Origin of the sequence: Olsenella uli, assembly GCF_901212675.1 — a bacterium.
Taxonomy (GTDB): domain Bacteria; phylum Actinomycetota; class Coriobacteriia; order Coriobacteriales; family Atopobiaceae; genus Parolsenella; species Parolsenella uli_B.
The window spans coordinates 17,392-74,303 of record NZ_CAAKOQ010000009.1 but is presented as its reverse complement, the minus strand read 5'-3'; the positions used below and the strand labels follow the sequence as shown (position 1 = coordinate 74,303).

Annotated in this window: 50 protein-coding genes (1 of these 50 running past the window's edge); 4 read left to right on the top strand and 46 right to left on the bottom strand. The window is 69.4% G+C overall.

Annotated features, from left to right (window positions below):
• From cbiT to cobM, 7 genes are all read right to left on the bottom strand, one after another.
• On the bottom strand, window positions 1–1,313 hold the 5' portion of the coding sequence (gene cbiT / locus EFAMC1_RS00970; protein ID WP_154052478.1) for a precorrin-6Y C5,15-methyltransferase (decarboxylating) subunit CbiT. Its footprint begins 43 nt before the window's first position; the window shows 1,313 of its 1,356 coding nt (coding positions 1–1,313); it begins with the start codon at window positions 1,311–1,313; its stop codon lies off the left edge, out of view.
• A gap of 9 nt (window positions 1,314–1,322) precedes the next feature.
• On the bottom strand, window positions 1,323–2,063 hold the full coding sequence (cobJ, locus tag EFAMC1_RS00965) for a precorrin-3B C(17)-methyltransferase (RefSeq protein ID WP_154052477.1): 741 nt from the start codon (window positions 2,061–2,063) through the stop codon (window positions 1,323–1,325).
• A 106-nt stretch (window positions 2,064–2,169) separates the two neighbouring features.
• On the bottom strand, window positions 2,170–3,234 hold the full coding sequence (locus tag EFAMC1_RS00960) for a cobalt-precorrin 5A hydrolase (RefSeq protein ID WP_154052476.1): 1,065 nt from the start codon (window positions 3,232–3,234) through the stop codon (window positions 2,170–2,172).
• Window positions 3,231–3,989 (bottom strand): precorrin-2 C(20)-methyltransferase, encoded by a 759-nt coding sequence (cobI, locus tag EFAMC1_RS00955; RefSeq protein WP_154052475.1) that lies wholly within the window; start codon window positions 3,987–3,989, stop codon window positions 3,231–3,233. The genes EFAMC1_RS00960 and cobI overlap by 4 nt, the downstream gene beginning before the upstream one ends.
• 42 nt (window positions 3,990–4,031) lie before the next feature.
• Window positions 4,032–5,363: a cobalt-precorrin-5B (C(1))-methyltransferase CbiD gene (gene cbiD, locus EFAMC1_RS00950; protein ID WP_154052474.1), complete on the bottom strand. Its 1,332-nt coding sequence runs from the start codon at window positions 5,361–5,363 to the stop codon at window positions 4,032–4,034.
• Window positions 5,353–6,171: a sirohydrochlorin cobaltochelatase gene (locus EFAMC1_RS00945; RefSeq protein ID WP_154052473.1), complete on the bottom strand. Its 819-nt coding sequence runs from the start codon at window positions 6,169–6,171 to the stop codon at window positions 5,353–5,355. The genes cbiD and EFAMC1_RS00945 overlap by 11 nt, the downstream gene beginning before the upstream one ends.
• Before the next feature lie 9 nt (window positions 6,172–6,180).
• Window positions 6,181–7,005, bottom strand: a complete 825-nt coding sequence (cobM, locus tag EFAMC1_RS00940) for a precorrin-4 C(11)-methyltransferase (RefSeq protein ID WP_154052472.1) — start codon at window positions 7,003–7,005, stop codon at window positions 6,181–6,183.
• A gap of 89 nt (window positions 7,006–7,094) precedes the next feature.
• Between cobM and EFAMC1_RS00935 the strand changes: the two genes are divergently transcribed.
• Entirely contained in the window at window positions 7,095–8,255 is a 1,161-nt protein-coding gene (locus EFAMC1_RS00935) for a DUF1015 family protein (RefSeq protein WP_187324474.1), read from the top strand.
• Window positions 8,256–8,281: 26 nt separating this feature from the next.
• Here EFAMC1_RS00935 and cobA read toward each other — a convergent pair whose 3' ends face one another.
• The 14 genes from cobA to EFAMC1_RS00865 form a co-directional block, all read right to left on the bottom strand.
• Window positions 8,282–9,838, bottom strand: coding sequence for a uroporphyrinogen-III C-methyltransferase (gene cobA / locus EFAMC1_RS00930; protein WP_154052470.1), 1,557 nt, complete (start codon window positions 9,836–9,838; stop codon window positions 8,282–8,284).
• Complete coding sequence (gene hemC, locus EFAMC1_RS00925) at window positions 9,822–10,748, bottom strand: hydroxymethylbilane synthase (RefSeq protein ID WP_154052469.1); 927 nt, start codon at window positions 10,746–10,748, stop codon at window positions 9,822–9,824. The genes cobA and hemC overlap by 17 nt, the downstream gene beginning before the upstream one ends.
• 51 nt (window positions 10,749–10,799) lie before the next feature.
• A complete protein-coding gene (gene hemL, locus EFAMC1_RS00920; protein WP_154052468.1) occupies window positions 10,800–12,098 on the bottom strand; it encodes a glutamate-1-semialdehyde 2,1-aminomutase in 1,299 nt (432 codons plus the stop codon).
• Window positions 12,098–13,081, bottom strand: coding sequence for a porphobilinogen synthase (hemB, locus tag EFAMC1_RS00915; RefSeq protein WP_222838601.1), 984 nt, complete (start codon window positions 13,079–13,081; stop codon window positions 12,098–12,100). Before hemB ends, hemL begins: the two co-directional genes overlap by 1 nt.
• A 69-nt stretch (window positions 13,082–13,150) precedes the next feature.
• Window positions 13,151–14,206: a glutamyl-tRNA reductase gene (gene hemA / locus EFAMC1_RS00910; protein ID WP_154052467.1), complete on the bottom strand. Its 1,056-nt coding sequence runs from the start codon at window positions 14,204–14,206 to the stop codon at window positions 13,151–13,153.
• A 315-nt stretch (window positions 14,207–14,521) separates the two neighbouring features.
• Window positions 14,522–15,337 carry a propanediol utilization microcompartment protein PduB gene (gene pduB / locus EFAMC1_RS00905; RefSeq protein ID WP_154052466.1) on the bottom strand — a complete coding sequence of 272 codons (816 nt, stop codon included), beginning with the start codon at window positions 15,335–15,337 and terminating at the stop codon, window positions 14,522–14,524.
• 32 nt (window positions 15,338–15,369) lie between these two features.
• Window positions 15,370–15,663 (bottom strand): propanediol utilization microcompartment protein PduA, encoded by a 294-nt coding sequence (pduA, locus tag EFAMC1_RS00900; protein ID WP_154052465.1) that lies wholly within the window; start codon window positions 15,661–15,663, stop codon window positions 15,370–15,372.
• A 469-nt stretch (window positions 15,664–16,132) separates the two neighbouring features.
• Window positions 16,133–17,272, bottom strand: coding sequence for a 1-propanol dehydrogenase PduQ (locus EFAMC1_RS00895; RefSeq protein ID WP_154052464.1), 1,140 nt, complete (start codon window positions 17,270–17,272; stop codon window positions 16,133–16,135).
• Between the two features lie 39 nt (window positions 17,273–17,311).
• Window positions 17,312–18,388: an AraC family transcriptional regulator gene (locus EFAMC1_RS00890; RefSeq protein ID WP_154052463.1), complete on the bottom strand. Its 1,077-nt coding sequence runs from the start codon at window positions 18,386–18,388 to the stop codon at window positions 17,312–17,314.
• Between the two features lie 10 nt (window positions 18,389–18,398).
• Window positions 18,399–19,643 carry a PocR ligand-binding domain-containing protein gene (locus EFAMC1_RS00885; RefSeq protein WP_187324473.1) on the bottom strand — a complete coding sequence of 415 codons (1,245 nt, stop codon included), beginning with the start codon at window positions 19,641–19,643 and terminating at the stop codon, window positions 18,399–18,401.
• A 299-nt stretch (window positions 19,644–19,942) separates the two neighbouring features.
• Complete coding sequence (gene pckA, locus EFAMC1_RS00880) at window positions 19,943–21,550, bottom strand: phosphoenolpyruvate carboxykinase (ATP) (protein ID WP_154052461.1); 1,608 nt, start codon at window positions 21,548–21,550, stop codon at window positions 19,943–19,945.
• A gap of 251 nt (window positions 21,551–21,801) precedes the next feature.
• A complete protein-coding gene (locus tag EFAMC1_RS00875) occupies window positions 21,802–22,500 on the bottom strand; it encodes a peptidylprolyl isomerase (protein WP_187324472.1) in 699 nt (232 codons plus the stop codon).
• A 65-nt stretch (window positions 22,501–22,565) separates the two neighbouring features.
• On the bottom strand, window positions 22,566–23,870 hold the full coding sequence (locus EFAMC1_RS00870) for an ATP-binding cassette domain-containing protein (protein WP_261981697.1): 1,305 nt from the start codon (window positions 23,868–23,870) through the stop codon (window positions 22,566–22,568).
• A gap of 101 nt (window positions 23,871–23,971) precedes the next feature.
• Window positions 23,972–25,033 carry an ABC transporter substrate-binding protein gene (locus EFAMC1_RS00865; protein WP_154052459.1) on the bottom strand — a complete coding sequence of 354 codons (1,062 nt, stop codon included), beginning with the start codon at window positions 25,031–25,033 and terminating at the stop codon, window positions 23,972–23,974.
• Window positions 25,034–25,562: 529 nt separating this feature from the next.
• Between EFAMC1_RS00865 and EFAMC1_RS00860 the strand changes: the two genes are divergently transcribed.
• Window positions 25,563–26,456, top strand: coding sequence for an aldose 1-epimerase family protein (locus EFAMC1_RS00860; RefSeq protein WP_154052458.1), 894 nt, complete (start codon window positions 25,563–25,565; stop codon window positions 26,454–26,456).
• Between the two features lie 336 nt (window positions 26,457–26,792).
• On the opposite strand, the gene ffh is transcribed toward EFAMC1_RS00860, so the two are convergent.
• From ffh to EFAMC1_RS00755, 21 genes are all read right to left on the bottom strand, one after another.
• On the bottom strand, window positions 26,793–28,172 hold the full coding sequence (ffh, locus tag EFAMC1_RS00855) for a signal recognition particle protein (RefSeq protein WP_154052457.1): 1,380 nt from the start codon (window positions 28,170–28,172) through the stop codon (window positions 26,793–26,795).
• Window positions 28,173–28,190: 18 nt separating this feature from the next.
• Window positions 28,191–29,090, bottom strand: coding sequence for a signal recognition particle-docking protein FtsY (gene ftsY, locus EFAMC1_RS00850; RefSeq protein WP_154052456.1), 900 nt, complete (start codon window positions 29,088–29,090; stop codon window positions 28,191–28,193).
• The gene (gene smc / locus EFAMC1_RS00845; protein ID WP_154052455.1) at window positions 29,090–32,677 is read right to left on the bottom strand and encodes a chromosome segregation protein SMC; all 3,588 of its coding nucleotides are present in this window, start codon (window positions 32,675–32,677) and stop codon (window positions 29,090–29,092) included. The genes ftsY and smc overlap by 1 nt, the downstream gene beginning before the upstream one ends.
• Window positions 32,668–33,384, bottom strand: a complete 717-nt coding sequence (rnc, locus tag EFAMC1_RS00840; RefSeq protein WP_154052454.1) for a ribonuclease III — start codon at window positions 33,382–33,384, stop codon at window positions 32,668–32,670. Before rnc ends, smc begins: the two co-directional genes overlap by 10 nt.
• Before the next feature lie 142 nt (window positions 33,385–33,526).
• Entirely contained in the window at window positions 33,527–34,519 is a 993-nt protein-coding gene (gene plsX, locus EFAMC1_RS00835) for a phosphate acyltransferase PlsX (RefSeq protein WP_154052453.1), read from the bottom strand.
• Window positions 34,520–35,486: 967 nt separating this feature from the next.
• Window positions 35,487–35,666 carry a 50S ribosomal protein L32 gene (gene rpmF / locus EFAMC1_RS00830; protein ID WP_154052452.1) on the bottom strand — a complete coding sequence of 60 codons (180 nt, stop codon included), beginning with the start codon at window positions 35,664–35,666 and terminating at the stop codon, window positions 35,487–35,489.
• Between the two features lie 124 nt (window positions 35,667–35,790).
• Window positions 35,791–36,336 carry a YceD family protein gene (locus EFAMC1_RS00825; protein ID WP_154052451.1) on the bottom strand — a complete coding sequence of 182 codons (546 nt, stop codon included), beginning with the start codon at window positions 36,334–36,336 and terminating at the stop codon, window positions 35,791–35,793.
• Between the two features lie 3 nt (window positions 36,337–36,339).
• Window positions 36,340–36,822 carry an ATPase gene (locus tag EFAMC1_RS00820; RefSeq protein ID WP_154052450.1) on the bottom strand — a complete coding sequence of 161 codons (483 nt, stop codon included), beginning with the start codon at window positions 36,820–36,822 and terminating at the stop codon, window positions 36,340–36,342.
• Between the two features lie 129 nt (window positions 36,823–36,951).
• Window positions 36,952–37,494 carry a pantetheine-phosphate adenylyltransferase gene (coaD, locus tag EFAMC1_RS00815; protein WP_154052449.1) on the bottom strand — a complete coding sequence of 181 codons (543 nt, stop codon included), beginning with the start codon at window positions 37,492–37,494 and terminating at the stop codon, window positions 36,952–36,954.
• Between the two features lie 2 nt (window positions 37,495–37,496).
• Complete coding sequence (gene rsmD, locus EFAMC1_RS00810; RefSeq protein ID WP_154052448.1) at window positions 37,497–38,069, bottom strand: 16S rRNA (guanine(966)-N(2))-methyltransferase RsmD; 573 nt, start codon at window positions 38,067–38,069, stop codon at window positions 37,497–37,499.
• A 148-nt stretch (window positions 38,070–38,217) separates the two neighbouring features.
• Window positions 38,218–40,443: an ATP-dependent DNA helicase RecG gene (locus EFAMC1_RS00805; RefSeq protein WP_154052447.1), complete on the bottom strand. Its 2,226-nt coding sequence runs from the start codon at window positions 40,441–40,443 to the stop codon at window positions 38,218–38,220.
• Window positions 40,444–40,453: 10 nt separating this feature from the next.
• Window positions 40,454–42,136 carry a DAK2 domain-containing protein gene (locus tag EFAMC1_RS00800; RefSeq protein WP_154052446.1) on the bottom strand — a complete coding sequence of 561 codons (1,683 nt, stop codon included), beginning with the start codon at window positions 42,134–42,136 and terminating at the stop codon, window positions 40,454–40,456.
• A gap of 115 nt (window positions 42,137–42,251) precedes the next feature.
• Window positions 42,252–42,596 (bottom strand): Asp23/Gls24 family envelope stress response protein, encoded by a 345-nt coding sequence (locus EFAMC1_RS00795; protein WP_154052445.1) that lies wholly within the window; start codon window positions 42,594–42,596, stop codon window positions 42,252–42,254.
• A 177-nt stretch (window positions 42,597–42,773) separates the two neighbouring features.
• Window positions 42,774–44,699 carry a heavy metal translocating P-type ATPase gene (locus EFAMC1_RS00790; RefSeq protein WP_154052444.1) on the bottom strand — a complete coding sequence of 642 codons (1,926 nt, stop codon included), beginning with the start codon at window positions 44,697–44,699 and terminating at the stop codon, window positions 42,774–42,776.
• Between the two features lie 174 nt (window positions 44,700–44,873).
• The gene (locus EFAMC1_RS00785; protein ID WP_154052443.1) at window positions 44,874–45,725 is read right to left on the bottom strand and encodes an energy-coupling factor ABC transporter ATP-binding protein; all 852 of its coding nucleotides are present in this window, start codon (window positions 45,723–45,725) and stop codon (window positions 44,874–44,876) included.
• A 1-nt stretch (window position 45,726) separates the two neighbouring features.
• Complete coding sequence (cbiQ, locus tag EFAMC1_RS00780; RefSeq protein ID WP_222838600.1) at window positions 45,727–46,596, bottom strand: cobalt ECF transporter T component CbiQ; 870 nt, start codon at window positions 46,594–46,596, stop codon at window positions 45,727–45,729.
• 81 nt (window positions 46,597–46,677) lie between these two features.
• A complete protein-coding gene (locus EFAMC1_RS00775; RefSeq protein ID WP_154052442.1) occupies window positions 46,678–47,031 on the bottom strand; it encodes an energy-coupling factor ABC transporter substrate-binding protein in 354 nt (117 codons plus the stop codon).
• 2 nt (window positions 47,032–47,033) lie between these two features.
• The gene (locus EFAMC1_RS00770) at window positions 47,034–47,786 is read right to left on the bottom strand and encodes an energy-coupling factor ABC transporter permease (protein ID WP_154052441.1); all 753 of its coding nucleotides are present in this window, start codon (window positions 47,784–47,786) and stop codon (window positions 47,034–47,036) included.
• A gap of 233 nt (window positions 47,787–48,019) precedes the next feature.
• Window positions 48,020–49,864, bottom strand: coding sequence for an ABC transporter ATP-binding protein (locus EFAMC1_RS00765; RefSeq protein ID WP_261981696.1), 1,845 nt, complete (start codon window positions 49,862–49,864; stop codon window positions 48,020–48,022).
• Entirely contained in the window at window positions 49,864–51,948 is a 2,085-nt protein-coding gene (locus EFAMC1_RS00760) for an ABC transporter ATP-binding protein (RefSeq protein ID WP_410054778.1), read from the bottom strand. Before EFAMC1_RS00760 ends, EFAMC1_RS00765 begins: the two co-directional genes overlap by 1 nt.
• Window positions 51,945–52,607, bottom strand: coding sequence for a MarR family winged helix-turn-helix transcriptional regulator (locus EFAMC1_RS00755; protein ID WP_154052438.1), 663 nt, complete (start codon window positions 52,605–52,607; stop codon window positions 51,945–51,947). The genes EFAMC1_RS00760 and EFAMC1_RS00755 overlap by 4 nt, the downstream gene beginning before the upstream one ends.
• A gap of 222 nt (window positions 52,608–52,829) precedes the next feature.
• On the opposite strand from EFAMC1_RS00755, the gene rpmB reads away from it, so the two are divergent.
• Window positions 52,830–53,018: a 50S ribosomal protein L28 gene (rpmB, locus tag EFAMC1_RS00750; protein ID WP_154052437.1), complete on the top strand. Its 189-nt coding sequence runs from the start codon at window positions 52,830–52,832 to the stop codon at window positions 53,016–53,018.
• A gap of 76 nt (window positions 53,019–53,094) precedes the next feature.
• Here rpmB and EFAMC1_RS00745 read toward each other — a convergent pair whose 3' ends face one another.
• The 4 genes from EFAMC1_RS00745 to EFAMC1_RS00730 form a co-directional block, all read right to left on the bottom strand.
• Window positions 53,095–53,259 carry a hypothetical protein gene (locus EFAMC1_RS00745; RefSeq protein ID WP_187324470.1) on the bottom strand — a complete coding sequence of 55 codons (165 nt, stop codon included), beginning with the start codon at window positions 53,257–53,259 and terminating at the stop codon, window positions 53,095–53,097.
• 128 nt (window positions 53,260–53,387) lie between these two features.
• Window positions 53,388–54,377 (bottom strand): hypothetical protein, encoded by a 990-nt coding sequence (locus tag EFAMC1_RS00740; RefSeq protein ID WP_154052435.1) that lies wholly within the window; start codon window positions 54,375–54,377, stop codon window positions 53,388–53,390.
• 387 nt (window positions 54,378–54,764) lie between these two features.
• Entirely contained in the window at window positions 54,765–55,511 is a 747-nt protein-coding gene (locus EFAMC1_RS00735; protein WP_154052434.1) for a thiamine pyrophosphokinase, read from the bottom strand.
• Window positions 55,512–55,513: 2 nt separating this feature from the next.
• A complete protein-coding gene (locus EFAMC1_RS00730; protein WP_154052433.1) occupies window positions 55,514–56,215 on the bottom strand; it encodes an HAD family hydrolase in 702 nt (233 codons plus the stop codon).
• A 279-nt stretch (window positions 56,216–56,494) separates the two neighbouring features.
• Between EFAMC1_RS00730 and EFAMC1_RS00725 the strand changes: the two genes are divergently transcribed.
• Window positions 56,495–56,743, top strand: a complete 249-nt coding sequence (locus EFAMC1_RS00725) for an FmdB family zinc ribbon protein (protein WP_154052432.1) — start codon at window positions 56,495–56,497, stop codon at window positions 56,741–56,743.
• Window positions 56,744–56,912: the final 169 nt, after the last annotated feature.

Below are 56,912 nucleotides of genomic sequence, written 5' to 3'. Positions count from 1 at the left end.
ACAGCCGAGGCGGCACCCCGCGCTTCCCCGCCAGCCTCAGGCGCGTCCGCGACGCCCTGGGCGCTCACGAGAAACACCGGGTTCTGCGCGCGCATGAGGTGGTAGGGACCGATCTTGTCGGCGCGCGAGGCCTGGACCTGCGCGGCGTCGAAGCCCTCCCACCCCGCACCCGCGAGCAGCTCGGTGGCGTGGGCCAGCGTCTCGAGCGTGATGGCAGAGACGCACACGCGCACGCGCGGGTTGGCCGCACGGGCGGCCGCGAGCACCTCGGCGAGCGTGCCGGCCGAGCCGCCCACGAAGACGGCGTCGGGCGCGGGCAGGCCCTCGAGCGCCTGGGGCGCCTTGCCAGCAACCACGTGCAGGTTCGACAGGCCAAAGCGGCGGGTGTTCTCGCGCACGAGCTCTGTGGCCTCGGCCTTGCGCTCGACGGCCCAGATGTCGCCGGTGCGCGAGAGCAGCGCGCACTCAACGGAGACCGAGCCGGTGCCGGCACCCACGTCCCACACGGTGTCGCCGCGCGCCACGCGCAGCTTCGCGACGGCGGCCGCACGCACCTCCTGCTTGGTCATGGGCACCTTGGCGCGCACGAACAGCTCGTCGGGGATACCCGGCGTGGCCCAGGGCCACCCGGCCTCCACGGCGCAGGTACCGGGGCTCGCAGCCTCCACGAGCATGACCGAGAGGGTGTCGAAAGGCTCTCCCGCGAGCTCGGCCGCCGTGGAGCACACCACGCGCTGCTCTGGATAGCCCAGCCGCTCCCCCACGCTCACGCGCGCGTCGCCCAGGCCGGCGTCCACGAGCCGCGCGCACAGCTCGCCGACGGACGTGCGCGCGCCGCCCGTCACGAGGAAGAGCTCGCCGCCCTCTCGGGCCTCCGCAGCCACGTCGAGCTCCACGCCGTGTGCGGAGCGGAAGCGCCATCCCTGCCACGGACGCTCGAGCGCCGCAGCGAGGCACTGCATTGAGCTGATGCCCGGGACCGTGCGCACCTCGACGTCGCCAAGCGCGTCGCGCAGGCGCGCAGCCAGCCCACGGGCGCCCGAGAACATGCCCACGTCGCCGCTCATAGCCACGACGGCGCGCCGCCAGCTGCCCTCGGACAGCGCCGCCACGATGTCGGCCGAGAGCACGGCCGGCACGCGCCGGGCATGCTCGGCCACCTCAAGCCCCTCGATGAGCCTCGGAGCACCTACCACGATGTCGGCCTCGGCCACCACGCGGGCGGCCTCGGCCGTCATGAGCGAAGAGGTGCCCGGGCCCATTCCTGCGATGCACACACAGCGCTCGGGCGCAATCGTCTCGGCCTGCTCCATGGCTTCCTCCTACTCGACGATCTGACGGTAGCCGCGCGGCGTCACCATCTTGCCGCGGACCACGCGTGTGCGGTCGTTGCCAACGTAGACGGTCGTGAACATGTCGGCGTCGAGCGTCTTGAGGCCCTCCAGGGTCGTGAGACTGCTCTCTTGCCCCTCGCGGCCGATGTTGCGAACCCAGCCGCACACGCATGAGGCAGGCTTGCCGGCGTCGATGAGGATCTGCGCCGCGCGGGCAAGGTGGCCTGCGCGCTTCTTGCTGCGCGGATTGTACAGCGCGAGGCAGAAGTCTGCCTGTGCCACGGCAACGAGCCGGCGCTCGATGAGCTCCCAGGGGGTGAGCAGGTCTGAGAGCGAGACGCATGCGAAGTCGTGCGAGAGGGCGGCGCCGAGTACGGCGCTGCCGCTCTGCGCGGCGGTCACGCCGGCAACGACCTCGATGTCGACCTCGGGATACTCCTCAGCGAGCTCGAGCATGGGGCTCGCCATGCCGTAGACGCCCGCGTCACCTGAGCACACCATGCACACGCTCTGGCCCTCCTGGGCCCGGTCGAGCGCCATGCGGCAGCGCTCGACCTCGCGCATCATGGGCGTAGCCAGCGTGGGCTTGCCGGGAAACAGCGGCTCCACGAGGCGGATGTACTCGGTGTAGCCCACGATGAGATCGCAGGCATCGAGCGCCTCGCGAGCCTCGAACGTCATGCCCTCGGCACCGCCGGCCCCGATGCCCACCACGCGTACCAGCTTCATTGTGTCCGTCCTCTCGTCAGTCAATCTCGTCAGTCAAGTTAGCGGGTGCATATGCCCCGCGGCCCCCTCCCGCCCGAGGAACCGAGGGGAGGCGACCCCGGGAGCGCTAGTCGAAGGAATAGCACACGGGGCGCTGCGCGAGCGCGAAGGTGGTGCCCCCGCCGGCGCGCTTGGGCACCACGAGCCTGCCGCCGCCCACAAGCGCCGCACGCTCGCATACGTTGTCGACGCCCGTGACGCTCGACACGAAGGCGCTCGCGGTAAACGATCCCGGCACCTGGCACAGCCGCTCGGCAGGCCAGGTCTCAAGCGTCCAGCCACGCCGTGCGCAGAACTCCAGCAACCCCGGCTCGTGCGCCTTGAGGTCGATGGAGCCCACGGACACGACGGCGCGCTCGTCGAGCGTGCGCCCGTCAAGCTGCGCCGCACCGACCCAGCCGCGCTCGAGCGCGGCCTCGGGGATGTTCCTCCGGCAGCCGACGCCCACCGACACGCATCGCGGCACGAGGCGCAGCGCCCCCTGGGGTGCCTCGGGCACCGCCCAGGGCGACACCACGACGTCAGCCTCGCGGGCGTCGTGCGTGAGCTCGACGCCCGTGGGCGGCGCACCGTCAAGCCGCACGCCCTCGTCTGCCCACACGCGCACGGTGCCGCCCGCCAGGAGCTTGCCACTCACGGCCTTGATGGCGCGGGGGTCGGGGATGGCGAGGCCGGCCCGTGTGGCCCAGGTGTCGACGGCCCACAGGCCGCGGTTGTCGGTGGCGGTGGTGATCACGGGCGTGGCACCGGCGGCGGCCGCAACGACGGTAGCCAGGCGGTTGGCCCCGCCGATGTGGCCCGAGAGCAAGGAGACCACCCAGTGGCCGCCCTCGTCCATCACGAGCACCGCCGGGTCGGAGGTCTTGGCATGCACGTGGGCGGCGATGGCGCGCACGGCGATTCCCGTCGAGCCGACGAACAGCAGGGCGTCGTCGGAGGAGAAGTGCGAGGCAGTCCAGGCGGAGAGCGACTCGTGCCCCTCGCCGTAGCACCCCGTGACGCTGTGGCACCAGGGCTCGTCGAGGTCTGCCGCGAGCGCGCCGCTCATGAGCGTCGCCATGACGTCGTTGACGAGGCGCTCGCCGGCCTGCGTGAACGCGATGCAGGCGATGCGCTTCGCTCGCGCGCTCACGGCCGCACCACGAGCGTGGTGAAGTACCCACCGCGCTCCGGGGCGTCATCGAGGCTCTCGGCAACGACCTCGCTCGGCATGCCGCAGTCCTGCACGAGACTCGTCCGCTCGTAGACCCCGGCGCTGCGGAGCTCATCGCGCAGGCGCGGCAGGCTTTTGCCGGCCTTCATGATCACCTTGGTGCCCGGCAGCGCCAGCGCCTCGGCGAGCTCGCCATAGCCCGAGGGGACGATGGTGAGCGGGCTCGTCATCGAGGGCGTGAGCGTGGTGTCGAGACGCGCCGCGACGGCGCAGAAGCTCGGCACGCCGCTCACCATGCCCACCGCGTAGCCAGCAGGCTCCAGCAGCTCCTTCATGTAGCTGAAGGTGGAGTAGATGGAGACGTCGCCGAGGTTGGGCATGGCAACGTTGTGACCGGCGTCAAGCTCGAAGGCAATGGCGGCGGCCGCGCGCTCGTGGCTCGCGTGCAGCACGGCCGCATCGCGGCTCATCTCGAAGCGCAGCTCGAGCACGCGCTTGTCGCTGAGGTCCACGGCGCGCCGTGCGATGTCGAGGGCGCAGGTGCCCCCGCCCGAGGTCTGCGGCGCCACCAGCACGTCTGCCTCGCGCAGCACGCGCACGGCCTTGAGGGTGAGCAACTCCGGGTCGCCAGGGCCCACGCCCACGCCCCAAAACGTCCCCTTGGCGCCACCCCGTGAATCGGCGGCCGCAGCAGCGTCCGCGCGGCCCGCGAGCGGGGTCTCAACCGTATCCATAGCGTATCCTTTCGCGAATGTGTGGAGTGGGCTGCCGGTGGCCTACCGTGCGGCCGCGGCAGGTAACGCGGGGTGCGTGGGGGCAACGGGCGGCAGGCCGGCCGAGGCGCGCATGGCGGCTATGAGCTCGTTGCAGCCGCGCGTGCGGCCGAACTCCCCGTAGCGTTTCGAGAACATGATCGCGCCCGTCTCGAAGGCTCCTGCGGCCCTGCGGTCGATGTGCTCGCCGATGGCGTCCATGAGCGAGCGGCATACGGCCTCGAGCAGGCCCTTGTCGGCCAGAATCCCCATGCAGGCATCGGTGGTGGCCGCCGACATGATCGCGCGGCAGCAGGCCGTCGAGGCGCCGGCGATCGCCGCGTGCGCGCAGACGATCTCGCAGCGGCAGTCGGCCACGCGCGAGTGCGTGTTCATGACGCCGCCGGCAACCTTGGCGAGCTTGCCGGAGTGCCCCACCACGAGCACGCGTTGAAAGCCGTGGTTGGCCGCGGCGTCGAGCGCCTCGCCGAGGAAGTTGGAGAACGAGACTTCTGCGAGGCCGTCGAGCTCGGCGAGCTCGCGCACATGGTCGGCCCCGTAGTTGCCGGGAACGAGCACGAGGTCGCGTGCGCCCTCGGCGGCCTTCTGGCGGATCTCGAGCTCGATGCTGGCGACGAGCGCCCGCTCGCTCATGGGCCGCACGATGCCCGAGGTGCCTAGGATCGAGATGCCGCCCTCGACGCCCATGTGCGGGTTGAAGGTCTTTGCCCCCACCTCGGCGCCCGTGGGGGCGTAGATGACGACGTCGATGCCCCCGTCGCAGCCGAGCTCGTCGCAGGCGCGCGTCACCTCCTCGGCAATCATGCGCCGCGGCGTGGAGTTGATGGCCGCCGCGCCCACAGGCTGGTCGAGGCCCGGCTTGCGCACGATGCCTATCCCCTGCCCGCCCTCGACGCGCACCCGAGGCTCGCCCTCCGCGCGCGCGCCGCGTCGGACGCGCGCGTAGACGAGCATCCCGTCGGTGGAGTCGGCGTCATCTCCCCCGTCCTTGCGGATGGCCGCCCGGGCGGTCGAACCGTCCTCGGCAACGGCCGCGTCGAGCACGTCGGCGTCGACGCGTAGCCCGCTCGGGGTCACGAGGCCCACGCGCGCAGGAACGGTGCCGCTCAGCAGGCCCCGCGTTGCCGCCTGCGCGGCCATGGCCGCGCAGCTGCCCGTCGTGTAGCCGCAGCGCAGGCGCTTCGTGCCGTTGAAGATGTAGTGGCTGCCGGCGGCGTCTGCCTGCGAGGTCCCGGCCGCGTGCGTCTCGGCGAGCGCGTCGTCGGCGGCAGACGGCGCGGGGCCCAGGGGCCTCGGCGCCCCGGCCACCGACCCCGGCTCGTCACTAAGCCGCATGGCGCGCCCCTCGCCTGAGCTCGCGCGGCGCGGCGACCGTGAGCCGCTCGGCGTCGCGGGCATGCTCGGCGTACATGGCGCGGATGTCGGGGAGCTGGCCCAGGCCCTCGAGGTTGCAGGTCACCTCGTAGCCCGCGGCGCGCAGACGGCTCGCCCACGAGTCCTCGCCGTCTCCGGCCATGTCGTTCTTCGAGTGGTCGCCGGCGACGAGCATCAGGGGCGCGAGCGTCACGCGCGAGTAGTCACGCTCGCTCAGAAGGCCCATGACGCAGTCGAGGTCGGGCTGCGCCTCGACGGTGCCCACGTAGAGGTCGGTGCGACCCAGCAGCATGGCGTGGAAGTTCATGGCCGCGTACACCACGTTGGAGAACCGGTCGGTGCCATGCCCCATGAGCACGACGGCACGACCCTGTTCGGCCTGGTAGTGCCCGGCCATCACGCGCATCACGCGCTCGGCGTCGGCGGTGCCCGACAGCAGGGGCTCGCCCACGCAGACACGGTCGAACAGGGCCGCGCAGTCGACGACCTGGCTGCGCAGCTTGTCGAACTCCTCGCCAGGCATGAGGTGGCCCGGCTGCACGGTCACGTCGTTCACGCCGGCGGCGGCCATGCGCACGAGCGCCTGCCGCACGTCGGGGACGTCCTGGCCGCGCCCGCGCAGCACGCGACGGATGATCGAGCTCGTGTAGGCCTGGGCGAGCAGGGCGTCGGGCTCGGCCTCTAAGAGCGTGTTGGCCACCGCGTCCAGGCAGCTCGCCTGGGCGTCGGCGTGGCTCGTGCCAAAGCTCGCAAACAGGATGCCGCGCATGGTCTCCTCCTAGTTGTCGTTGTCCGCGTCGTCCGCCACGCATGCGTCCCCGGGGGCCTCGCCCCGTGCCGGGGCAGCGTGGCTCGCCTTGCGGAACAGGGTGGTGAAGGTGGGATCGTACAGCTTGCTGCGGTCGTGGGGCCCCGCAAGCACGCCGCCCACCACCACGAGCGCCGTAAGGCAGATGCCGTTGTCGGCGCCGGTCTGGGCGAGCGTGCCCACGGTGCAGCGTAGCACCCGCTCGTCGGGCCAGGTGGCCTTGTAGACGATGGCCGCCGGCGTGTCGGGCGTGTAGGCCCCGCCCGCCAAAAGCTCGGCCTGGAGCTTGTCGAGCATGCTCGCCGAGAGGAAGACGACCGTCGTGGCGCCGTGGGCCGCAAGGTCGCGCGTGGCCTCGCCGGCGGGCTTGGGCGTGCGGCCCTCGAGGCGCGTGAGGATCACGCTCTGGCTCACGCCCGGGAGCGTGAACTCGGCGCGCAGCGCCGCGGCCGCCCCGCAGAAGCTCGAGACGCCCGGGCAGACGTCATAGGAGATGCCGAGGCGGTCGAGCTCGTCCATCTGCTCGCGGTGCGCGCCGTAGATCGAGGGATCGCCCGTGTGCAGGCGCACCACCTCCTTGCCCTCGGCATCAGCCGCCGCCATGACCTCGATGACCTGCTCGAGCGTCATCCGCGCGCTGTCATGGATGGCGCAGGAGGGCTTGCAGGCCTCGAGCAGCTGGGGGTTCACGAGGCTTCCGGCCCAGATCACGACGTCGGCCTCGGAGAGCAGGCGCTGTCCGCGCACGGTGATGAGGTCGGGGGCGCCGGAGCCGGCGCCAACGAAGTGGATCATGCGTTCCTCGCTTCCTCGCCCGCAGCAGGCGGGCGCTCGGTCATGCTGTGATGTTTCCCCACTCGGCGGCTGTCTGTATACTGGGCGGCATGAAACTCTTCCCCTTTACATGCCTGCGACCAACCGCCGCCTCCGCGCCGGCGCTCATGACGCTGCCCTACGAGGACCTCGCGCTCGCGCCGGCCGCAGAGCACGAGCGACATGAGGCGGGCATCGACTGGCCGCATGGCTCGGGCGCCGGCGAGCGCCGCGAGCTCGCGCGCCGCATCGCGTGCGGCGAGCTCGTGGCCGACGAGCGCCCGTGCCTGTACGTCTACCGCATCGACACGGCCGAGGGAGGCGCCCTCACCGGGGTCGTCGGGTGCTGTGACGTCGACGACTACCTGAGCGGAGTCATCCGCCGCCACGAGCAGACGCGCGCCGCGGTGGAGCAGACGCGCGCGGCGCACCTCGAGGCCCTGGGCGCGCAGACCGGCCCGGTGCTGCTCGCCCACCGCCCCAGCGCCCAAGTGGGCGCCGCGGTGGGCCGCGTGATTGCCCAGAGCGCGCCAGGCCTCGACCTCACCGATGCCCTCGGCGCGCGCAACCGCGTCTGGCGTCTCGAGGAGCCGGACGAACAGGCGCCGGTGCTGCAGGCGTTTGCGCACGTCACCCGCGCCTACATCGCCGACGGCCACCACCGCATGGCGGCAAGCGCCTCCGTCGCTCGCGCGCGCCGCGCGCGAGGCGAGGTCGGCGGCGCGGGGACGTTCCTCGCGGCGCTGTTCGACGCACAGGACTTCGCGCTGCTCTCCTGCAACCGCATCGTGCGCGGCGCAGCCGACGGCCTCGTGGGCAAGCTCCGCGCGGCGGGGCTTGGCGTCACGGCGCTCCCCGGCCGGCCTGCCACGCAGCGCAGGGGCCATACGAGTGTCCTGCGCGAGGGCACGTGGTTTGACGTGTGCCTTGGGCCCGCGCCGGCAGGAGGCGCGCTCGCCGCGCTGGACGCCACGCTGCTCCAAGACCGCGTCCTTGGGCCCATCCTCGGCGTGGACGACCCACGCCGCGACGCGCGCATGGCGTTCGTGGGAGGCATCAGCGGCCTCACGGGCCTCGAGCGGGCCTGCGGCGCGCACGACGCTGCCTTTGCGCTGCGGCCCCCCGGCATCGATGACGTGCTCGCCGTGTCCGACGCGGGCCTCGTCATGCCGCCCAAGTCCACCTGGTTCGAGCCCAAGCCCAGAGGGGGCCTGTTCGTCCGGCTCATCTAGCCACCCGTGCGCGCCCATGGGGCTTCCTAGGGCCGCTCGGGGACCATGGACCCACGCAGCTCGCGCCAGCGCGCAACCACGGCCTCGACGAGGCTGTCAATCGTGGCACGCGCCGACACCTCGCACGAGAACCCATGGGCTCGCGCCGCGGCGGCGCACATGGGACCTATGCAGACGGCAGGAAGGTTCGCCGCATCGAGCTCGGGGAACGCCTTGGCGAAGCCGTCGGCGGTGCTCGCGCTTGTGAAGGTCACAAGCAAGGCGTCGCCGGCCTCGATGCGAGCGCGCTCGTGCTCGTCAACGGCGTCGCCGACGAGCACCGTCTCATAGCAGGCAACGTCGTCGACGACAAGGCCTGCCTGGACGAGCCCCTCGGACAGCTCGGGAGAGCCGATGGCGGAGCGGAACAGCAAGACGCGCTCGCCAGCCCTGCTGCGCGCCGCGATGTCGGCGGCGAGGTGCGCCCCGTCGAAGACGTCGGGCACGAGGTCGGGCTCGATCTGGTGGCGCCTGAGCTCGTCGGCCGTGGCGGATCCGATGGCGGCAACGCCCACGCCGGCGAGCCAGCGAGCGTCCCGGCCGGCGCAGTGCAGCGCGTCGAAGAGGCACCGCACGCCCACCGTGCTCGTGAGGACCACCCAGGCATGCTCGCGCAGGCCCTCGATGGTGCCCACGAGCGTCTCGCTCGGCACGGGGCGCGTCTCGATGCAGGGAGCCTCGATGACGTCGGCACCCAGCTCGCGCAGGTGCCTCGTGAGCGTTCCCATGCGATCGGCCGGCCTCGTCACGGCCACGGTAAGGCCGCGCAGCGGAAGCTTGTCATACCAGTCGAGGGTCTCGGCGAGCGCGCAGACCTCGCCCACCACGAGGATGGCCGGACTCGCAACGCCAGCGTCGCGGGAGGCGTCGGCAACGGTGGCAAGGGTGGCGTCGACGCGGCGCTGGCGCGCCGTCGTGCCGCGCTCGACCATGGCCGCCGGCGTCGAGGGGTCCATGCCCGCGGCGAGCAGGCCACGGGTGATCTCGGGCGTGGTTGAGACGGCCATCATGAACACGAGCGTGCCGCCCACGCGCGCGAGCGCGTCGAAGTCCATGCCGAGCTCGCCGTTCTCACGCCGGTGCCCCGTCACGAAGTGGACCGAGGCGGCGCAGGTTCGGTCGGTTGCAGGGATGCCCGCGTATGACAGCGCGGCGACGGCACTTGTGACGCCTGGGACGACCTCGAAGGGCACGCCGGCGGCAGCGAGCTCGCGCGCCTCCTCGCCCCCGCGACCGAAGATGTAGGGGTCTCCGCCCTTGAGGCGCACGACGCGCCTGCCCGCCAGCCCCTCGCGCACGAGGATCTGGTTGATCTCGTGCTGGGGAACGGGGTGGCAGGCGACCCGCTTGCCGACGTAGACGCGCCTCGCCTGCGGGCACAGGCCCAGCAGCTCGTCGTTGATGAGGCGATCGTAGACCACCACGTCGCAGCGACCGAGCAACTCGGCCGCACGGCGCGTGAGCAGTCCGAGGTCGCCGGGGCCCGCGCCCACGAGCGCGACCGATCCCGACGTCCCCTGCGTAGGCCTAGCCTCTGTTGGCATCGCTTCTCACCTCCACAGCGAGCGCCGCGGCGCCGCTCTCGATGTCGTCGGCACCCAGCTCGCGTGCGCCGTAGGCGACGGAGGTCGCGTCGTCGCTCGCATACATCCCCGTGAGGGCGACGCCGCCCGTGGAGGCGTCGTAGGTGGCGTAGGCGGCGCAGGGCTTGGTGCAGCCGCCGTCAAGGGCCCGCACGAAGGCGCGCTCGGCCAGGGCGCAGGCGCGCGACGAGGGGCAGTCGAAGGACTGCGCCCATGAGGCGTCAGACCCCAGGCGAGCCTGCGCGACGATGATGCCCTGCCCTGCCGCAGGCAACATCTCGCTCACGGAGAGGCGCCGGGCGATGCGCTCGGCTAGGCCGAGGCGCTTGAGGCCCGCGGCGGCGAGCAGCAGGGCGCTGTACTCGCCGGCGTCGAGCTTGGCGAGGCGCGTGTTGACGTTGCCGCGCACGCTCTCCACCCGCACGCCACCAAACACGCCGGCGAGCTGCAGCTGGCGCCGCTGGCTCGAGCAGCCCACGGGAGCCTCGCTCTCGCGCAGGTACGCCTCGAGGTCGAAGCCGGGAGCCGTGGCGTCGACGCCAGCCGGGAGCACCACGGCGTCGCGTGGGTCCTCACGCGCGGAGAACGCAACGAGCGGCAGCACGGCGGGCGTGTCCATGGGGAGGTCCTTGCAGCTGTGGACCGTCACGTCGACCTCGCCTGCGGCCAGGGCACGGTCGAGCTCGCGGACGAAGAGCCCCTTGCCGCCCACCTCGGGGAGGGGCCGGTCAAGGATGCGGTCGCCCGTCGTGGTGATGGGCACGAGCCGACACGTGATGCTCGGGTCTGCCGTGACGACCGAGCGCGCGAACAGCTGCGCCTGGGCGAGCGCGAGGGCACTCGCACGGGTTCCGATACGCAGGGTCGTCACCTCTGGCGCACCCCCTCGGCCGGCCTGGCGCCCAGGCGCGGCGTATGGGTCCTAGGCGCGCTCACGCAGTCCTCCAAACACCTCGCGCGCCGCGTTGATCGTCGCGTCGATGTCGGCGTCGGAGTGGGAGGCGCTGACGAACAGGGCCTCGAACTGCGAGGGGGCAAGATAGACGCCACGGTCGAGCATGCCCGCGAAGTAGGCGGAGAAGGCGTCCGTGTCGCAGGCGAGGGCGTCGGCGTAGCAGCGCACGGGCGCGCCCGCGCTGAAGTACACGCAGGCCAGCGAGCCCACGCCCTGCACGACGGCGGTGCCCGCGCACGCCCGGGCAAGCCCCTGCGTCAGCCGCGCGGCGCGCTCGTCGAGCCGGTCGTAGAAGCCGGCGTCGGAGGAGAGGATCTCGAGCTGCGCGGCGCCCGCGGCCATGGCCACGGGGTTGCCCGACAGGGTACCGGCCTGGTAGACCGGGCCGGCCGGAGCCACGAGCTCCATGAGCTTGCGCGAGCCGCCGTAGGCGCCCACGGGCATGCCGGCGCCGATGACCTTGCCATAGGTCACCAGGTCGGCCCGCACGCCAAAGCGCTCCTGGGCACCCCCCGCAGCCAGGCGGAACCCCGTGATGACCTCGTCGAAGATGAGCAGCGAGCCCACCTTGTCGCACAGCGCGCGCAGGCCCGCGAGGAAGCCCTCCTCCGGCGGCACCACGCCCATGTTGGCGGCCACCGGCTCCACGATGATGGCCGCGACCTGTCCCTCGTTCTCACCGAGCAGACGCTCGACGCTCGCGAGGTCGTTGTAGGTGGCGAGCAGCGTGTCCGCCGTGACGGCCGCGGGCACGCCCGGCGAGTTGGGCACGCCGCCGGTGAGGGCGCCCGAGCCGGCCTTGACGAGCATGCTGTCGACGTGGCCGTGGTAGCAGCCCTCGAACTTGATGACCTTGTCCCTGCGCGTAGCCGCACGCGCGAGGCGCAGGGCGCTCATGACGGCCTCGGTGCCGGAGTTCACGAAGCGCACCATCTCCAGGCCCGGCACCATGCGGCACATGAGCTTGGCGTGGTCGGCCTCGCCGGCAACGGGGGCGCCAAAGGACAGCCCGCGCGACGCGGCAGAGATCACGGCCTCGCGGATCGCTGGATGGTTGTGCCCCAGGATGAGCGGGCCCCACGAGTCGACGTAGTCCACGTAGTCGTTGCCGTCGACGTCAATGATGTGCGACCCCTCGCCGCGAGCGATGAACGGCGGCTCGAGGCCCACGCTCTGGTAGGCGCGCACCGGGCTGTCGACGCCCCCGGGAAGCACCTGGCGCGCCTCGGCGAACAGGCGATGCGATGTCTCGTGGGTGAGGCTCATTATCCGATCCTTCCCTCAGCGATGGCGTTGGCGATGCGCTTGGCGTAGTAGGTGATGAGGATGTCGGCGCCGGCGCGGAAGATCGACACGGCGCTCTCGGAGACGATGTTGTCCTCGTCCACGAGGCCGGCCGCCGTGGCCGCCTTCACCATCGCGTACTCGCCGCTCACCGAGTAGGCGGCCAGCGGCAGGTCGGTGGCCTCCTTGACGCGGCTGATGACGTCGAGGTAGGCAAGCGCGGGCTTGACCATGAGGATGTCGGCTCCCTGCTCGGCGTCGATGAGGCTCTCCTTGACGGCCTCGCGCACGTTGTGCGGGTCCATCTGGTAGCCCTTGCGGTCACCGTGCGCCGGCGCGGAGTCTGCGGCACCTCGGAAGGGACCGTAGAAGGCCGAGGCGTACTTGGCCGAGTAGCTCATGATCGGGGTCTGGTCGTAGCCCGCCTCGTCAAGGGCGGAGCGAATGGCCGCCACCTGGTCGTCCATCATGGCCGAGGGCGCCACCATGTCGGCGCCGGCCTCCACCTGGGAGACGGCGGTCTGGGCGAGCAGCGGAAGGGTCTGGTCGTTGTCGGGGGCATCCCCCACGAGCACGCCGCAGTGGCCGTGGCTCGTGTACTCGCACAGGCACACGTCGCCGATGAGCATGACCTCGGGATAGCGCTCGCGGATGGCGCGCAGGCCCTGCTGCACGACGCCGTTCTCGTCGTAGGCGCCGTGGCCGAGGGGATCCTTGTGGGCCGGCAGGCCAAAGAGGATGAACTTGTCGACGCCGGCCGCCAGGTGCTCCTCGACGGCCTCGCACACGCGGTCGGGCGAGTAGTGGTACTGGCCCGGGAGCGTGGAGATCTCGCTCTTGACGTTGGCGTCCTCCACGACGAAGAGCGGGTAGATGAGGCTCGCGCTCGACAGGCGCGTCTCGCGCGTCAGGGCGCGAAGGGCGGGGGTACGGCGTAGGCGGCGCGGGCGAATGGGCTCTATCACAAAATCCTTCTTTCAACCGAGGGGGTCCTGGGATGTCGCGGGCCCCGGGTGGGCGGGATGACTGGCGCCTCAGGCTGAGATGGCCTGGGCCTGCCCGAGGCGGCGGGCACGCTCGCTGCACCAGATCTCGAAGTCTGTCAGGTGCTCCTCGATGAGGTCATGGGCGGCCTTGCGCGCGGAGGCGTTGAGGTCGGCCTCGGAGCCGTCGCGCATGTCGTCGAGGTCGAACAGGCGCACGCCCTCCACCTCGCCGCAGGCAAGCTCGATGTCCCTGGGCATGGCGAGGTCAACGAGGGCGCGGGGGCGCGTCGCGAGCGCCTCGAGCGCCGCGCGCGACACGGTGATGTGCTGGCTCCTGGTGGCGCTCACGACAAGGTCGCAGCCCTCCATGAACGACATGCGGTCGTCGTAGGAGATGGTCTTGCAGCCGCGGGGAACCAGGGTGATGCCGTGGCGGTAGGTGCGCAGGGTAATCGCGGTGTCGGCGCCGCGCGCCACGAGCAGCTCGGCGGCAAGCCGTCCCATCTCGCCGTTGCCGATCACGAGCGCGCGCAGGCCGCGCAGGCCCTCTAGCTCGCGCTCGGCGAGGTCGATGGCGGTGCGGGCGCACGAGGTGCCCTCCTGGTGGAACTGCACCCGCGTGCGGACGGCCTTGCCGCAGGTCACGGCAAGGCGGAAGAGGGTCTCGAGCTCGGGCGTTATGCAGCCGGCCTCGCGCGCCGCCGTCTGGGCGCGTCGCACCTGAGAGATGATCTGGTCCTCCCCCAGCACCTGGGAGCGCAGGCCGCAGGCGATGGTCATGAGCCGCCTGCAGGCCTCGGCGCCTGCGAGGGCGAACAGTATGGGCACCATCGGCCGCTGCGTCTCGCCGTGGAGCGAGAGGGCCAGGTCGCGCACGGCAGAAGTGGCCCTGACGAGGAGCGCTTTGTCGGTGTAGTCCTGATCTGCGGGCATGTCGAAGTAGGCCTCGAAGCGGTTGCACGTCTTGAGCAGCACGCATCCGCGCGCGCCGAGACGGGCGATGGCCGCCTCCATGAAGGAAGTCTCGGCCGACTTGGGGATGGCGAACAGCTCGCGCACCTCCATGGAGGCCGACTCCCAGTCGATGCCAACCGCCACAACCACCGCACTACCTCGCTTTCTCGGGCCTTTGGCCCTGCCAGACGGCCTAGAGTCAAGACAAGACCGAGGCGCGGCACCAGACGCGCCGCCACCTCGGGCTTCTACGTTCACGATCTTCGAAAACTATATTCTACCGGGTACCAGAGCACGACATTCCCCGGAGAGGGCGACATATTATTACCCGCACACGTCTCATTTTGACGGATTAACGCAAAAGCAGCCACAGCCGACCCCGCATTGGACGCAATGCGACGGCCGGCCGTGGCTGCTCTCAAACGGGCGCCGTCGGGCCTATTCGGTCCGACGGCGCCCCCTACGCTAGATGATGTACGGAGTCGTGGCGCTCTCGAGCGGCTCGGAGGGCTCCATGGCGCCGAGCACCTGCCTGCCGACCTCGCGGGCCGCGACGATGGCCTGCTTGACGGCGCCCGAGTCGCCGGAGAAGGCCGTGATGACCTCGTTGGAGAAGCTCGTGCCGTGGGCCGGGCTGGACACGGAGATCACGTCGACCGTGGCGGCCTTGACGGCGGTGTCGCCGAGCAGCACGCCGATGGCCGCCGGGGCGCCCACCGTGATGCCGAAGGCCTTGCCCTCCGGGGCGCCGAAGGCCTTGGCCAGGGCGTGGGAGGCGCGGGCGGTGTACTGGAACTCGAGGTGGCCGGCGGGGTTGCCGTAGACGTCGCCGAAGGTGCGCTCGAGGTCGGCCAGCGTCACCTCGACGGCGCGGCGGGCGTCGGGGACGTCCTCGGCGCCGAAGACGATGAGCGAGCCGTGGCCGGCGCCGCCCTCGGTGTCGCGGGGAAGCTCGATCTTGAGCACCTCGACGTTGGTGGCCTTGACGGCCTCGTCGGCGGCGAAGATCTGCGGGCCGGCGCCGGTGCGGTCGCCGACGATGCCGATCGAGCGGTACTTCGGGTCGAGGCCGAACTTCTCGTGGACCTGGCGGTCGACGTTGGCGATCACGAGGCCGACGGTGTGGCCGATCGCGGTGCCGACGAACTCGGTGAGGTTGCAGGCGCCGGCCGGCTTGGGGGCGTCCTTGGCCACGGTGGAGCTGCTGGCGGTGTTGGGGGCGGCGGTGCCGAGCTGCTTGGCGACCTCAGCCATGACCTTGTTGACCAGTTCTTCGTTCATGGATATCCCTTCTTGAGAGAAAAACTAGGACACTAGGCCTGAGCCTTGGCCTCGGAGTGCGGCAGAATCTTCTCGACGTCCGTGTGCGGGCGCGGGATGACGTGCGTGGAGACGACCTCGCCGACCTTCTCGGCGGAGGCGGAGCCGGCGTCAACGGCAGCCTTGACCGCGCCCACGTCGCCGCGGACCATGACGGTCACGAGGCCGCTACCGATCTTCTCGTAGCCGACCAGCGAGACGTTGGCGGACTTGACCATGGAGTCGGCGGCCTCGATGGCGCCGACGAGACCCTTGGTCTCGACCATTCCGAGTGCTTCGCTCTGCATGTAGAACCTCCTTGTGACATGTACCAATACCTACCCGCGCCCTATGTCGCTCTCGCGCCCCAAGGCACAGGTCCCCTCATGAATAAGTTTGCATCTGTAACCACTTGGAAAATTTGTCGCCACAGGGCAACTTCTGGCGCAAGAGAGTTTCTTTTTACGCCACGAAAGTACCCGTAACGTCCCCATGGCGCACCGAGGCCCGCACCCGAGGCAGGAAAGTCCTCGAAGGCGCCCAGAGCCAGCCTGTCCAGACGCGAGGCATGGGCGCAACTGGGGGCCGCCATCTCGACGACAGAGGGCGGCCGTCTCGGAAAAGGACCGAGTCCGCCCATGCGAGGGCATGGCAGGCCGGTTTTCTGGTATAAAAACGCACGACCGTGCGGACGAACGCACGGCCGTGCACGGTCCCCGGACGTCATGGGGACACACGGGGACCTTATGGTCGCCAGGTTCGATAGCAGGAGAGAGACTATCGGACCAACAGCTTCTCGAGCAAGGCAGAAGCCTGAGTCTCGTTTACGGGACGGGGATTAGTAGCCGTGGTGGGGTCAGCCACAGCAAGCTTCGCCAGCTCGGGAAGCTGTGCCTTTGCCTCGGCAACGTCGACTCCGCACTGCTTCAGGGTCGCAGGCTCGCCAACGGAACGACACAGCCTGTCCACCTCACGGGCAAGGCTGCTCGCGCCCAGGCGGACGGTCGCGGCGCTGAACCCAAGGACCTTAGCGAGGTGGGCATATTTTAAGGCCGCACGGCTGTACTGCCCATTGCGCGCGCTCTCAAGATTGGCGTTGAACGCAATGACATGGGGCAGAAGCAGTTGACAGCAGCGACCATGAGGCAGATGGAAGCGGGCACCGATGGCATGCGCGGCGCCGTGGTTGACACCGAGGCCAGCACGGTTGAAGGCGAGGCCCGCAAGGCAGGCGGCGTTGCTCATCTTCTCGCGCGCCTCGAGGTCATGTCCGTCCTTGTGACAGCGCGGAAGGTACTCGAAGACGAGCTGCGCGGCCTTCTCGGCCCACGCGTCGGTGAAGTCGCTCGCGTCCGTCGAGACATAGGCCTCGATGGCGTGCGTGAGCGCGTCGAGGCCGGTGTCCGCGGTGATCACGGGGGGGACGGACTCAGTGAGCTCCGGGTCGAGGATGGCCTCGGTGGCCGCGAGGTCGGAGTTTGCAAGGGGGTACTTCACACCCCGGGCTGGATTGGTGATGACGGCGTAGTCGGTCACCTCGGAGCCCGTGCCGCTCGTCGTCGGGATAGCGATGAGCGGGAGCTGCTCGGATGCCCCCGAGGCGTCGCGGTAGATGGCACGGATGGCCTTCGCGGCGTCAAGCGAGGACCCGCCACCCAAGGCGACGATGACCTCGGCGTCGAGCTCCTCGAGGGCCTTGACGCCCTGCGCGACGACGTCGATTGGCGGCTCGGGCACGACCTTGTCGTACACCTTGGTGGTGCAGTCCGTGAGGCGGGATGCCACCTTGTCGGCCGTGCCGGAGCTGGCCATGAACCCGTCCGTCACGATGAGCACGCGCTTCCCGCTGATGTCAGCGAGCCTGTCAAGCGCTCCCGTGCCGAAGTAGACGCTCGTCTTGACGCTGCAGTCCTGCATTCTGTCCCCTCTCGAGCCTGGCCGCGTGGCGGCCCCTGTCTAATCCAAGGACAATCTCCTGTGCGAACCGTTCTGCTCTCGGTACTCGCTCGGCGTGATGCCCACGTTCTTCTTGAACACCTTGCTGAAGTAGTTGGCCCCGTTGTAGGAGAGCTCGCGCGCGATGACCGCGATGGAGACGCCGCTCTCCGTCAGCATGAGCTTCGCGTACTCGAGCTTGTTCTCGGTCATGTAGTTGACGAAGCTCATGCCTGTCTCGCGCTTGAAGTACTTGCTGAAGTAGCTCGGAGACATGCTCGCGTACTCGGCAGCCTCGACAAGCGTGAAGTCGACGTGAACGCTCCGGTCGAGCTTCGTGACGATGCGTTGCATCGGGCTCACGCCCGACAGCCCCTCCTTCTCGACGAGGTCGAACAGCCTGCCGACGAGCCTCTCGAACACCGCGTACGCATCGTAGCGATATCCCAGCTGCACCTGTTCGAAGCGGAAGGAAGCACGGCCGAGGTAGGTCTTGGCATCAAAGGCGCACGTTGGGCCGTAGTCCCCCGTGAGCCCGACGACGCCGGCCGCAAAGGCCAGCATGCCGTCCGCTATCTCCTGTGCATTGTCCAGGCTGTCATAGAGCGAATCAACGTACTCTCTTGTGGCCTGGATACACTTTTTGTACTTGTACGCTCGTAAATTTTCGCCTATCCAGCGGACGCTTCGCTCGCGTCGCCAGTCCATGCGCGACTCCTGGGCGTCGCCTCCCGGCTTCGCGAGGATCACGTGCACCGCCGCGACGAGCCAGTCGGGACGATAGGGCTTCAGGAGGTAGTCCGTGGCGCCGAGGCGCCAGACGTTGCTCGACACCTCCTTGTTACTCGCGGACGACGTCACAAGCACGGCCATGCTCGGGCAGAGCTTGAGGCACTTCGACAGGAACGTGCAGTAGGCGTAGGTGAAGCAGGGAACGTCGGCCACGAGCAGGTCGGCGCCCACGAGCTTGAGCTTGGCGTAGGCGCGCTCGAGCGAGTCGACGCACACGAGGGCCTTGTCCTCAAGCGAGGGCGCCAGGGTCGACTGCATGAGGCTCAGCTCGCGGGGGTTCTCGGCAAACAGAAGGACACAGCTCATGACAGACACCTCACTCCCCGCTCGAGAGCGGGAGCTTGAAGCTCACGATGCACCCGCGCCCGCCGTCGCTCGCGCTGGGGGTGACCTCAAGGCCGCCCGTCCCCGAGCCGAGGTCGCGCAGGTGCCTGTCGGCGTCGACGAGCGTGAAGTTGAGGTCAGGGCCCTCGAAGCCGCCGCTGATGGCCTGGCACATGGCGTTGACCCCCAGCCGGTTCTGCGCCACCCGGACCTCCACGCACCTGTCGCCCTCGCTCGCGTCGACGAGGACCCGGCAGGGCTCTTCGGCCGTGGCGTCCCAGGGGTCGCTCAAGGCGACGAGGATTATGGGCCTCAGGACCATGAAGGGGCAGGGGACGAGCGCGAACCGCTCGGGACAGCGGACCGCGTAGTCGATGGGGACGGGCAGCCTCGTCGACACCAGGTGGAGCAGCATCTTGGCGTGCCCCGTCTCCTCGCCGAGCGTCACAAGGGAGCACTCCGTCTCCAGGACATAGCGCGAGACGTCGACGAAGTCGAGCAGAAGCGAGTCGGTCGACTTGGCCTGCTCCTCGCACGCGAGGACGTGGAGCTCGCTCAGGACCGGGAAGAAGCAGCGGAAGACCTCCTCGAGCCGTCTCGTTGACTCCATCCGGCCCCTGAGGCGGCGCTGCGCGTCGCCGAGCTGGGCATGGAGGGTCATGAGCTCCTGGTCCTTGTCGCGGACGATCTCGTCAAGCTCGGCCGTGGTCTTGGCGAGGTCCCCGGAGACGACGGAGGAGACGATCGTGCGGACGGCCTCGGCGAGGGCCACGAGCCGGTCGTACTCGATGGGCTGGATCTGGTCCCTGGCGGCGAGGAGCTCGACCGAGCTGTAGATGTCGTGCTCCCCGCTTATGACGTTCTGAATGCCGTCCTCCGGCTCGTCGATGACCTTGACCTGTCCAGCGAGCACGGCTCCCAGATAGGTATCGCCGGCCACGATGGGCACCGCGAAGTCGACGAGCCCCGCGTGGCAGCGGTAGATGCAGGGCTCCGAGGACATGGCCGACCGGATGCCGCCGAAGGCGTCGCAGCGCTCGCACAGGCCGCAGAACTCGGGGTTCTCGCGCCCCATGCGGCAGTGTTCAGTGAAGCCGCTCCTCCGCGTAATCGGCGTGCCATGGTAGTCCACGGCGATGAGCGCCACCCCGAAGGCCTTGGAGCAGGTGTCCATGACCCTCTGGAGGTTCTTGATGTCAAGGTAGTCCGTGATCCCCCCGGCTTTCATACCGGCCATGCGAGCATCCCTCCGCGAACGTCGGGGCATGGTGCCGCCCCCATGCCCCGCACATGGTTTTTTTTATCTAGTAATAAGCGGGTAATAATTTGCTGTCAATAAGAAAGTGCTAAGTCTGTCAGCCCTACATTGTTGTCATGGGGTGGAGGCACGGCCGTCAAAGCCGAGGTAGCTAGTATGATTGACCGGGATTTCCCGGCATGCACCTGAAAACGGGCGGCTGCACGGCATCGGCCGCACAGCCGCCCGGTCAGGCGATGGCACAAAAGTGCTACTACTCTGGTACTAGTACCCGAGCACTACTTCGAGGGATGCGGGCCGGCGGCGAGGACGGTCGGGTCGAGGTCGGGGTAGCGCTCCTTGGCGTGGTCCTCGAACATGGCGGCGAGGCGCTCGGCGGCCGCGTCGTACTCGGCAGGGTTGGACCACATGTTGCGCGGGCTCAGCAACGTGGGGCCCACGCCCGGGCAGTCGAGTGGAATGTCGAGGTTGAGACGTTCGTCATGCTCGTAGCCACTCTCGTCGATCGCGCCGGAGAGCGCCGCCGTCACGAGCGAGCGCGTCACCGCGAGCGAGATGCGATAGCCCGTGCCGTACGAGCCACCCTGCCAGCCCGTGTTCACGAGGTAGACGCGCGCCCGCGTGGAGTCGATGCGCTCGCCGAGCATCTCGGCGTAGACGCTGGGCGCAAGCGGCATGAACGGCTCGCCGAAGAGCGCCGAGAACGTGGGCTGCGGCTCCTTCACGCCCTCCTCCGTGCCGGCGACCTTGGAGGTGAAGCCCGCCATGAAATGGTACATGGCGCTCTCGCGTGACAGGCGCGAGATGGGCGGCAGCACGCCGAAGGCATCGCAGGTGAGGAACAGCACCACGCTCGGAATGCCACCGCGACCGTCGAGGCGCACGCTGTTGATGTGCTCGACCGGGTATGCCACGCGCGTGTTCTGCGTGCGGGAGGCGTCCGAGTAGTCGGGCTCGCGGGTGTCCTCGTCGAGGATCACGTTCTCACAGACGGCGCCGAAGCGGATGGCCGCGTAGATGTCGGGCTCGGCGATGGGGCTGAGGTCGATGGCCTTGGCGTAGCAGCCACCCTCGATGTTGAAGACGCCGTGCGCGGACCAGCCGTGCTCGTCGTCGCCGATGAGCAGGCGGTTGGGGTCGGCCGAGAGCGTGGTCTTGCCCGTACCAGAGAGGCCAAAGAGCACCGCCGTCTCGCCCGTCTGCGGGTCGATGTTGGCCGAGCAGTGCATGGAGAGCACGTCGTCCTCGGCGGGGAGCAGGTAGTTCATGAAGGAGAAGATTGCCTTCTTGATCTCGCCGGAGTAGCCCGTGCCAGCCACGATCACGCCGCCGCCCGCAAGGTCGAGGATGACCGACGCGCCGGAGTGCACGCCCTCGGTCTCGGGGTCGGTGCGGAAGCCCGGCGCCGCGAGCACGTAGATGTCGGGCTCGCCAAAGTCGGCGAGCTCCTCGTCCGTGGGACGCACGAGCATCTGGCGGATGAACAGCGCCTGGCTCGCGCGCTCGCAGACCACGCAGACCTTGCGTGCGTGATTGCGGTCAGCCCCGGCGAGGCCGTGCACCACGTAGAGCTCGCGGCCAAAGAGGTAGCCGGCGACGCCCTGGCAGATGCGCTCGTAGCTCTCGCGCGCAATGGGCACGTTGACCTTGCCCCAGCACACCGTGTCGTGGATCTTGGGGTCGTCGACGACGTAGCGGTCGTTGGGCGAGCGGCCCGTGCGCTCCCCCGTGTCGACCACGAGCGAACCGTTCGAGGCAAGCACGCCCTCGCCGTTGGCCAGTGCGATCTCGACGAGCCTCGCCGGCGGAAGGTCGTTCAGGACCTTCGCCGCCCGAGGCGACGTCTGCTCGCGGGTGAGAAGCCTCTCAGTGATGCCAGTGCCCATGATTCCTCCTCAGTCGCCGTGCATTTCGTTACGGGACACGTTAGAGGAGGGTTCGGGCGCGGGGGCGCTGACGCCCGAACGGGACGGCAAACGGCTGTTCCCGGGGTCTGGGCGGTAGGTTGGGAGGGGCCGGGGCGAGAGGATGACAGGGTCCGGCGACGCGGGCGTGAAGGGTCCAGGCCGGGAGGATGGCAGGCCAGGGGGCAACGGAGTCGGTCGCGCAGACGTAAGAGACGCGACCGCCAGCCGGACTAGTCGTCCATGCGAATGGAGACGATCTTGGGCTGCTCGCCCGGTGCGATGGTGCCGTTGGAGTCGGTGGGCTTGGCGGCGTCCGCGATGGCGTCCACGACGTCCATGCCCTCGGTGACATGGCCAAACGCGGCGTACTGGCCGTCCAGGCTCGGCGTGTCCTCCTGCATGATGAAGAACTGCGAGCTCGCAGAGTTGGGCGCGGACGAGCGGGCCATCGAGATGGTGCCGCGCACGTGCGAGATGGGGTTGGGATGCCCATTGTCGGCAAACTCGCCCACGATGGCGCGGTCGGAGCCACCGGTGCCATCGCCCTTGGGGTCCCCACCCTGGATCATGAAGCCCTTGATGATGCGGTGGAAGGTGAGCCCGTCGTAGAAGCCCGAGGCGGCCAGGTTGGCGAAATTGGTGACCGTGACCGGAGCGACGGTGCCGTTGAGCTGGAGCTTTATGGTGCCGTAACGCTCGACCTCGATGGTGGCGCCATGGAAGCCGGAGGCGTAGTCGCCCGTGGCCTCCGTGATGGGGCCGTCCGTCGCGGCGGCGAACGTGGACGCGGTTGCAGTCGAACCAGAGGCCGAGCCGGACGTGGCGCCCGAGCCGCCGCAGCCGGCAAGCGACAGGGCCGCGACACCCAGCGACGCGGACAGGAACGCGCGGCGGGTCATCTGGGACGTCGTGTTGGGCGAGTGGGCCATCGGGGGGCTCCTTCTGAGGCGAGAGGGTTTGCTTACGGGCATATAAGCGCAGATAGAATGCGGTCCTAGATACGCAGGACCTCGGCGTCGAGCAGGCCTGCGTCGTGCTCGTCGTGCGTGGCCACCACGAGCGTGCGGCCGTGCAGCTCGCGTCGCACGAGGGCGCAGGCGTGCTCGTGCGAGCGGGCGTCCAGGCCCGAGAAGGGCTCGTCGAGCAGCACTGCCGAGCCGGGAGCCGCGAGCGCACGGACGAGCTCCACCCGCCGGCACTGCCCGCCCGAGAGCTCAGAGACGGGCACGTCGGCATCAAGGCCAGGGATGGCGTCGGCGAGCAGGGCGCGAATCGAATCGTCCGGACAGGACGCGTCCGCCGTGAGCGCGACGTTCTCGAACGCGGAGGCCGTCTCGACGAGGCGCGAGTCCTGGAAGTCGACCGCAAGGCGTACCGGATGACCATCGGCACCAGGGAGCTCGACCTGACCCGCCACGGGGACGTCGAGCCCACAGAGCGTGCGCAGGAGCGTGGTCTTGCCCTCGCCCGAGGGCCCCATCACGCAGAGCCTCCCACCTGCGGGTACGTCGAGGAAAAGTGGCTGCCCGCCCGCGGCGCCATGCGCCAGGACGATGCCACGTGCACGCACGCCGGAGCCCTCTGCGCGCCGCTTCCCTTCCCTTGGCCGCAGCCTCACCGCAAGGCGAACCGAGGCCCGGCCGCTCGCGCGAAGAAGCGTCAGGAAGCCGTGCTCGCACACGGTGGCAAGCGCGATGACCACGATGGTCCACGCAAAGAGCCCAGCTGTGTCAAGCAAGAGCTTTGCCTGATAGATACGCTCGCCGATGCTGCCCATGGGCGTGCCGATGAGCTCGGCGGCAACACCCGCCTTCCAGCTCATGCCCACGACGACCTCGCTCGCCGCCACGAGGAACGGCAGGACGCCCGGCCACGTGAGCGCGAGCCGGTGTCGAAGGCCGCGCACGCCGCTCACGCGCAGGAGCTCGGCGAGCCGGCCGTCCACGTGGTCGAGCCCCTCGACGAGCGCGAAGTAGACGCCCGGCAGCGCCATGAGGAAGACGGACGCCAGGCTCACGTTCTCGGCTCCCAGCCAGATGAGCAGGAGCACCACCACGCAGGCCACCGGCGTCGACTTGATGGCCACGAGCGGCGGCCGAAGCGCCACGCGCACCGCCCGCGACGCGGCCGACGCCCACGCGAGCAGTCCCGCTACGGCGTAGGCAAGTGCACAGCCGCCCACGATGCGCGCGAGCGAGAAGCCCACCTTGGACCAGAAGCCCGGAGCGCGCACGAGCCCCGCGAGGGCCGAGAGCACCTCGAGCGGGCCCGGCAGGATGAGCGGCTGCGCAAGGGCCACGCTGCCCACCTGCCACGCCACAAGCCAGAGGGCGACCGCCGCCACACGGACGGCCGTCGCCCTCCCCCACGGCAAGGCTGTCTTGCGAGCGCCCGGCAAGCCTAGGCGCCCTGCTGGACGTAGTAGAAGTCATCGCCCGGGAGCTTGCCACCCACCGAGCTCGCGTCGGCGTCGGAGAGGACCTGCAGGTAGCCTGCGAGGGCCTTCTTCATGTCGTCACCGGTGGTGCACACGATGTGGCAGCCCGGGATGGCCTTCTCGGCCACCTTGGCGTTGTCGACGATGCCCGCGTCCACGACGGCCTGCGACCAGGTGGCGGGGTCGGCGTTCACGGCGTCGACGCTGGCGGCGTGGCCGGAGAGGAACTCCCAGACGGCCGACGGGTTCTGCTCGGCGAACTCCTTGCGAACCACGGTGACGCCCGTGATGAGCTTGGAGCCCGACTCGCCGGCGAACTGGTCCCAGACGTCGGTGAGGTCAATCGGCGAGGTGAGCGAGGTGTTCTTGGTGAGCGCCGCCGTCTTGAACGGCTCGGGCAGCACGCCCACGGCCGTGGCGTCCTGGGAGAGCACCGAGACGATCTCAGTGGGCTCGCTCTTGAACTCGAGCGTCACCTTGTCGGCGATGCCGGCCTGCGTGAGCAGGTAGTTCATGGAGTACTCCGGCGTGGCGCCCTTGCCGGTGAGGTAGACGGTCTTGCCCGCGAGGTCGTCGAACTCCTTGATGGCGGCGTCGCCGGTGACCACGTTGAGCACACCAAGCGTATTGATGTCGATGACCTGGACCTTACCCTGCGTCTTGTTGTAGAGGACGCTCGCCACGTTGGAGGGCACAAGCGCGATGTCGACGTCTCCGGAGATGACCTTGGGCATCACCTCGTCGGGCGCGGCAGACATCGAGAACTCGTACGTGTTGGTGGTCTTGCCGGACTTGGCCTGGTCCATGAACCGGACGAGGCCGATCGAGGTCGGGCCCTTGAGCGAGGCCACGCGGACGGTGACAGCCTCGGGCGTGGCGGCCGTCGTGGCGGCGGAGCCCGACGAGACGGCCGGCTGGCTGCCGCCGCAGCCCACGAGGCCAAGGCCGAACAGCGCGGAGAACGAGCCGCCGATGAAGGCGCGACGAGAGATGCCGCGACCTGAGCGAGAGTTCCTGATGTCCATGAGATCCTTCCCTGGGGCGCCGAGCCCTGGCGGGCGGCGCCATCCACTAGCTGGGCCCGAGGGCCCAGCCTCCTGTTTGCGAACTAGATAGTAGCTGTTTGCGCCGCACCGCGTCGGGTACGTAAGCCGCAGTTGCCGGCTTGGGACCCGGTCGCGTCCCAAGGACCGCCCTACCGTGCCGTCGGGGCGCACCACCGTGCCGCCGGGGCGCACCACCGTGCCGCCGGGATGCACCACCGCGCCGCCGGGGCCACCCAATCGCCATCCCCCACCCGCGAACGTGCGGAAAACCGACTTATTCGTCGATGTTAGCGTTACCAAAGTCGGTTATGCGCACGTTCGACTGCAAGACCAGGGCAGCGGGACCAGGCGAGCAGAGGCGAGGCCGGACGAGGCGAGACCGGACGAGGAGGGGCAGGGCCACGCGAGCCGCCGGTGGGGCTAGAATCTGGACATGGACAGGCGGGGCGCGACGCATGGCAGCAGGCCTCGGCGCGCGTCCCGCCATGCAAGCTGACAAGGAGCACACATGGCAGACCTCACGACAATCTCGGCAGGCGGTCTCTCGGCCAAGGTCGACGCCCACGGCGCCCAGCTCTCGAGCCTCACGCTCGACGGCCGCGAGTACCTCTGGCAGGCGGACCCGCGCTGGTGGGGCAAGCACGCGCCCATCCTCTTCCCCATCGTGGGCTCCATCAGGGACGACGAGGCAAGCTCTGCGGCCGGCACCTGCCACCTGGGCCGCCACGGCCTCGCACGCGACTACGATCACGAGCTCGTCGAGAACACCGGCAGCACCGTGACGTATCGCCTCGACAGCACCGACGAGACGCTCGCCAAGTACCCCTACCCCTTCCGCCTCGAGATGACCTACGCGCTCGAGGGCCCGGCCACGCTGGCCCAGACCTTCTCGGTCACCAACACCGGCACGCGCGAGATGCCCTTCTTCCTGGGCGGGCACCCGGCCTTCAACGTGCCGGTGATGCCGGGCGAGAGGTTCGAGGACTACGAGCTCAGGTTCACACGGCCTTGGACGGAGTCGAGCCCCGTCATCGCCGACGGCGGCCTTCTCGACTACGAGAGCCTGACGCCGCTCTTCGAGGACGCGGACAGGCTCGCGCTCGCCCACGGGCTCTTCGCCAAGGATGCCATCGTGCTCGCCGGCGTGCCCGACGACACGCTCGAGATGGTCGGGCCCTCGGGCCACGGCGTGCGCGTCGACTTCGCCGGCTTTGACCACGTGGGCGTCTGGAGCGCGGAGCCGGCGAAAGACGGCGCCGAGTGCCCCTTCGTGGCCATCGAGCCCTGGTGTGGCACCGCGACCCGCACTGACGAGGATGACGTCCTCGAGCACAAGCAGAACCTCCTCGTCGCCCACCCCGGCGAGACCATCACCCGTACCTTCCGCGTCACTCTGCTCTAACCTGACGCCTGAACCAGAAGCGCCTGACGAAAAGCCTCCCCCCAACCAAGGCAAAGGGCTCGGGGGAGGCTTCTCTCAGTCGAACGCCACAGCTTGCACGCACATGCGCATTTGCGGCCTATTTCGACAGCAAATATGTCTGTGCGTGCAAGCTGTGAGTAAAATACGCCAGAGCGTGCAAGCTGCAAGCCAAATACACCAGAGCACGCATACCCAACGGCTGAGATTCCGACGAGTTCCGCACGAGCCGAAGGCGACTAAACATCGCCTTCGCGCGAGCAGGACTGTCCGAGCCAGGAGATCAGGGGCCTTCGACCGCCGGGCCTTCCGCACAACCTAGAACGGCAGCTTGCCGCCGCCCATGCCCATGTTGCGCATCATCTGTTGGAGCTGCCGCTTCTGCTGCTTCTTGTTGCCCGACTGCATCATGCCGCGAACCTTGCCCATCATCTTGTTCATCTCGCCCCACTGCTTGATGAGCTGGTTCACCTCCTGCACCGAGCGCCCCGAGCCACGCGCGATGCGCTGGCGCCGCATGCCGTTGATGAGCTTGGGACGGGCGCGCTCCTCCTTGGTCATGGAGTAGATCATCGCCTCGATCTTGCGCATCTGCTCCTCGGACTGGTCGCCGCCCATCTGGCGCATCATCTTGTCACCGCCCGGCAGCATGCCCAGGAGCTTGCCCACACCACCCATCTTGCGGATCTGCTGCATCTGGGCGAGCATGTCGTCCATCGTGAAGCCCTCGCGCAGCATGCGCTCGGCGGCCTCGGCCTGCGCGGCGTCGGCATTGGCCTGGGCCGTCTCGATGATGCCCACGACGTCGCCCATGCCCAGGATGCGCTTGGCCATGCGGTCGGGGTGGAAGACCTCGAGCGAGTCGGGCTTCTCGCCCATCGAGACAAACTTGATGGGCTTGCCGGTCACGGCGCGCACGGACAGGGCGCCGCCGCCACGAGCGTCACCGTCGAGCTTGGACATGATCACGCCGTCGAAGTCGGTGCGCTCGGCAAACTCGGACACCACGTTCACGATGTCCTGGCCGGTCATGGCGTCGACCACCATGAGCACCTGGTCGGGCTTGACGGCGCGCTTGATGTCGACGGCCTCCTGCATCATGAGCTCGTCGATCTGGAGGCGCCCGGCCGTGTCGACGATGACCACGTCGCGCAGGTTGTCCACAGCGTCGCGGACCGACTCGCGCGCGATGGCCACGGCGTCCTTGCCGTCGCCGCGATAGACCGACACGCCGATCTCGGAGCCGAGCGTGGCGAGCTGGTCGGCGGCGGCGGGGCGGTGCGTGTCGCAGGCGGCGAGCTCGGGCGAGCGGCCCTGCCTCTTGAGCATGTAGGCGAGCTTGGCCGCGGCGGTGGTCTTGCCCGAGCCCTGCAGGCCCACGAGCATGATCACGTTGGGCGTGCGGTTCTGCATGAGCACGAGCTTGCTCTCGGTGGAGCCGAGCAGCTCGGTGAGCTCGTCGAGCACCACCTTGACGACGTTCTGCGCCGGGGTGAGCGAGTCGAGCACGTCGGCCTCGAGGCACTGCTCCTTGCAGCGCGCCACGAAGTCCTTGACGACGCGGAAGTTGACGTCGGCCTCGAGCAGCGCCATGCGGATCTCGCGCATGGCGACGTTGATGTCGTCCTCGGTGAGCTTGCCCTTGCCGCGCAGCTTGTCGAAGGTGTCGGTAAGGCGGTCGGAGAGGTTGTTGAACATGCGTCGCTCCTAATGCTGCTACTGGATCTCGCCCACGAGGGCGCGGCTGAACTCGAGCGCGTCGAAGGGCTGGAAGTCGTCGATGCCCTCGCCCACGCCGATGCGGTAGATGGGAAGCCCCAGCTGGTCGGCGATGGCCACGGCGATGCCGCCCTTGGCCGTGCCGTCGAGCTTGGTGACGATGAGGCCATCGATGTCGAGCTCGGCGTTGAACTCCTTGGCCTGCGCGAGGCCGTTCTGGCCCGTCGTGGCGTCGACCACGAGCACCACCGAGACCGGCATATTGGCGCGCTTGCGCGTCACGTTCACGACCTTGGCGAGCTCGCGCATGAGCTCGGGGCTCGTGTGGAGGCGCCCCGCCGTGTCGATGAGCACGAGGTCGGAGTCCTCGGCCTCGGCGCGCTCGATCACGTCGTAGCACACGCTCGCGGGGTCGGCGCCGCGCTCGCGCGTGACCACCTCGACGCCGCCGCGCCCGCCCCAGACCTCGAGCTGCTCGATGGCCGCGGCACGGAAGGTGTCGGCGCCGCCGATGAGCACGCGCTTGCCCGCGTCCTTGGCGGCCGAGGCAAGCTTGCCCACCGTGGTGGTCTTGCCTGCGCCGTTGATGCCCACGAACAGCACGCAGCTCGGCGTGTCGTCGAAGGGGTCTCGCGTGGGCGTGGGGAACGCCTCGGCGATGCGGCGGGCGAGCGACTCCTGGAGCTGGCGGCTCGTGCGCAGGCCCTTGCGCGCGGCCTCCTCGCGCAGGTCGTCGGTCACGTGCATGGCGAGCTCGGCTCCCATGTCGCCCATGACGAGCGTGTCCTCGAGCTCCTCCCAGAAGGACTCGTCGACCTCGCCACCCATGTAGAAGATCTCGTTCAGGGCCTCGCGGGACTTCTCGAGGCCCTTCCTCAGGCTGTCGACAAAACCCATCAGGCGTCAACCACCTTTCCTGTCGCGCGGTCGAGCCGCTGTGATACGACGTGACTCACGCCGTCGGCCTGCATGGAGACGCCGTAGAGCACGTCGGCCTGCTCCATGGTGCGCCGCTGGTGCGAGATCACGATGAGCTGCGTGGTCCCCTTGAGCTGGTCGATGGCGTCGAGCAGCTTGTCGAGGTTGGAGTCGTCGAGCGCCGCCTCCACCTCGTCGAAGACGTAGAAGGGTACGGTGCGCGTGCGATACACCGCGAAGAGCAGGGCGAGCGCCGTGAGCGACTTCTCGCCGCCGCTCATGAGCGTCATCTTGGTGATGCGCTTGCCGCGCGGCTGTGCCACGATCTCGATGCCGGTCTCGGCCGGGTGGTCGGGGTCGGTCATCTCGAGGTGGGCTTTGCCGCCCGGAAAGAGCATCGAGAAGATGTCGACGAAGTTGGCATTCACCGCGTCGAAGGTCACGAGGAACTGGCGGCGCATCTTGCGGTCGATGGCGGCCGTGATCTTGGTAAGGGCCGCGCGGGCACTCTCGAGGTCGTCGAGCTGGGAGGCGACGTAGTCCGAGCGCGCCTTGAGCCGCGTGTACTCGTCCATGGCCACCTGGTTGACCGGGCCCAGCCCCTCGATCTGCTCGCGCAGGCGCCTGACCTCGCGCTCGCAGGCGTCGCGGTCGTCGGGCTCGGGCATCTGGAGGGCCTCCTCGAGCACATGGCGGCCGTCCGCCGTGATGGCGGCGATGGCCTGCTCGACGCGCACCTCGAGCCTGCCGCCCTCGACCTTGAGGTCGCCCTGCTCGGCCTTGGCGCGGTCGAGCTCGGCGGTTGTGTCGGCCACCTGCCGCTTGGCGTCGCCGATGGTCTTCTTGAGCGAGGCGGAGTCGGCCTCGGCGAGGCTCGCGCGGTCGCGCAGGCGCTCGGCCCAGGCGCGGGCGGCGTCGCGCACGGCGTCGTAGCGCTCGTGGAGCGGGTCGACGCGCAGGCGCAGCACCTCGAGCGAGCGGGTGCCCTCCTCGGCAGTGCGGGCGCGCTCGACGAGCTCAGAGATGCGGCGATCGAGCTCGGCCGAGCGCTCCTCCAGGTGGCGCAGGCGCTCGCGCGTGGTGGCGAGCTCGAGGCGGGCGTCGGCGGCCTTCTTGGTGGCCGCGTCCTCCGCGCGCGAGGCCTCGCGGCGACGCTCGGTGGCCTCCTCGAGGTCGCGCCCGATCTGGGCGAGGCGCTCGCGTTCGGCGTCGGCCTCCTCCTTGAGCTTGGCCAGGCGGGGCCGCGCCTCGTCGGCTCGCTTGCAGGCCTCCTCGCGGCGGCGGGCCACTTGGGCGCGCTCGTCGTGCGCCCGGGCCACCTGCCCCTCGAGGCGCCCCACCTCCGAGGAGACCGACTTCTGCTCGCCGGTGAGCCGCGAGAGCTCGCCGGCGAGGCGCGCCTCCTCGGCGCGGGCGTCCGAGAGCGCCTGCTGGGCGGCGTCGAGCGCCACGCCGGCGTCGACGAGGCGGCCCTGGGCCTCGCGCACATCGGCCTCGAGCGCGCCCATGCCGCCCTCGAGCTCGGTGATGCGGCGGCGGCGCTCGAGCGTGCCGGCCGCGGCACCGGCGGAGGTGCCGCAGACGAGCCGGCCGTCCGGGTGCGCCACGACGCCCGTGGGCGTCACGAAAGTGAGCGTGGGCTCCGCCTCGTGCGCGGCCACGGCGGCCTGGGCGTCAGCCACGACCCGCACGTCGCCGAGCAGGGCGTCCACAAGACCCGCCGCCTCCGGCGAGACCTCGAGCCTAGCCGCGAGCGTCTCGCCCGCGCCAGCCGCGTGGGCGCGGGCCCGCTCGGCGAGCGAGAGCACCGTGAGCGAGCCCGAGGCGCCCTTGGTTGCCTCGGCCGCGCCGGCGAGCCTGGCGGCGTCTGCACCCGTCTCCACCACGGGGGCCGCGAGCGCCTCGCCCAGCAGGCGCTCGACGAGCTGGTCGAGCTCGGCCGGCGCACTCACGAGGTCGGCGAGGCGCCCCCGCACGAGGCCTGCGAGCTCGGAGTCCTTGAGCACGCGCCCCTCGAGCGAGTCCTTGCTGCCGGCAAGCTGCGCGTCGACCTGACGAAGCGCCGTAAGCGTGGCGTTGGCCCCGGCGAGCCGGGAGCGGGCCGCGTCGAGCGCCGAGGATGCCTCGCGCTGGGCGGCGCGGGCGGCCTCCCCCTCGGCAGCGCGGTCCCTGATGGCGGCCTTGGCGGCGTCGAGCGTAGCCTGGGAGCCCTCGATCTGGCCCGCGAGCTCCTCGAGGCGCTCGCGCCTGCTCTTGAGCGCCGCCTCGGCCGTCTCGACCGACTCCTCGATCTGTGCGATGCGGCTCTGGAACATCTGGTCCTCGACCTCGGCGTTCGAGATCTCGTCGGTAAGCTTCGCGTGCGCGAGCGTGGCCTGGTCGAGCCTTCGCTGGCTCTCCCTCTGCTCGCCCGTGAGCTTGGCCTGGGCGCTTCCCGCCTCGCGCCTGGCCGCCGTGGCGGCCTTGGCGGCCGGCTCCAGCTCGGCCACGTCGGCCTGGAGGCGCTCGGTGGTCACGCGCGCGTCGGAGAGGCGGCCCGCCACGTCGTCGCGCTCGCGCGTGGCCTCGCCCCTCTGGCGGTCCACCTGCGAGAGCGTCATGCGCGTCTCGGAGAGGCGGTCCACCATGTTTCGGCCCTTCTCCTCGAGAAGGCGCATGTCGGAGTCGAGCCGTCCCAGGATGTCGGCGAGCCGGCGGCGCTGCTCGCCGAGGTCGCCCACGAAGAGGCCCTTCTGCTCGAGCAGGCTCTGGAGCTTCTCGAGCTCGCGGGTCTTCTCGTCCACGCGGAACTGCGCGAGCTCCACGGCGGCCGCGGCCTCACGCTGGCGGCTCTCAAGCTCGGACCACTCGCGCTTGAGCCGGCGCACGTCGTCGACGGCGAGTTGGCAGGTGAGCTCGGAGAGACGCGCGTCGAGCTCCTCGAAGCGCTTGGCCTTGTCGACCTGGCGCTCGAGCGGACGCAGCTGCCGGGCAAGCTCGCGCGCGACGTCCTTGGCGCGCACGAGGTTCTTGTCCATGTCGGCGAGCTTCCTCTGCGAGCGCTCCTTGCGCCGGCGGTGCTTGGAGATGCCGGCGGCCTCCTCCACGAGGCTCCTGCGCTCCTCGGGCCTGCTCGCGAGGATGGAGTCGAGCTTGCCCTGCGAGATGATGGAGTGCGTCTCCTTGCCGAGGCCCGAGTCGTGCAGGATGTCCTGGATGTCCATGAGGCGCGCCGGCGAGCCGTTGATGAGGTACTCGGACTCGCCCGAGCGGTACATCCGCCGGGTGATACCCACCTCGGAGAAGTCGACGGGCAGCGTGTGGTCGGTGTTGTCGAGCACGAGCGTGACCTCGGCCACACCCACGGGCTTGCGCGCGCTGGAGCCGGAGAAGACCACGTCCTCCATGGCCTGGCCGCGCAGCATCTTGGCGCTCTGCTCGCCGAGGACCCAGAGGATGGCGTCGGAGACGTTGGACTTGCCCGAGCCGTTGGGCCCCACCACGACGGTGAGGCCGGGGTCGAACACCATGTGCGTGCGGTCCGCGAAGGACTTGAAGCCCTTCAGCGTGAGGGACTTCAGGTACACGGGATGCCCTCCTCGGCAAGGCGCTCGATGGCGTCTGCCGCGGCGGCGCTCTCGGCCTCCTTCTTGGAGGAGCCGACGCCGCGGCCGAGCCGCCTGCCCTGGACGAGCACGACGGAGGTGAAGGTGGGGCTATGGGCCGGGCCCTGCTCGCCCTCGAGCTTGTACTCGGGGCCGCAGCGAAGCTCGCGCTGGGTGATCTCCTGCAGGCGGCTCTTGGGGCTCAACGGGTGCTCGGCGAGCTCGGGTAGCATGTGCGGGCCCAGCGTGCGGGTCACGAAGTCGTGCGTGGCGTCGTAGCCGCCGTCGAGGTAGAGAGCACCCACGACCGACTCGTAGACGTTCTCGAGCGCGGAGTGCATGCCGCGTGCGCCGGTGCCCATCTCGGACTCGCCGAAGACGATGCACGAGCCGATGCCGAGCTTGTCGGCCACGGCCGAGAGGGTCTTGCCCGAGACGAGCGAGATCTTGAGGCGCGTGAGCTCGCCCTCGTCCATCTCGTGGAACTTCTCGAAGAGGTCGGTGGCGACGATGGCGCCCAGGATGGAGTCGCCGAGGAACTCGAGGCGCTCGTAGCTGGTCCAGACGGGCTTGCCCTCGACGGCGCTAGGGTGCGTGATGGCCGCAACCACGAGGTTGCGGTTGCGGAACTTGTGCCCGCAGATCTCTTCTATGCGCGAGACTCGCTCGGCCTCGGTGGCGTGCGGCATACTCGGCTCCCCATCCTCGTGTGACGCGCCCGGGCGTGCGGGCGCTCGCGGCCCCGGGGCCGCAGGTGCAGTCTGCAATTGTACCCGTCCGGGACGTTGAGCGCAGGGCGTGCGGCGAGCTCGGGCGAGCGGACGCCTCCCCCTAAGCCTTGGGCGCGAGCGCCTCGGCAATCTTGCCGCAGAGGTCCTCGCGCACACAGCGCGCGGCCGTGAGCGTACCGTTCTTGATGGCCTCGGGGTTGGTGGCGCCGTGCCCCACGAGCACGGGAGCCTTGAGGCCCAGGAGCGCGGCCCCACCGAGGGCGTCGCCCGAGAGGCGGGCCGCCATGTCCTTGAGCGCGCCCTTGATGAGCAGCGCCCCCACGGCGGCCTTCCCGCTCGACGCCGCGGCGGCCTTGAGCTCGGAGACGATGTACTTGGCCGTGCCCTCCATGGTCTTGAGCGCCACGTTTCCGGTGAGGCCATCGGTGACGATGACGTCGTAGGTGCCGGCGAGGAGGTCGCGGCCCTCGCAGTTGCCCGCGAAGTCGAGGCCGTCGGCGGCGGCGATGGCGGCGTGGGCGGCAAGCGTGGCCTCGGAGCCCTTGGTCTCCTCGGTGCCGTTGTTGAGTAGCGCCACGCGCGGGTTGGGCACGCCCACCACCACGCGGGCGTAGGCGCAGGCCATGTGGGCGAACTGCACGAGCATCTCGGGCGGGCAGTCGGCGTTGGCGCCGAGGTCGATGAGGGTGGTCATGCGCCCGCCGATGCCGGGCAGGGCGCTCGCGAGCGCGGCTCGGCCCACGCCCTTGACGCGGCCCACGACGAGCGTGCCCGCCGTGAGGATGGCGCCCGTGGAGCCCGCCGAGAAGAAGGCGTCGGCCTTGCCCTCGCGCACGGCCCTGCAGCCGCGCACGATGCTCGAGTCACGCTTCTTGCGCACGGCCTCGGTGGGGTGCTCGGCCATGCCGATGACCTCGGTGGTCACGAGCGCCTCGGCGCGCGAGTGCTTGGCGCAGAAGGGCGCGACCTTGTCCTCGTCGCCTGCGACCAGCACCTCGAGGTCCTGGTCGGCCTCGAGCGCCCGGGCGATTCCCTCGAGCACCACCTCGGGCGGCTCGTCCCCACCCATCGCGTCAACGACCACTCGCGTCATGTCGTCTCCCCCTTTGTGGGGCCGTCTCTTGGCCCCGTGGCTAGCATATGTCCGGGTCCCTGGCTCAGAGAGGCAGCGCGCACTGTAAGCCCGCGTCGCCGCCCGACCAAAGGCCACCCATCGATAGTAGCAACGAGCGAGGGACCACGTCCGGGAGACACCAAAACCCGGCTGGAGCGGCGCGCCTTCCGGACGCCCCTCCTGGGCAGGGGGCGCTCACCAGCGCTCCCCGTCCCTCACCAGCGCTCCCGTCCCTCACCAGCGCCCCTTCCCTCACCAGCGCTCCTTCCCTCACCAGCGCTCCCTTTCGTCTCAACATGCGAACGTGCGCATAACCGAGAAAAAAGTGTCGCAACACGCGAAAAAACTCGGTTATGCGCACGTTCGTAGAAGACAGGCCGGAAGCCACCTGGCCAAGTGCCACACTCCCAGAGTCCTTGCACGGCGGCCCCGCCGTGCCGTGGCGTGCAGTGGCGTGGGCATGCTCGGGGCCCTCCAGCGGGGCCTGCGTGCGAAGACTCGGCGCGCCGTGCCGAAACTGTCGAGTTTGCTACAGTTCAATGGGGAAGGCAAAAGTAGACGGCGAACACGCACCTTCGCTACCTGCGGGTTTGCGACGCCCGAAAGCCCGTCTACTCAGCGCGGCTCGATTCGACTGCAGCAAACTCGGTAGTTTTGAAGTGATGGGGGCTCCGCACGTAATCCAGTCGCCGCTTAGGCGGCGTAAACAACGTCATGGCGCACGACAGCTAAGGCGCTCGTGGATTCGCTCGCGCAGTTTCGCCTAATTCAGGATGCCGGCGGGAAGGACCGCAATACCTCTACTTGATCTGAGGCGCTGGTGATACCGCGAGGTACAAGGCAGACAAACGAGCCGGAAAAGGCAAGGCGCGCACCCGCCTCGCCACAGCAAAAGGGGCCGGCCCCGAAGGACCGACCCCTTGCAAGAAACCCTTGGACTGCCAGGCTACTCGGTGACGATGACCTGACGACCCTTGTAGTAGCCGCAGCTCGGGCACACGCGGTGCGGGAGCTTGACGGCGCCGCACTGCGGGCACGTGGAGCGCGCCGGGGTCTCGAGCTTGCTGTTTGCGGAGCGGCGGGAGTGCGTGGCGCCGCGGCCCTTCTTTTGCTTAGGTACTGCCATGATGACCTCTCTTACGAATCTCACGTCCACGTGCGGATGGCACGGTACTCACAGACGAATGAGTATGATAGCACGTCTTGCGCCTTCGTCACCAGAGCGTCACATGATTTTGCGGGACGCTCCCCTAGAGCCCTAGGTCCCTGAGCTTGGCGAAGGGGCTCTCCTTGGCGGCCTGCTCGGCGCGCTTGGCCGCGCAGCCGCAGTCGCCCTCGTTGAGGTTGGCGCCACAGGTGGGGCAGAGCCCCTTGCAGTCGTCGCGGCACAGCACCACGAACGGCGTCTCCATGAGGATGGCGGCCATGATGGGCTCGGACAGGTCCACCGTGTTGTCGTCGCTCACGAGCGAGAAGTCGACCTCGTCCTCGTCGTCGGCGAGATCCTCCTCGGCCGGCTCCTCGAACAGGAAGTACTCGTCGACCTCGCTCGCGATGTCGAACTCGGCGTCCTCGAGGCAGCGGTCGCACGTGCCCACCACATGGGCGCGCACCATGCCCGAGGCCAGGATGCCCTCGCCGGCGTTGGTGAGCACGAGGTCGTAGTCGATGCCATTGGGCAGGCGGAACTCGTGCTCGCCCAGGCTGTAGCCGGCCTCGTCGATGTGGCCCGAGACCGGAAGCGCCGCGCCCGCGCCCTCGAGACGCTCGTCGATGGGAATGAGAATGGGCTGCATGGCTTACCTGCGCGAATTGGAGCCGTCGTCGAGCGCCTGGCGACTGCGCTCGAGCTGGCCGATGACGCTCTTGAGGTTGTCCTCGATGCCCGTGAGGACGCCCTCGGCGTAGTCGTTGATGTGGTAGCGAAGGTCGCGCTCGTACTGGTTGGCCTGGTCGCGGATGTCGTCGGCCTGCTGGTTGGCGAGGCGCACGACCTCCTGGTCGCCGGCGAGGATCATGGCCTGCTGCTGCGCGTCGGCGACGATGGAGTCGGCCGTCTGGTGCGCGCGGGCGATGATCTCGTCCTGCTCCTTGACGATGCGGCGCGAGGTCTGGAACTCCTCCGGGAAGACCCGGCGGATCTCGTCGAGCAGCTCGTACACGTCGTTGGCGTCGACGATCCTCATGTCTCCCTGACCGCCGCCGACGATCGGCTTCTTGCCATTTGCGACGATGTCCTCGAGCTCGTCGACCAGGCTCTCGATCTCCTCACCTGGCTGCATGCGCAGGCTCCTTTCGTGCAGGCCCCTCGCGAAGGTGCGCGCGGGACATCCTCGGCAAATCAAGCGAGCGGACCCAAGCTGGCTCCGAGTCCGCATGACCTATCTAACCTACTCTACCATACCTGCAGCTTATGCGGTATGCGTACCAAAATGCGACACAAGCTTGGCCCCCACGCAGGGCGGAACGAGCATCGAGACGTCGCTGCCCAACCCCGCCAGCTCGCGCACGATCGACGACGAGACGTAGCCGTAGGTGGGGTTGCTCATGACGAAGATACTCTCGACGTCCGGGGCGAGGCGGAAGTTGAGGTCGGCCTGCTGGAGCTCGTACTCGAAGTCGGTCATGGCGCGCAGACCCTTCACGACCGCGCCGGCGCCCACCTCGTGGCAGAAGTCGACGAGCAGCCCCGTGAGCGGGCAGACGTCGACGCCCTCGGAGACGCCCTCGTCGGCGAGGGCCTGGCGGGCGAGCGCCACGCGCTCGTCGAGCGTGAACGTGGGGCCGGTGCCGTTCTTGCCGAGGCTTGCCGCCACGGCCACGGTCACGCGACCGGCGATGTGGCGCGCGCGGCGGATGACGTCGATGTGGCCATAGGTTATCGGGTCGAACGTACCCGGGACCACCACGTGCTCGAGGCGGGTGACGTCTGCGGGTGCGGAGGTGCGCTCCATGCTCACGAATCCCTTCCGAGGAGGTCGACTGCAGTCTGACCGTAGCGCTTCTGCTTGAGCGGCACAAATCCGGCTGGCGCGAGGGTTGGCGCCGAGGCGCTGCGCTCGTAGAGGACGAGGGCTTCGGCCGAAAGCGAGCCAGCCTGGGCGAGCGCCTCCACGAGGCCCGAGACGAGCGCGGCGTCCGTGGCGTAGGGCGGGTCGAGCACGACGACGTCGAAGGGGGCGCCCTGGATGCCCATGCCCGCGAGCCTGAGGGCGTCACCGCGCACGACGGCGAGGGCGGAGGCGTCGGCACCGAGGGCGGAGGCGTTCCTGCGCACGCGGGCGCAGGCGCCGCGGTCGAGGTCGACGAAGGTGCACCAGGCGGCGCCGCGACTCAGGAGCTCGAGGCCCATGGCGCCCGAGCCTGCGAAGGCGTCGAGCACGCGGGCGCCGTCGAGCGAGAGCCCGCGGGCCGAGAGCAGCATCGACGAGACGGCCTCGCGCACGCGGTCTGTGGTGGGACGGGTGACGTCGCGCCCGTCCGGCGCCTCGATGGGGTGCCCACGCCACTGTCCCCCGACGATCCTCATGCTGCCTCCCCGCACGCGTCGGCCGGCCGCACGTGCAGCCGGAGCCGGATTCCGACGCCGTATTGTCGCACAAGGGGCGGTGCGCCCGCAGGGCGGGGCCGCGGAGGATGTGGATATCCCCTGGCACATGCCCCCAGCGAGCCACCCCCTACCGCGAGCGCTCCCCCTCGAAGTAGGCCCCGAAGCGCCGGCGGACCTCGCGGGCGAGTGGGCGGGTGCGTGCGCCCGAGAGCGCCGGGTCCTCGTCCACGAGGTCGCGGGCGTCGGCGTGCGCGGCCTCCACGAGGTCGGCGTCGGCCACGAGATCGACGAGGTGCAGCGTCACTCCGCCGCTCTGCCGGTATCCCAGGACCTCGCCCTCATGGCGCAGCGCGAGGTCCATCTCGGCCAGGGCCAGCCCATCGCTCGTGCGCTCGAGGGCCGAGAGACGCCGCTTGGCCGGGCTCGTGCCGCGCGCCGCGCTCACGAGGAAGACCGTCCCCGGCCACTCCCCTCGCCCCACGCGCCCACGCAGCTGGTGCAGGGTGGCGAGGCCAAAGCGGTCGGCGTCCCAGACCATCATCACGGTGGCATTGGGCACGTCCACGCCCACCTCGATCACCGTGGTCGAGACGAGCACCTGCGTCACGCCCGAGCGGAAGTCCGCCATGGCCTCGTCCTTCTCGGCGGCCGACATGCGGCCGGTCACGATGCCCACGGAGAGCTCGGGGAACACGCGATCGCGGAGGCGCTCGTAGGTGGCCTGGGCCGAGTGGGGCCTCGCCGTGGCCTGCTCGCCCTCGGGCACGTCGTCGAGCTCGGATCCGTCGTCGGCGTCGTCCACGAGCGGGCACACCACGTAGGCCTGGTGACCCGCGGCCACGGCGTCGGCGATGGCGGTGTGCGCCACGTCGGCGTTCTCGGGCGTGAGGGTCTTGGTGGTGACGCCCGCGCCGGCGTGCGGCCGTTCGGTGATGCGCGAGCAGGCCAGGTCGCCGTAGACCGAGAGCGCAAGCGTGCGCGGGATGGGCGTCGCCGTCATGGTGAGCTGGTCGGGGGCCGTGCCCTTGGTGCGAAGCGCCGTGCGCTGGCCTACGCCGAAGCGGTGCTGCTCGTCCACGACCACGAGCGAGAGGTCCAGGAAGCGGATGTCGCCGCCAAGCACCGCCGTGGTGCCGAAGAGCACGCAGGTCTCGCCCGCCGCGAGCGAGGCGGCCGTCTCGGCGCGCTCGGGCGCGGGCGTCGACCCCGTCACGAGCGCCCAGCTGATATGCGCCCTGTCGAAGAGGGGGCCGAGCTTCTCGGCGTACTGGCGCGCGAGCACCGAGGTGGGCGCCATGACGGCAGCCTGGGTGCCGCTGTCGGCGACGGCGGCGAGCGCCACGGCGGCCACGGCCGTCTTGCCTGTGCCCACGTCGCCCAGAAGCAGGCGGTTCATGGGCCGGCCGGCCGCCATGTCCGAGAGGATCTCGCGCGCGGCGCGCTCCTGCTCGCCCGTGAGCGAGAAGGGCATGGCGGCGAGCAGGGCCCTCATGTGCGGCCCGTCGACCACGTGCGCGTGCGGCCGCGTGCCCTCGAGCGAGATGGCTTGACGGGCGAGCAGGGCCGCCTGCAGGCACAAAAGCTCGTCGAAGGCGAGACGGCGCCGGGCGTGCTCGGCGGCGACGAGCGAGCTGGGGAAGTGCGCCTCGCGAAGGGCGCGGGCCTCGGTCATGAGGCGGTGCGAGGCCACGAGGGAGGCCGGCATGAAGTCGCAGGCGTCGCCGTAGTCGGCGAGCGCGGCAGAGGCGATGCGGCGCATCCACGCCGGCGAGAGCCCCTCGGTGACGCCGTGGACTGGCAGGATGCGGGCGTAGGCCGACGCCTGCCCGGCAGCCTGCGGGCCACCACCCCGAGCCCCCTGCGCGCCCGCCTCGCGCTCGGACGCCTGGCGCACCACCTCGTGGAACTGCGGCCTCATCTGCCTGAACCCGTAGGCGAACGTCACCTTGCCCGAGACGGCGAGCTCGTCGCCCACGTGGAGCTGCTCGGCCAGCCACGGCTGCTTGAAGAAGGCGCACATGATGACGCCCGTGGCGTCCACGAGCGCCACCTCCACGAGCTGCATGCGCGGCTTGGGGCGCTTGAGCGTGACCTTGTCCACCACGCCCACGAGTGTGACCTCGCTGCCCACGTCGGCGCGCCCGATGGGGGTCACGCGCGAGAAGTCGAGGTAGCGGTGCGGCACGTGGAGCAGGGCGTCGCGCACGGTATCGACGCCCATACGAGAAAGCGCCTGCGAGCGGGTCGCAGACGCATAGCGCAGGCGCGAGACGTCGCCATCCCACGCCCGCGTGCAGGCGAGGCGTGATGCCGCCTCGCCTATGGTCGGAAGGGTGCCCCCTCGGCCGGACACGCGAGCCGGACTACTCGATCGAGAAGATGACAGGGTAGAGGGGCTGGCCGCCGCGATGCGCGTCAAGCTCTAGGTCGGGCTGGGCCTCCTCGATCCTGTCGCAGAGCGCCTTGAAGGCCGCGTCGTCCATCTCGGAGCCAGCGAGGATGGTGAGGGTGTCGCCCTCCTCGGCCTCCTGCATGCGGGCGATGAGGTCGAGCGTGACCTGCTCGACGCTCGAGCCCACCACGGTGATGGCGCCGCCCTCGATGCCCATGACGTCGCCGGCGTGGATGGGGCTGCCGTCGGCGGCCTGCGAGTCGCGCACGGCGTGCGTGACCTCGCCGTCTCGGATCTCGCCGATGGCCTCGGTCATGGCCTCGGCGTTCTCCTCCGCGCTTGCCTCGGTATCGACCGCGAACATGGCGGCGAAGGCCTGCGGCACCGTCTTGGTGGGCACCACGACGACCTTGACGTCCTCACTCGCGGCGGCGGCGGCCTCGGCGGCCATGCGGATGTTGCCGTTGTCGGGCAGGACGATGACGCTCTCGGCGTTGGCACGCGCCACGGCGTCGAGGATGTCGGCCGTGCTCGGATTCATCGTCTGACCGCCCGAGACCACCACGTCGACGCCGAGCGACTTCAGGATGTCGGCCTCGCCGTCGCCGGCGGCCACGGCCACGAAGCCGAGCGGCCTCTTGGGCTCGGGCGCGGTCTCGGCCTTGGCGGAGGCGGCAGCCTGGTCGGCCGCGATCTTGGCCGTGCGGTCGTGGGCCTCGATGTCCATGTTGTGGATGAAGACGTTGTAGATCTGGCCGTAGCGCAGCATGTACTCGAGCACGCGGTTGGGCTCGTTGGAGTGCACGTGCACCTTGTAGTCGGGGTAGGAGCCCACGACGAGCTCGCAGTCGCCGAGCGTGGCGAGGTAGCTCAGGGCCTCGTTGGGGTCGAAGGGCCTCTCGGCCTTGAAGAGGAACTCGTTGCAGTAGCGGAACTCCGAGCCCTCCCAGTCGTCGTTGAGCTCGATCTGGACGCGGGCGTCGGCCACGTCGTGGGCCTCGGCGGGCGTGGCGGTGGTGTCGAAGTCGGTGAGCTGCTTGCCGCCGTTGCCAAGCGCGGCGTTCACGAAGGCCTCGAGGAAGGTGGCAAAGCCATAGGCACCGGAGTCGACCACGCCGTTCTCCTTGAGGACGGGCAGGAGGTCGGGCGTGCGGGCCACGGACTCGTAGGCCTCCACGACGAGCGCCTCGAGGGCCTCGGAGACGGGCATCTTCTCCTTCTCGGTGCGGTCTGCGCGGGCCGACACGTCGCGGATGACGGTGAGGATGGTGCCCTCGACCGGCTTGCGCACGGCCTTGAAGGCCACCTTCACGCTGTTGCGCAGGGCCGCGGCCACGTCGGCCGTGGTCACGGGGTCATGCGCGGCGACGAGGCCCTCGGCCAGGCCGCGCAGAATCTGGCTCGTAATGACGCCGGAGTTGCCGCGCGCGCCCATGAGCGAGCCGTGCGTGATGGCCTTGGCCACATCGGCCATCGAGGCGTCGGCGGGCAACGCCTGGACCTCCTTCACGACGGTCCCCAGCGTGAGCGACATGTTGGTGCCGGTGTCGCCGTCGGGCACGGGGAAGACGTTGAGCTTGTTGATCTCCTCGGCCTTGTCGGCCACGGCCTTTGCCGCGACGGGGAAGCACGAACGGATAACGGTGGCAATCATGGTGGGAAGTCTCTCCAAATCATCGGGCCTGTCGCGGGGGCCGCACCCAAGGCGGCCGGTCGGGCTCTGCATGCGGGCGGCCCGGTTGGGCGACCGGGCCGCGTGGGTTTCGATCCTAGTGGCGCCTCAGGTCCTCGACGTGGACCGTAACGTCGACGCCCTCGATCTCGGCGAGCTCCTTGAGCGTGAAGCGGACGGCGCTCTCGAGGTTGCGGGAGACGCTTGCCATGTTGACGCCCTGCTCGAGCACCGTGTGCAGGTCGACCTTGACGCGACCGCCCTCGCAGGTGACGTCGATGCCCTTGCGCAGCGACCCGAGCGACAGGAGCCTCACGATGTTGTCCTGCGCGTCGGTGTAGGCCATGCCCACGACGCCGTAGCACTCGAGCGCGGCGTAGCCAGCCAGGTCGGCGATGACGTCGTTTGAGACCCGGAGGGTTCCGGGGATGGGTTCGGCCATGCGTACTCCTCTCGTCTGCGGGCGTTGGCCCGCGCCTGGCCCACGCAGTGCGCGGGACCGAACGCGACAGCCGGAGATGCCGCGCAGAGCTCTCATACATCTATAGAAGTATAGCGCGTGTCGGCCACCCTGAGCCCGTCTGCAGCGCAGGAGCCGCCCGAGGGGCTCAGGGTGGGCCTAGTCTGCCCGCCTGCGAAGCAGCGCCGCCGCGTTCAGCACCACGAAGACCGACCCGCAGTTGTGGAAGAGCGCCGCCGTCACGGGGGTGAGCACGCCCGTGACGGAGAGGGCGACGGCGACGAGGTTGATGCCGAGCCCGAACACGATGTTCTGGCGCACCTTGCGCATGACGGCGCGAGAGAGCCAGATCAGGTAGGGGACGCGTGACAGGTCGTCCCTCACGAGGACGACATCCGCCGCCTCGACGGCGACGTCGCTGCCGATGCCGCCCATGGCCACGCCCACGAAGGCGCTCTTGAGGGCGAGGGCGTCGTTGACCCCGTCACCGACCATGCAGACGTGCCGCCCGAGCGCGCGGATGCCGGCGAGCTTCTCCTCCGGCAGGAGGCCGGCGCGCACGTCGGTGATGTGCGCCCGGGAGGCGATGTCTGACGCGGCGGCTTCGGAGTCGCCGGTGAGCAGGGTCACGCCCACGCCGAGGGAGGCGAGGCCTGCCACGCTCGCGGCCGCCTCCGGCCTCAGCTCATCCGAGAGCGCGAGGGCCCCGACGCACGTCCCCCCGACCGCGACCAGCATCGTCGCCGCGCCCCTGGAGGACCACTCCCGCACGAACGGCCCGGAGACGGCCGGGTCAACCGAGCGCGCCTCCAGCAGCGAGGGCGTGCCGACTATGACCTCCCTGCCTCCCACCCTGGCGGCGACGCCACGGCCGGGAAGCACCTCGAAGTCGGTGGGCTCGCCCGAAGGCGCCCCGTCCGAGGGCGCGGCCGAGGGACCCTCGTCACCCTCGCCGAAGGCCCCGGCCCTGCGGACGCGTGCCTGCCATGACGCGGCCACGGCCCTGCCGAGCGGGTGCTCGGAACGCTCCTCGAGCCTTGCGGCGAGCGCCAGGACGCCGTCGGCGGAGAATCCGGGCGCGAGGGGCTCGGTGGCCACCACGCGCGGACGGCCGAGCGTGAGGGTGCCGGTCTTGTCAGTCGCCACGTGGTCGACCTGGGCGAGGCGCTCGAGCGCGGCGCCCGAGCGGACGAGCGCGCCCCGCCGGGTCGCGTTGGCGATGCCGGCGGAGACGGCCGTGGGCGTCGCAAGCACGAACGCGCACGGGCAGAAGACGACGAGCACGGTGACGGCGCGGACGAACTGGCCGGAGGCCCCCCAGGCCAGGAGCGCGCAGACGAGCGCGACGCCCACGAGCGCCGCCGCCCACCTGTCGGCCAGGCCCACGACGGGCGCCTTCGAGGCGTCCGCCTCCTCAGCGAGGCGGACCATGCGCGCGAGCGAGCTGTCGACGCATGGCCTCAGGGCCCTCATGGTGAAGGTCCCGAGCTGGTTGACGACACCGCTCGCGACCTCGTCGCCGGAGGCCTTGTCGACGGGCATGCTCTCCCCCGTCATGACGGACTGGTCGACGGCGGTCGTGCCCTCCGTGACCACGCCGTCGACCGGGACGGTCTCTCCGGCGAGCACGCGCACCTCGTCGCCCGCCTGGACCTGCCCGGCATCGACCTCGACGAAACCCCCGCCCCGGCGCACGCGGGCCCGCTGCGGGGTCAAGCGCACAAGGGCCTCGATGCCGCGGCGCGCACGCTCGGCGGTGTGGTCCTCGAGCATCGAGCCCACCTGCATGATGAGCGCGACCTCGCCGGCGGCGAACCACTCGTGCGCGTAGAGCGACGCGACGAGGGCGAGCGACACGAGCACGTCGGCGGTCACGTCGTGCTCCGTGACGAGGCCCCTGACGGCCCCCACCACGATCGGTCCCCCGCACAGCACGGCGGCGACGAGCGCGACGTCGAAGGGAAGGGCGCCCCGCCCCCATCCGCCCAGGCTGACGACAAGCGCCACCGCCGACACCACGACGCACGGGATGGTAGCGGACGGCTCGATCTCCAGCCATCCGGCGAGCGCCTCTTTTGCCCTCATGAGAAATCCCCCCGACTCCCGGCAAATCCCGAACAATATGTTCGGTTTTACTATAATCCAGGGGGTTAGTGACGCATGACAGAACGATGGAAGCCGAATGCCTCGGGAAAACCGTTCCGCTTGCCTGCAGCAAGGCCGGCCGGGCAGGCCCGGATATGCCGTCCCAGGGACGCCCTACCTCGTCCCGACTCCCGAGATGTATCCCTCGAGCACCTTGAGGTTATGCGGCACGGGGAGCTCGCGGCTGAGCACGCCCTTCTCGCACAGGCTGTCGAACAGCTCGTAGGCGGCGGGCCTCTCGAGGTTGTTGCTCGCGAGCAGCTCCTCGTCGGCGAAGATTCGCTCGGGGTCTCCCTGCGCCATGACCTTGCCGGCATGGAAGACTGCCACCTCGTCCGCCCACTCGAAGGCATAGTTGACGTCATGGGTGGCCATGATGACGGTGATGCCCTCGCTCGTCATGCGCTCCACGGCGCGGTTCACGAGCGCCGTGTGACGCGGGTCGAGCGAGGCGGCAGGCTCATCCAATATGACGACCTCGGGTTTCATGACGAGCACGTCGGCGATGGAAACCTGCTTCTTCTGGCCGCCGGAGAGCGCATGAGTGGGCTTGGCGGCATAGGGGCGGATCTCCATCTCGTCGATGATGGCGTCGACGCGCCGGCGGACCTCATCCTCGGGAACGCCAAGGTTCATGAGGCCGAAGGAGATCTCCTGGTGGACGCTCGCGCTGAAGAGCTGGTCGTCAGGGTCCTGGAAGACGATGCCCACGCGGCGCCTCAGGTCGAGCAGTCCCTTGCGCGAGTAGTCGATGGGTTTGCCCTCGAGGTAGACCGTGCCGGAAGAGGGCCGCAGGATGCCATTCAGGCACAGGAAGAAGGTCGACTTACCGGAGCCGTTCGTGCCCATGCAGGCGAGGCGGGTGCCCCGGCGAATCTCGAGCGAGAGGCCGTCGAGCGACTGCGTGTTGCCGTCGTCATAGGAGAAGTGGAGGTCCTCCGCCTTGAGGATGATGTCGCTGTCCATGCTAGAACCTCACAATCAAGATGACGATGACGAGCGCGACCTCGAACCCGACGACGAAGGCGACCTCGCCTGGCTTGGGCGGCCGCTCCTCGGAGAGCACGCGGATCCTGCCGTCGTAGCCGCGGGCCTCCATGGCGTCGAAGAGCCGCTCCGAGCGCTTGATGGCCTGGACGAACAGGCACGAGCAGAGGTCCCCGAACGTCTGGAGCGAGCGCGCGTAGGTGACGTTGCCGAGCCTGGAGTCCTGTGAGGTCTTGATGGCCTCGGCACGCTCGAGCAGCACGAAGATGTAGCGGTAGATGAGCATGGTGAGCTCGATGAAGAGCGGCGGGACGTGCAGGCGCCGCATGACCTCTAGGATATCGGTCATGGGCGTGTTGCACGACAGGAAGTACAGGCACGACACGCACCCGAGCGCGGTGAAGAACAGCTGCGCCGCGTAGTGGACCGTGCCCCAGCTCGCCGTGAGGTACCAGGAGCCGAAGCGGACTGCGAACAGCTCGAGCGGCGTCTGGCGAATGGCCGTGCCGATCACGAGCACGTACACGACGAGGAACAGAGACGGGATGAGCATCAGGCCGCGGTAGCGACGCCAGGAGATTTTGCCAACGCCGACGGTGAGGGCCGTCATGGCGACCGTCACGACGAGGGCCGCCGCGATGGAGCGGCTCACGAGCAACACGGCGAGAGTGACGGTCGCGAGGGCGAACTTCTCCGCCGCGTTCACGTAGCGCAGGTGGGAGCGGTAGGCGAGGTCATCGATGGCGTGGCCATGCGAGTGGCCGTGGTGGTGTGACGCATGGCCGCCTTCAGCGGCGCCCGCCCCGCAGCATGACTCGCGGGGCCGTTGGGTCCCTTGGGCGAAGCTCACGGTATGCCTCCTTGTCAGAGACGGCCGACGGGGATCCGCCGGCCGTCCGTCGCAGCGCGAAGCTCGGGGAGCCACAGCCCCCTACAGCTCGTCGCCCTTGCCCTTGCCGTCCTCCCACTTCTTGCGCTCGACGAGACGCCCCATGATGAAGGCGACGACGCCGACGCCGATGCCGGTCTGGACGCAGAACAGGAAGCTCTCGGTCTCGCCGGGAAGCTCCTGGCCGAGGATCTGCTCGAGGATGGGCGTAGCCCAGACCTCATAGCCGGGGTCGGTGGTCTCGACGAGCTCGCCGCCCTTGTCGTCGGAGCCGCCGAACTCCATGCCCTGGGGCGCCAGCACGAACAGGGGGACGAAGGCGATGAGCAGCGCTACGACGAGCAGGGCCCCCACGAGTCCCTTGTTGCTCTTCTTGGAATCCTGGTTGGTTGTCATTCCTACTCACCGTCCTTGAGGTAGCCGATAGCCTTGAGCTCGGGCTTGGCGTAGGTCTCGAGGCCGATCATGATGATGACCGTGAGCAGGCCCTCGACGACGGCCAGGGGGATCTGGGTCACGGCGAAGACGCTCAGGTTCTCGATGAGGGCGGTGCCGAAGCCCACGGCGGAGTTGTGGGCGAGCGCGAGCTGGAAGGCCGTCACGCAGTAGGTGAACAGGTCGCCCAGGAACGCCGCGACGAAGATGACGACCTTGCGGTTGAGGCCAGTCTTGCCCAGGCCCTTGTAGAGGGCGTAGGACACGATCGGGCCGGCGATTGCCATGGAGAAGCAGTTGGCGCCGAGCGTCGTGAGGCCGCCGTGCGCGAGCAGGATGGCCTGGAAGATGAGGACGATGAGGCCGAGGACGCTCGTGGCCGTGGGCCCGAAGAGCATGGCGCCGAGCCCGGTGCCCGTCATGTGCGAGCTGGATCCCGTGACGCTCGGTATCTTGAGCGAGGAGATGACGAACACGAAGGCGCCCGCGAGGGCGAGCAGCGTGAGGGCGCGCCGGTTCTCGGAGAGGACCTTCTTGATGGACTGGAAGCCCACGACGACGAACGGGAGGCTCACGACGCCCCACGCGATGCAGTACTGCACCGGCAGGAAGCCCTCCATGATATGCATGGCCTGCGCGGCGGGCATGACACCGAACATCGCCGTCAGAAACGCGCTGGCGCCAACGAGTGCCTTCCTCCCCTTGGATAGATACATGCAAGCTCCTTACGACCTGACCCCGGGCCTCTCCCGAGGTGTTAGCGAAAGTATAGAGGCCGTGGAGATTAGCAAAAAGATACTAAAGCGTGCACCTTCCTATAATTTTTTGTCGTTTCCCTGATCTTGGCTGACAAACCAAGGGACACCAATGTACCCACATTTGGGACACGTCGGGGCGGGCCGCCGGGCCCGCCCCACGCCGCCGCAACTCAAGCGGTCAGCCCTCGAAGTCAGTCCTCGAACTGGCTGTTGTACAGCTCCGCGTAGAAGCCGCCCGCGGCGAGCAGCTCCTCGTGCGTGCCCTGCTCCACGATGTCGCCGTCGCGCAGCACCAGGATGGTGTCGGCCGACTTGATCGTCGAGAGCCGGTGGGCGATCACGAAGCTCGTGCGTCCCCGCATGAGCTCGTCCATGGCGCGCTGGATGAGCTCCTCGGTGCGCGTGTCCACGTTGGAGGTGGCCTCGTCGAGGATGAGGGCCGGCCGATCGGCAAGCACGGCGCGCGCGATGGTCACGAGCTGGCGCTGGCCCTGGGAGAGGTTGGTGCCCTCCTCGTTGATGACGAAGTCGTAGCCGCCGGCGAGCGTGTGGATGAAGTGCTCGCAGCGCGCCGCGCGGGCCGCGGCCTCCACCTCCTCGTCGGTGGCGTCGGGCCGGCCGTAGCGGATGTTCTCGCGGATCGTGCCGTTGAAGAGCCACGTGTCCTGCAGGACCATCGCGAACTCCGAGCGCAGCGCCGCGAGGTCCCAGTCGCGCACGTCCACGCCGTCCACGCGGATGGCGCCCGCGTCCACGTCGTAGAAGCGCTGGACGAGCTTGATGAGCGTGGTCTTGCCCGCGCCCGTGGGGCCCACGATGGCCACGGTCTGCCCGGGCTCGGCCGTGAAGGTGAAGTCGTGGATGACGGGCTTGTCGGACGCGTAGCCAAAGCGCACGTGGTCGAACTCGACGCGGCCCTCGCGCGCGGCCGGCAGCTCGGGGCGGGCGGGGCCCTCCTCCTCGGGGGCGGCCAGGAACTCGAAGACGCGCTCGGTGGCGGCGGCCATGCTCTGCAGCGTGTTGCTCACGTTGGCGAGCTGCTGGATGGGCTGGGTGAAGTTTCGCACGTACTGGATGAAGCTCTGGATGTCGCCGGGGGTGGCGGCGCCGTTGAGGGCAAGGCCCGCGCCCACCACGACCACGCCCACGTAGCCGAGGTTACCCACGAGCGTCATGAGCGGCATCATGAGGCCGGAGAGGAACTGCGAGCGCCAGCCGCTCGTGAACAGGCGGTCGTTCTCGCGCTCGAACTCCTCCACGGCGGCGTCGGCGCGGTCGAAGACCTGGATGACGCCCTGGCCCGCGAAGTCCTCCTCCACGATGCCGTTGACCCGGCCGAGCACCTCCTGCTGCTCGCGGAAGTAGCGCTGCGAGAAGTGCACCATCACGCCCACGATCACCACCGACAGGGGCAGGGTGAGCAGGGTCACGCCCGTGAGCGGCAGCGATATGGTGAGCATCATCACCGTGATGCCCACGATCTGCGTGACGCTCGTGACGAGCTGCGTGATGGACTGGTTGAGCGACTGGCCGAGCGTGTCGACGTCGTTGGTGATGCGGCTGAGCACGTCGCCCTTGCTGTGGCCGGAGAAGTAGCTCATGGGCACGACCGCAATCTTCTCCGAGATCTCGCGGCGCATGCGGTAGACGACCTTCTGCGTCACACCGGTCATGAGCCAGCCCTGGACGAGGTTGCACGCCGAGCTCGCGACGTAGATGCCGAGCAGGATGGCGAGCGTGCGCCCGATCCAGGCGAAGTCAACCCCGCCCGTGCCCTGCACCTTTGCGACGAGCCCCTCGTAGAGCTTGGTGGTGACCTGGCCCAAGACCTTGGGCCCCACGATGTTGAAGGCCACCGAGGCGATGGCGAACAGGATGCCCGCGACCACGGCGAGCTTGTGCTCCCCGATGTAGCCGAGCAGGCGCCCCAGCGTGCCCACGAGGTCCCGCGGCTTCTCGACGACGCCGCCGACGGGGCGCGGTCCCATGGGGCCGCGCGGACGAGCCGGGCGTGCTTGGCTGTTTCCCTGCGCCATCAGCGCTCACCCCCTTCCTCGACAAGGCCAAGCTCGGCCGCGGACAGCTGACTCTCGGCAATCTCCAGATACTCGGGGCAGGAGCGCAGGAGCTCCTCGTGGGTGCCCCGCCCCACGACGCGCCCGTCGTCGAGCACGATGATCTCGTGGGCGTGCATGATCGTGGCCACGCGCTGGGCCACCACCACGACCGCCGTGTCCGTGAGCTCGCGGGCGATGGCCTCGCGGAGCGCCGCGTCGGTCTTGTAGTCGAGCGCGGAGAACGAGTCGTCGAAGACCGCGACCTCGGGCCTCTTGGCCAGCGCGCGGGCGATGGCGAGACGCTGGCGCTGGCCACCGGAGACGTTGGAGCCTCCCTGGGAGACCTCCGAGTCCCAGCCGCCCTCGCAGCCCTCGATGAAGCCGGTGGCCTGGGCGATGTCGGCGGCGCGGCGGGCGTCGGCCTCGCTCACGGAGTCGCCCGCGAACCTGACGTTGCTCTCGATGGTCCCGGAGAAGAGCCGTCCCTGCTGCGGGATGTAGCCGATGCGGCGGCGGAGCTCGCCGAGCGGCCAGGCGCGCACGTCCACGCCGTCGAGCGCGACCGAGCCGGCCGTAACGTCGTAGAGGCGCGGAATGAGTTGCACGAGCGTGGACTTGCCGGAGCCCGTGGAGCCGATGATGCCCGTCATCTGCCCGGCGCGCGTGGTGAAGCTCACGTCGGAGACCACCTCGCCGTCGGCGTCCGGGTAGCGGAAGGACACGTGCGAGAAGGAGAGCTCGCCGCGCGGGGCGTCCGCGGCCGGGAGCTCGGGGCGGACGGGCTCGCGGATGCTCGACTCGCACGTGGCCACCTCGTCGATGCGCTCGGCGGCTACCTCGGCGCGCGGCAGCATCACGGCCACCATGGTGAGGATCATGAACGCCATGACGATCTGCATCGTGTAGCTCATGAACGCCATCATGTCACCCACCTGCATGACGCCATCGGAGACGCCGCGCGCGCCAAACCACACGATGAGGATGGTCACGCAGTTCATCACGAGCATCATGAGCGGCATCATGAAGCTCATGGAGCGGTTGGTGAACAGCTGCGTCTCCATGAGCTCTCGGCTCGCGTCGTCGAAGCGCCCAAGCTCGTGGGCCTGCCGGCCGAAGGCACGGATGGGCATGAGGCCGTCGAGCATCTCTCGAGCGACGAGGTTCACGCGGTCGATGAGCCGCTGCATGCGCTTGAAGCGCGGCATGGTGAGGCCCACGAGCACGCCCACCACGGCGCACACGGAGATGACCGCCACGCCGATGGTCCACTCGAGGCCCGTGGAGGTCTGGACGACGCGCATCACGGCCACCACGCCCATGATCGGCGCGTAGAGGACCATGCGCATGAAGAGCGTCGCCGTCATCTGGAGTTGCTGGATGTCGTTGGTGCATCGCGTGATGAGCGAGGCCTGGGAAAACCTGTTGACCTCGGCCGGCGAGAAGGACATGACCTTGCGGAAGGTGTCGCGGCGCAGGTCACGGGCGATGGTCGACGCCGTGCGCGACGCGATGGCGCCCACGGCCACGGCGCAGGCGAGCCCCACGAGGCAGAGCGCGAACATCGTGGCGGCCGTGGAGCCGAGGTAGGCGTACTGGACGTCGGCGAGGTCGCGCCCCTGCGCCTCGTACTCGGCCCGCACGAACTGCACGGCCATCTGCTCGGTCATGGTGTCGGTGAGCTGGCCCGCGTCCTGGCCGGTCGCGGCGGCGAGGGCCTGGACCTCGACACGTGCCAGGGAGGCCTCGAGCGCGGAGCCCTCGCGGGCGTCGGCGGCGCTGCCCTGGTAGGCACGCACGCCGGCCTCGTCGGCAGGCGCAAAGGCAGCCTCGACGGCCGTGGCGTCGCCGGCGGGCATGAGCCGCTCGAGCTGGGCGAGGGTGTCGGCGCGCATGGCGTCGGGCACGGCCGAGGCGATGCCGCCCTGCTGGATGCCCACGTCCACGATCTCGCTCATGTAGCTTGGGAGCGCGAGCTCCGAGGTGGCCTGCACGATGAGCAAGGCCACGATGGCCACGAGCGCGGGCACGTGGTGTCTGAACAGCTTGATGAGCCTCAAGCTCACTCCCCCCCTCGGGTCTGGTCTCGTCGGTCGCCGCACCTGCGTGCGTCGAAGGGTGCCTCGGGCGGCGGGGGCACCATCTGGCGGCCCTCGCGGCGCCGACGGGCCAGGACCTCGAGGACGCGCCCGAAGACGCGCACGACGTCGCGGGCGTCTTCGGGGCCCATCTCGCGGAGGAAGTCGGCGACTAAGCGCTCCGCCTCCGAGCTGTGCCGGGCGATGTCCTCGCGGCCGGCCTCCGTGAGCGTCACCTCCACGCGGCGGCGGTCCTCGCGCGCGGCGCGGCGCTCAACGAAGCCTCGCTCCTCGAGCGTGCGCAGGGCGTTGGCGACGCGCGCGTCCGTGACCCCCGTCCTTCTGGCGAGCTCGCCGGGCGAGATGGGGCCATCGGCCTCGAGGAGCACCTGCATGATGGCCGGCAGGCCGTGGGTCGAGGCGCTCACGTCGTGCTGGGGCCTGAAGCGGGCGAACCTGCAGCCCTGCGCCATGAGCTCGCGCGCGAGGGCGTGGAACTCGTCTGGCTCCGGGGTCGCGGGGCCGGGCTTAGCGCCCTGCGCGCGGGTTCCCTCCTCCCCCGCTTCTGGGCCGTCCGCGCTAGATCCGCCGCGCGCGCACGCCCCGCCATCCACGCGGGCTCCTCTTTCGCTAGAGTTGTCGGGCATGGTCGTACCTCCTCGTTACCTTCCAGTGTTAGTTTTTAATGTTAGGCAATATACCCAATCGTCCGCGCCTTACCAAGCGCCCACATCGCATGGGGTTAGATTCACGACACGGACACAACATCTCGACAATTCCCTTGCGAGCAGCGAAAGCTGTGCTATTCTGATTCGGCTATGCGTCGAGGGCGGCCGCAGAATGTGCCGCTTTACATGGAGGTCTCAACAATGTCTAAGGTTTGCGCCATCTGCGGCAAGCACGCCGTCGCCGGTCGTTCGATCAGCCACTCGCACCGCGTCACCAACCGCAAGTTCCGCCCGAACATCCAGCACGTCACGGTCGTCGTCAACGGCCACAAGCAGAAGATGAACGTCTGCTCCACGTGCCTCAAGTCCGGCAAGGTCGCCCGCTCCTAGTCAGGGCAGCCGCTCGCCTGCGAGCACCATATCGAACCACCAGGAGCCGTCGGGATTCCCGGCGGCTTCTTTCTCTTTAGGTGACAGCAGGCCAGCCGGCATCCTTCGCGCCCTGCCGCACCTTGCGCCCCCCGCCGAGCCGCGCCCTCCCGCCGCGCCGCGCCAACCGCGCCATCCCGCCGCGCCGCGCCAACCGCGCCACCTGCGCCACCTGCGCCACCTGCGCCACGAACGTGCGCATAACCGAGATTCCAAGCGAACGTGCGTAAAACCGAGAAAACCACCTTGCAACTCGCTGTTTTTCTCGGTTTTACGCACGTTCGTCGCACGGCTACGGGTTCGCCGCGCAGCCGGGTCCAAGCCCATCCCTCACTCGACGCGCTCCCACTTCCAGCGCGGCGCCCGCGGGTGCACGCCATAGATGGCGAGCCGACTGCGCACGAGGTCCTCGTTTCGGGCCATGCCGGGGCTCATCCTTACCACGGAGATGTCGAACGCCGTGATCCCAGCCTCACGTCGCCGCTCGCCCATCATGATGTCGACCACTTCCCTGCCCCCGGTCATCCCCGGGTCCGCGTACTTGCCCCTGCCATCCACCTCGAGGTCGACGAGACGGCCGTCGTCGCGCCTCAGCACGATGTCGAGCCGACGCGTCTTGCCGGGACGCTCGATATCAGGCACCTCCAGCTGCAGGTCGAAGATCTCATAGCCCAGCTCGATGAGGACGGCACGTACGAAGGATTCTCCTCCGCTCTCGGCACGCGGATCCACGTACTCGCACACGCGCCGAAGCGTCGTGATCCCCCGCCGACCTGCGGCAAGTGCGCAGACCCGCTCGAGCCCGCCCGTTCCCACAAGCCCCATCCTCACGGCAGAGTCGGCGATTGGCAGGGCGTCACGAAAGGGCAGCGACAGGCAGCAGTCCGCGATGGTACGGAGTGGGGTCGTCACGCGCAGGTCGCCAACGAGCACCGAGGGCGCACGCTGCGAGCTGTGTCGGCATATTCCCCTCCCCGAGCGCCCGCCCGTCGAGCCCTCGACTAGGTAGTGGATTGGGTCAAGGTGGCGGTAGGAAGCGGCGAGGCCGTAGACAAACGCGGCGGTCGCATGCGAGAAGACCCATGGCTCGTGCAGGTGACCGAGGGCCTTCGCCACGTGCAGCATCTGCCCCTCGGGCATGAGGGCGCGCCAATAGTCGGACCGGACGAAGAGGCCGTGGCGGGGCCGAACAAGTTCGCCGGCCGATACCCGCGCACTCACGGCGCTCGACTCCGCGGGGGAGCGAACGACCGCGCACATCGACCGTGCTTCCGCCTCGTCCAATATGCAGGCAAGGTAGTCGTCCATGAGCTCCGACACGTAGCCCCCTCCCCGGCTTTCCGCTTCGCCGCGCTAACGGCGAACGTGTTGGGAGTCGATGCTACAGGTGCGGGAAGGGCGCGTCGACGCCGATTCGGCGACCGGGCAAGCGGTAGGTTTCCAAAACGAACGTGCGCAAAACCGAGAAAATCGGCTTGTCACTCGCCGTTTTTCTCGGTTTTGCGCACGTTCGTTGGTTGGGCGGCACAGGACGCGACAGGGGGACGGCTGGGAATCGTGGGCAGTCGAGGAGACCAGCGAGCGTCGCGGTGCGGGGTCGGTGGCGGAGGGTGGCCGGGCGCTGGCGCATCGGGAAGGCGGCAAAGGGCAGCTGGAGCCGGGCGCTGGCGCATCGGGAAGGCAGCAAAGGGCAGCCGGAGCCGGACGTTAGCGCATCAGGAAGGCGGCGAGGATACCGGCGTGGCAGCTGACGGTCGCGTCGGGGGCGTCAACCACGTTGGAGATGCCGCGGTCGCGCAGGGCATCCACGCGGAAGCGCTCGAGCTCCCAGCGCATGCCGCGCTCGCTCACAAGCGTGCCGTCCGCGAGCGCCACGAAGGAGAAGTGCCGCCCCTCCGCATCTGTGCCCAGCTCCCAGGCATCGCGGCCCCGGGGCGAGAGGACCCGGCACTCGAAGGAGTCCTCCACCAGCGCGGGCGCGAGGTCGGCGTTGGCCGCCAGCACGCCAAAGACCGCGAGCGCATGGTCCATGCGCCCCGCGCTCGCGCAGGTCACGCTCACCTCGAGCCCCTCGCCCGCCTCGGCCGCCAGCTGTCGGCAGCACGAGAAGGCCAGCGACAGGTCGGTATCGTACTTGGCTGGCGGGAAGAGCCGCACGCCCCCGGCCGCGGCAATCCCGTGGATCTCGGGCACGTCGCGCACGTCGTCTGCGGGCGTCACGTCGAGCCGGGCCACGTCGGAGGCCTGCTCGCCCTCGCGCCTGCAGAGCCAGGCGAGGGTCTCGGGGCTCACCGTGTCGGCGTCGCCGCAGAACGAGTCGGGCACCACGCCGGCCGCGCGGCAGGCGTCAGCCCCACGGTCGACAGCCGTCACGGAGTCGGCGGCCGCGGCAAGCGCCGAGACGAGCGCGGGCGAGCTGGGCTCGGGCGAGCCCGCGACAAGTAGGACGCGCATCGCTACTCCTCTGGCATGGGACGGCGGGCCGCGTCGTCGAAGCCGCGGATGGCCTCGAGCGAGAGCGACGCGTAGCCGCGTGAGAAGATGTCGGCCCGGGAGCGCACGAAGGCCTCGTCGCGCCCGTCTCCCTCGTTGTAGATCGCGGCCACGTGAAAGCCTGCCTGCCGGGCCGTGCGGACGCCGAAGGGCGCATCCTCGAAGACCCAGGTCTCCTCGCGCGGCGTGCCCAGGCGCTCGAGCGCCTCGAGGTAGACGTCAGGGCAGTCCTTGTCGCGCCCGTCTCGCACCTCGGCCGTGCAGATCACGTCGGAGAAATAGCCGAGAAGGCCGTGCACCGCCAGCGCGCCGCGCACAAGCCGAGACGTCGTGGAGGACGCCACGATGAGCCGCACGTCGGCCGCGGAGAGGCCCTCCACGAGCTCGCGGGCACCGGGAATTACCTTGATGCTCGTCTCGTACTCGTGCGCCACGTAGGCCTCGAGCTCGTCGACGAGAGCCGCGCCGGACGCGCCGATGCCCAGCTCCGCGTGGATGAGCGCGCAGGAGTCCGGGATGGTCATGGGCTCGACGAGCTCCTTGAACTCGGCCGGCGCCGTGACGTCGTACGCCGCCAGCAGGTGATCGAACGCGCCGTACCACATCGTCATCGAGTCGATGAGCGTGCCGTCGCAGTCGAAGATGGCACCTGAGATCTCTGCCATGCAGTCCCCCTCGCAGTGTTGTCCGTAGGCGCAAGTATACTTTCGCGAGACAAAGACGGACGGAGAGAAGATGTCACGGCTGGGTAAGCACGCTTGGAAGGTGGCCTACGGGGACGCACCTGACCTCCCAGAGATGGAAAACTCCTCACGAATGCGGGCTCTGGGCCTGCCGACCTGCATGGGCGCGAGGAATTGGGTAAAGTAGGCCACTGCGACCGCGTCGCACGGCAAGAGAACCCGGCCCAGGATGGGCCACATAGTACGTGGAGGTACCCCCAGATGGCGCGTTACGACTACAAGTGCATGGCTTGCGGCAAGGTCTTCGAGGTGGAGCATCCGATGTCGGAGCATCCGCACGTCACCTGCCCCGACTGCGGCGCGGATGCCGAGCGCGTCTTCGAGCCGAGCGGCATCGCCTTCAAGGGCTCGGGCTTCTACAACACCGACCAGCGCGGCGGCAGCTCCTCGACCGCGGCCACCTCGGCGGCCGACCCCTGCGCGAACTGCGAGCACAAGGCGGCCAAGTAGGGCAGACGGGCAAAAGCCGCGAGCGCGGGGCCGCCCAGGGCGTCGCGGGCGAGCGACCACGCACAATCGAGCGTCACGAATCGAACGTGCGGATAACCGAGAAAAATGGGCTGTTGCAGCCCGAAAAACTCGGTTATCCGCACGTTCGTTGCTTAAGGGAGGCAGGGGA

Excerpts from the sequence above, each read along its gene's own strand:
- EFAMC1_RS00785 (WP_154052443.1), bottom strand. The coding sequence starts at position 45,725 with ATGGACAGCGACATCATCCTCAAGGCGGAGGACCTCCACTTCTCCTAT.
- EFAMC1_RS00770 (WP_154052441.1), bottom strand. The coding sequence starts at position 47,786 with ATGTATCTATCCAAGGGGAGGAAGGCACTCGTTGGCGCCAGCGCGTTT.
- ffh (WP_154052457.1), bottom strand. The coding sequence starts at position 28,172 with ATGTTCAACAACCTCTCCGACCGCCTTACCGACACCTTCGACAAGCTG.
- EFAMC1_RS00735 (WP_154052434.1), bottom strand. The coding sequence starts at position 55,511 with ATGCGCGTCCTACTTGTCGCGGGCTCGCCCGAGCCCAGCTCGCCCGCG.
- coaD (WP_154052449.1), bottom strand. The coding sequence starts at position 37,494 with ATGGAGCGCACCTCCGCACCCGCAGACGTCACCCGCCTCGAGCACGTG.
- hemL (WP_154052468.1), bottom strand. The coding sequence starts at position 12,098 with ATGAGCCTCACCCACGAGACATCGCATCGCCTGTTCGCCGAGGCGCGC.
- EFAMC1_RS00875 (WP_187324472.1), bottom strand. The coding sequence starts at position 22,500 with ATGGCCCACTCGCCCAACACGACGTCCCAGATGACCCGCCGCGCGTTC.
- rpmF (WP_154052452.1), bottom strand. The coding sequence starts at position 35,666 with ATGGCAGTACCTAAGCAAAAGAAGGGCCGCGGCGCCACGCACTCCCGC.
- pduA (WP_154052465.1), bottom strand. The coding sequence starts at position 15,663 with ATGCAGAGCGAAGCACTCGGAATGGTCGAGACCAAGGGTCTCGTCGGC.
- EFAMC1_RS00860 (WP_154052458.1), top strand. The coding sequence starts at position 25,563 with ATGGCAGACCTCACGACAATCTCGGCAGGCGGTCTCTCGGCCAAGGTC.
- EFAMC1_RS00825 (WP_154052451.1), bottom strand. The coding sequence starts at position 36,336 with ATGCAGCCCATTCTCATTCCCATCGACGAGCGTCTCGAGGGCGCGGGC.
- EFAMC1_RS00765 (WP_261981696.1), bottom strand. The coding sequence starts at position 49,864 with ATGGCGCAGGGAAACAGCCAAGCACGCCCGGCTCGTCCGCGCGGCCCC.
- ftsY (WP_154052456.1), bottom strand. The coding sequence starts at position 29,090 with ATGGGTTTTGTCGACAGCCTGAGGAAGGGCCTCGAGAAGTCCCGCGAG.
- cobA (WP_154052470.1), bottom strand. The coding sequence starts at position 9,838 with ATGCCAACAGAGGCTAGGCCTACGCAGGGGACGTCGGGATCGGTCGCG.
- EFAMC1_RS00755 (WP_154052438.1), bottom strand. The coding sequence starts at position 52,607 with ATGCCCGACAACTCTAGCGAAAGAGGAGCCCGCGTGGATGGCGGGGCG.
- plsX (WP_154052453.1), bottom strand. The coding sequence starts at position 34,519 with ATGACGCGAGTGGTCGTTGACGCGATGGGTGGGGACGAGCCGCCCGAG.
- EFAMC1_RS00890 (WP_154052463.1), bottom strand. The coding sequence starts at position 18,388 with ATGAGCTGTGTCCTTCTGTTTGCCGAGAACCCCCGCGAGCTGAGCCTC.
- EFAMC1_RS00865 (WP_154052459.1), bottom strand. The coding sequence starts at position 25,033 with ATGGACATCAGGAACTCTCGCTCAGGTCGCGGCATCTCTCGTCGCGCC.
- pckA (WP_154052461.1), bottom strand. The coding sequence starts at position 21,550 with ATGGGCACTGGCATCACTGAGAGGCTTCTCACCCGCGAGCAGACGTCG.
- EFAMC1_RS00885 (WP_187324473.1), bottom strand. The coding sequence starts at position 19,643 with ATGGCCGGTATGAAAGCCGGGGGGATCACGGACTACCTTGACATCAAG.
- rpmB (WP_154052437.1), top strand. The coding sequence starts at position 52,830 with ATGTCTAAGGTTTGCGCCATCTGCGGCAAGCACGCCGTCGCCGGTCGT.
- cobJ (WP_154052477.1), bottom strand. The coding sequence starts at position 2,063 with ATGAAGCTGGTACGCGTGGTGGGCATCGGGGCCGGCGGTGCCGAGGGC.
- cobI (WP_154052475.1), bottom strand. The coding sequence starts at position 3,989 with ATGGATACGGTTGAGACCCCGCTCGCGGGCCGCGCGGACGCTGCTGCG.
- rnc (WP_154052454.1), bottom strand. The coding sequence starts at position 33,384 with ATGCCGCACGCCACCGAGGCCGAGCGAGTCTCGCGCATAGAAGAGATC.
- pduB (WP_154052466.1), bottom strand. The coding sequence starts at position 15,337 with ATGAACGAAGAACTGGTCAACAAGGTCATGGCTGAGGTCGCCAAGCAG.
- EFAMC1_RS00795 (WP_154052445.1), bottom strand. The coding sequence starts at position 42,596 with ATGGCCGAACCCATCCCCGGAACCCTCCGGGTCTCAAACGACGTCATC.
- EFAMC1_RS00745 (WP_187324470.1), bottom strand. The coding sequence starts at position 53,259 with ATGCGCACGTTCGTGGCGCAGGTGGCGCAGGTGGCGCAGGTGGCGCGG.
- EFAMC1_RS00775 (WP_154052442.1), bottom strand. The coding sequence starts at position 47,031 with ATGACAACCAACCAGGATTCCAAGAAGAGCAACAAGGGACTCGTGGGG.
- EFAMC1_RS00935 (WP_187324474.1), top strand. The coding sequence starts at position 7,095 with ATGAAACTCTTCCCCTTTACATGCCTGCGACCAACCGCCGCCTCCGCG.
- EFAMC1_RS00725 (WP_154052432.1), top strand. The coding sequence starts at position 56,495 with ATGGCGCGTTACGACTACAAGTGCATGGCTTGCGGCAAGGTCTTCGAG.
- cbiD (WP_154052474.1), bottom strand. The coding sequence starts at position 5,363 with ATGCGGCTTAGTGACGAGCCGGGGTCGGTGGCCGGGGCGCCGAGGCCC.
- EFAMC1_RS00790 (WP_154052444.1), bottom strand. The coding sequence starts at position 44,699 with ATGAGGGCAAAAGAGGCGCTCGCCGGATGGCTGGAGATCGAGCCGTCC.
- EFAMC1_RS00895 (WP_154052464.1), bottom strand. The coding sequence starts at position 17,272 with ATGCAGGACTGCAGCGTCAAGACGAGCGTCTACTTCGGCACGGGAGCG.
- cobM (WP_154052472.1), bottom strand. The coding sequence starts at position 7,005 with ATGATCCACTTCGTTGGCGCCGGCTCCGGCGCCCCCGACCTCATCACC.
- EFAMC1_RS00820 (WP_154052450.1), bottom strand. The coding sequence starts at position 36,822 with ATGCAGCCAGGTGAGGAGATCGAGAGCCTGGTCGACGAGCTCGAGGAC.
- EFAMC1_RS00730 (WP_154052433.1), bottom strand. The coding sequence starts at position 56,215 with ATGGCAGAGATCTCAGGTGCCATCTTCGACTGCGACGGCACGCTCATC.
- rsmD (WP_154052448.1), bottom strand. The coding sequence starts at position 38,069 with ATGAGGATCGTCGGGGGACAGTGGCGTGGGCACCCCATCGAGGCGCCG.
- EFAMC1_RS00945 (WP_154052473.1), bottom strand. The coding sequence starts at position 6,171 with ATGCGCGGCATCCTGTTTGCGAGCTTTGGCACGAGCCACGCCGACGCC.
- EFAMC1_RS00800 (WP_154052446.1), bottom strand. The coding sequence starts at position 42,136 with ATGATTGCCACCGTTATCCGTTCGTGCTTCCCCGTCGCGGCAAAGGCC.